Raw genomic sequence first — 57,671 nt, forward strand, 5'->3', positions numbered from 1 at the left:
GACTGTCTTTGGTGTCCTCAAAGGAGAGTGGCCGATAATTATCGCCAATGCGATTTGCTTTTGCCTTTCAGCATTCATCCTTTTGCGGAAGCTTGGAGGCTGCGAGCGCGGGAATAGAAGAGATGACCGCAAGGTTTGAAGCGATTCATACCGTCGTATATCGGAGACTCGGCGCATTCGCGGGATGGCCCGCGAATTACGGCGTGTGGGCGTGGGGAGACGAGATTGTCTGCGTCTTCGCCACAGGCCGTCTAGGGAGGGAAAGCGAAAACCTTCATCTCGAAGATCAGCATCACGCGTTCACTCCGGTTCAGGCGAGAAGCCTCGATGGCGGCCTGACTTGGCAGGCAGAACCATTCTGTGGGAGCGTACCGGGTGCGCGCAGTCTTTCCGCGGACGAACATGTCACGAAGGACTTGGAAGCAGGACCCAATGTTTACCCGGCGTTTGATCTCATTACTCTCCCCACCCCGATCGACTTTGCCGATGGCGAGCAAGTCGTCATGGCAGCCCGCACCGGGATATCGGGGCGATCAGTGAGCTGGTTTTACGTCAGCAAGGACCGTGCTCGCTCGTGGAATGGGCCTTTTAGGTTCGAAGGGTTGAAGTCTCACGAAGAGGCGCTCTCTGCGCGTACCGACATCATAACGCTGGGCCGACACGACGCTTTGTTTATGCTCACCGCGCCGAAAGCCGATGGGACAGAAGGTCGTATCCTTTGCGCCCGCACGCAGGACGGAGGATTGAGTTTTTCCTCGGAAGGATTCGTCTGGGATGAACAGACGGGGTACGCCATCATGCCGTCGTCGACGCGCCTCGCAGACGGCACGATTTACACAGTCGTTCGTCGTAGGGCCCATGATCGGTTCTGGCTGGAGGCATATCGGTCAGCGGATCTGGGGCGGACTTGGTCCTGTGTCGGTACGCCTGTCCGGAATACGGGGATCATGGGCAATCCGCCTGCGCTTGTCGCTCTGCCCGACGAAAGATTGGTGCTGCTCTACGGTTTTCGAGATCCACCCTTCGGACTAAGCGCTGTCGTCAGCCGCGATAGGGGCGGAACATGGTCCGAACCGGCGGTTCTCCGCGATGATGGTGACGATGCGGACCTAGGTTATCCATGCGCCTTGGTTAGACAGGACGGCAAGATTATTGTTGTATACTACTTCAACGATCGAGATGGCCCGGAGCGCTTCATCGCAGCTTCTATCCTAGAAGCACCAACCTTAAGTTGAGCCTCAATCCATTTGGGCACCCGTCGGACTGGCATGAATGGGAATTCAGACGGAGGTCGCACACGTCGTGCGACTTTGTGACATTACCGCATCGGCCCGATCAGGACACGTCGTGCTTGGCTTTGCTGAAAGGGAGGTCCAGCCAAAGCGAAATCGAAACGAAAAGGAAATCCCCATGCGATATTTTGTCAGGATGGCCCTTGCGGTAGGCCTCCGGGAACTTTCGAGCCGAATCTAGCTTTAGGGCTGGGAAGGCTGGAGGTGAACCATGGCGAACTTCAACAACATTCCCGTCGCAGATTTCGCCTACCGACTTGAGGCGATGACAAAGGACGAAGTCTTTTCGGTCATGACTGATCTGGAGGCTGCGAGTGAACGTGTCGAAGGCGCGGAACGCGACGAGGTGTTGGCGCGCATTGTAATAACCGAAGAAGAAATTGAAAAGCGATTTCCGGGTCAGTTGCTCGCGCCATATCGCGAGTGGAAGAGACGCAACCGGTGAGATGGATGCACGGGTAAGGAGCGCCTGACAAGGAGTTTGGACACACAGCCAGGCGATGACGGCGCTCGGTCTTTCCAGCCCGCGTGGATCGATGAAACCTGGCTCGCAATCATCAATACCGGGTGTGATCGCTTTGCATAAGAGGCCTCTCAACTTCGCAAACCTTTCCCGAACGTGGCCCGAGGAACCTATTGGCTTGGCAGCCGTTGATTCGCGGAAAGGAAGGTGACATGAACCAGATTATCTATCTCGTCGGCCTCGTCGTTGTTGTGATCGCAATTCTAGCCTTTTTCGGGATCGGTTAGATTGATTCACAGGGACCCCAGGTGCGAGCCAATGACTTCACGAAACGTCGTCTGGCCATTGTCTCGGCAAGAATGCTCCGCTGACGGATCAGCGATTCTGGTGCCCTGCCTTCCGTAGCTCTGCGGCGCGAAAGTTCTCGGCGCAAACGGCAAAGCGTTGGACGCCCTGCTTGCGGCATTGCAGCCATATGTGGGCGGACCTGCCAACCTGGCCAAGGAACTGGCGCCGAACTTCCTCATTTCGCCGGAGCTTCTCCATGCCCCTACACAGGGACCGCTGAACACCATCTCCTGGCCGGCCCGTGACCTGAGCCCGATCGCCAAGGCTGGCCAACCAGCGGGTTGGCGCCATGTGCTTGATGGCATGCCCCCGGCCTATCTCTCCCAGCCCGATCGCAACTATTGGCATTCCTATCCCAGGCCAGACCTTCTCTATGTTGCTCATGGGCCTGGTGATAAGGACGAGCACCCTTGAAGCTGGGCAGAAATGAGTGATGGATGTTGATGACCTTGCCGAACAATCGGCCGGCAAGATCCTCGGAAAAGACTTGCATGTAGCGCGCCAGAACCACCAGGTCGGCTCCCGTTTCTTGAACGATCGCGAAGATGCGGTCCTCTTGCTGTTTTTTGTTTTCCCGGTTGATCGGCAATAAATGGTAGGGAATGTCCGTCCAAGCGGCCGTTTCGCGACTGTCGTCGTGATTGGAAATAACGGCCACGACCTCGGCATCGAGCCAGCCGACGCGGATCTGGTAAAGAAGATGCAGGAACGCATGGTCGAACCGGGAGACCATGATGACAATCTTCGGCGCCTTTCGACAGTCGAGCAGCCGCCCTTGCGTCTCAAACTGTCCAAGGACGGGTGCGAGACCGCGTTCGATCAGATCAGCCGAAGCGTCGCCAGATGGTGTAAACGCGATCCGCATGAAGAAGCGGTTGGTGGCGCGATCCCAATACTGGCTGCTTTCAACGATGTTGGTTTCGAGGACGTGAAGCTGCGAGGTTACTGCAGCCACGATCCCTGGCCGGTCATCGCACGTCAGAGTGAGAACGAAGGGCTGCGCAACGTTGGTCATCGCACGCGCGCCTGCACTTGACTGGCCTCCCGATAATCCCCGAGCCAGGTAAGCGTCTTCTCCCATCCGCCGAACGGAAAGAAATGGAGGTGCAGGGGTGTGACCGGATCAGGATAGGCCAATGAAACCGCACCGATCACATCGGCCGGATTGCGGTCCGCGACGATATTGAGAAGACCGCTGGCCGAGCGCCTTAGAGCTGCGATCGAGGGGCCCACGCCGCACATCGCGGCAAAGCGGATCAATTTTGTCAAACTGGTGACGCCGGCCAGCCCAACGTGAACGGGAACCTCAGGAAAATCACCGTGCAATCGCTTTGCCCAGGCGCCGATCATCGCTCCGTCGAACGCGAACTGCGAAACGATGCGAGGTTCGAGCGACCGACGTGCGCAAATCTCAAGCTTGCGCTTAAGCGCATCCTTGAGCCGAGCCTCGGGAATGTTTGGATGTCCTTCCGGATAGCCGGCTACAAAGGCAGTACGTATCGAACTATCCGACAGCACCGGATGGGCGAGGAGTTCGGCAGATTCGCCGAGCGGCCCGGGAAAAAGCGCGGGGTTGCCGCCAAGGAACAAGACCTCGTCGATCCCATTGCGGCTATGCGCCTCAACAAGGTTGACGTAGTCCCTTTCCGTCTTGAAATTGCGGGCTGCAATATGCGGCACGGCAACATAGCCCAACTCCGTGACGCGCGCCGCCGCCTCGACCTGCAGTGCTTCGGGCTTACCTGCAAGATGCGTCAGAAAAACCCTTGAACCCAAGGGAAGCGTATCGGCTCGCGGCGCGAAATTGCGAACCTGCTCTGGCGCGAGTTCGATCGATATGGTTGTGGCGGCGCCGTCTACCGGATGAACCCGTGTATCAGTGCGTGCTTCAGCTAGATTTGTCATCGCCTCACCCGGATTTTCAGACAGGCAGATCCGTTGGCCGCAGCGAGGGCAGCGACCATGGTCTGCGGAACATCGATGGGAGAGCCCGACCGCTTTGGCAGCCGGGCAACAGGATATTCAGTTGCTTGCGGCGCGTCGCAAGGAGTGGAACGGCAACGCCACGACCCGGGCAGCAACGTCGCGCGTTGTGCCGTCATCCTCCCAACGCAGCGTCACCTGCGTCCCGACCTCCCCGAACGCCTGCTGCAGATGACCAAAGCCAATCAGCTTGCGAAGCGTGGGCGACCACGCGACACTGCTCGCGTGACCGATTTCGACCGAGCCAGCGAAGACAGCCACTGGGTACCACCGCACACGCCGCAGGTTCCCGGGCTCCTCGCTTTCCAGGCCAGTGCCGCCGATCTGCTTCCGGTCGATTTCCAACCCCACGAGCTGGCGATGTTGGCCATCTTTCGACATTCGCTCCAAGGCGGCCCTGCCAAGAAAGTCGGGCTTCTTGAAATCAACGAGCCGGCCAAGACCGAGATCAAAAGGCGACGCGCGGAATTTTCCTGCGGCCTGAATGCCGGCGCCTCCATGATCCGGACCAGCACTGGTATAGTCGTAGCCGACGATCAGGAGGCCCGCCTCCAGTCGCGCGACGTCGAGAGCCCAGGCCCCGGCCGGACGAATGCCGAAGGGGCGGCCTGCCGCCTCAACCGCGTCCCAAACGGTCGGAGCATCCTCGGCCCTCACCCACAACTCGTAACCATGCTCGCCGGTAAATCCCTGGCGCAGGATTTCCACTTGCCTTCCTGCAATGGTCACGACCGCCAATCTTGAGAATGGAAGCTCCTGAAAGCCCGCCTCCGTCACTGCCTCGAGCACTTCACGCGATCGCGGCCCCTGCAGTGTGAGGATGCCGTAGGTGTCGGTGATGTCGGTCACCTGGACGTCGAGGCCCTCGGCGTGTTGGCGCCACCATGTGAAGCCCGGGTCGGCCGACACACGAAACGTTTTCTCGTCCATTCGAAAGACGAGACCGTCGCCGACGACATAGCCGTTTTCATCACACCACGGCGCGTAGTAGATCTGACCGACCTGGAGTTTCCTGATGTCGCGCGGGATCAGCCTGTCCATCATCGCTTCAGCGTCGGGACCTGCGATCACGTATTTCGACAAGGGCGACATGTCTCCCATGGCAACAGCCGTGCGGATTGCCGAGAGCTCCGCAACCATATCGGAGTAGGCATCAACAACCATGTTGCGGTCCCAGCGCATCCACAGTGCGTTCTGGTTCAGGGGAGCCGTTCGTTCGACAAACGGCGTTCCGCGAAATGCAACGCGCGCTCCGTGAGCCTCCGTCAAACCGGTTGTGAATTTGATATCGTCCATTGGTACACCCTCTCCTCCGTAGCCGCACTTTCGAAGATGATCCTTCGCAAGTGCAATGTGCGGCTGCCTAACTGAACTGGAGAAAAGCTTTTCATGGAGAGGCTAAAGCAGGAATGCCTGTCATTGCGAACGGCATACCCGCAGTTCAAGTAAGGCCTTCAGAGACCGCGGGCACTCTGAAAACGCACGACAAAGCGATCAAACTGCGGCTGGCCGTCGGCATTCGCCCCTGAGCGATCCGGCCCCGCCAACGAGCGCTAACGCGCACGACCTTTCCCGTCTATACATTACGTGATCTTCTCTGTGGTGCTATCAAAGGTCGCAAACGGCGGCACTGCACCGGGTGTCGGGATGGCGACGTGTGATCCCTCGCCTTGAAGGGAATCGAACCTGACACCCGTAATCCGCCCGCGGAATGCGATAAGGCAAAAACGCAAATGGCATTGTTTAGCCAACACTGCGCCGCACCGGCGACGTACCGTAGGTTTCGCGATAACGGCGCGCAAAATGGGAGCGGGAACTGTAGCCGGCAGCCTCCGCCGCAGCCTGGCTCGACGCGCCGGACGCGAGCGCGGTTCGACTAGCCTGCAGCCGCTCATGTCGCAGGATCTCCCGGAAAGATTTGTGCTCAGCTGTGAGCCGGCGGCGCAGTGTCGAAGCACCCAGGCCAAGTCGAGCCGCAACACGCTCTACCGTCCACGTTTGCGACGGTGCGGCGCGGATCAGCCACGCAACCTCCTCTGACAAGCTCGTTTCAAACAGCGGTCTTGCGGCGGCGAGCGGTTGCATCAACGTGAGCACTTCCGCCAGCCGCAATGTCTTCAACGCATCACCGACGGCATCGCTGGCGATCGAAGTGGCGGCGTGGACCAATGCGTCAACGAGATCGCTGTTGAGGGGAACGCCGAACTGCCAGTTACCGCCATCGGCGCGCCGACCACCTATCAGCGGTGAAATGCCCGGCGGCAGCGCGGGCACTTCCAACAGCAGGGATTCATAGGAATGGCGCTCCGCCGGTATGTTGACCACGTCCATGCGGACCCCGCGCGGCATGACAAAGACGGTCCCCGGCTCAAGTACATGAACCGTATCGGCCAGCCATACTTCCTTGAGCCCGCGCAGGATAATGCCGATGATCGGATGTGGGAGCTCGACCGCTTTCAGTCGCTCTCGATCGAGTGAACAGTATGAAAACAACCGGTTTCCGTGTTGATAGCGCCCATCGGTTCCGCTCGGCGCCGTCAATGGTCGCAGTTGCTCCAAGAGGATCGCGCTCAGGTCAACGCCTTGGCTTTTGGAATGAATGTTCATACGCACACCATAGGCGACGACGGCGGGATAAAAAACACCGATGCGAGCGTTTCGGGCTCAAGACGGATCGTAGCGGGGCCAACCCCTTCGCTCAACTGGGGCACAAGCTGGTCTTCAACCGAAGGAGACCTGAATGAGACCCCTGACAACACTCCAATTTGCCGTAGCCGCGCTGATCTCGGGCGCTCCGGCGAGCGCGGCAGACACAGAGCTCTGGCGCCTTGATTGCGGCAGCATCGAAGTCCGTAATCTCGGCGTCTTTTCCGATACATTCAAATATGCCGGAGAAAAGAGGACACTAACCGATAGCTGCTATCTGGTTCGTCACGACAAGGACTATATGCTTTGGGATGCCGGACTTCCGGCAGCATTGATCGGAGCGAAGCCGGATACGGCCTCGGTTTTTGCGCCGACGCTCGTCGAAGATCTCCCGACGCAGCTTGCCAGAATCGGTGTCAAGCCAGAACAGATCGGCCGGCTCGGTATCAGCCATAACCATTTTGACCATGTCGGTCAGGCGGCCAGCTTCCCCGGCGCCACGTTGATGATCGGCGCCGCGGATTTCGCCCAGTTCAAGGCTGATCCCCTGCCCTTTGCCGTCGATCCCAGCTCCATCAAGCCTTGGCTCGATGGCCACTCGAGGGTCGACTTGATCTCGGGTGATCGCGATGTCTTTGGAGACGGATCGGTGGTGATCCTGTCGACTCCCGGCCACACGCCGGGCGAAACCAGCCTGCTCGTGCGGCTCGCGAAGACTGGGCCGGTGCTTTTGTCCGGTGACGTCGCCCATTTTGAAGAACAGTTCGCTAGTCGGGGCGTTCCGACCTTCAATTTCGACCGTGCGGACACACTCGCATCGATGGAGAGACTGATCGACACCGCAAACTCGCTCGATGCAACGCTGATCGTGCAGCATGACGCATCGGACATCGACAAGCTGCCCGCGTTCCCCAAGAGCGCTAGATAGCGTCAGCGCGATCGTCGCAGGATGGTCGTGTCTAGTCGGCACGCGAGTCGGGTCAGACACGACTTCACATCTTCGGGGGAATTTCTGTGCCTGGAACGGGCGTTAGTGGAGGCACCTCGTCCGGCCCCACATCGGGCTCTGGCTCCTCGATCGGGGGATCCGGCAGATCTGGCTGGTCCGGCGGCATATCCGGCGGGAATCCAGGATCCGGGAGCTGGGGAATTGGGGTCGTAGGCATCCGCGTCTCCTATTTTGGAGTGTAACCGCGGCCGGACGTTGTTGTTCCGGCAGAGGGGATATGGGGTGTTTGACGTCCGAACGCATCGAGCGGAAATCATGATGGACAAAGTTGCGGAAGCTCGACCGCTGCGCCCGGGCAAGGTTCGCCATTCACCTGCCCGGCCGCGCGAGCGACCGGGCGATCTCGATGATGTCGTCCCGCGACGCCGTCGGATCCTCCTTGTTCCATGCTACACCGAGCCCGATCTTCAGATCGACGCCGCGCACGGGCCGAAGCTCGAAACCTCGGTTCGGCAGATCCTTCGTCCATTCCGGCGCAAAGCCGATGCCGAGGCCGGCGGAAACCAGCGACACCAATGAAAAGGTATCGTCGCAACTGTAGGCGATGTTGCCGGTCAGCCCATGGGTCTCGAACATCTCAGAGAAATAGCGCTCCGAGTAGGAGAGATTCTGACGGGAAATGGCGATGATCTTCTCGTTACGAAGGTCCTCGATGTCGATCTCACTTCGAAGTGTCAGCGTCTTTTCGACTGCCAGCAGGTAGCGCTCATGCGCGATCGAGAAGTAGCGCAAGGATCCGATGTTTTCGACCGGGCGGATGAAGCCGAGATTGATCTGGCCATTCTCCAGTCCGCGGATGATGTCGCTGGTCGAGCCGCTGGTCACGTGCAGCGCGACATCGGGGAACTTCCGGCCGATGCGCGACAGAAATGCTGGCAGCACGCCAATCGTTGCCGGATAGACGGTCCCGATCTTGATTGTCCGCACCGCCTTGCCGGCAGCAGACCGCGCCACATCCATCGACAATCCGACATCGCCGATGATCCGCACTGCTCGATCGTAGAACGCCTCCCCTGCCTGCGTCAGTTCGACCCGCAGGGTCGACCGATCCAGCAGCCGGACCCCCAACTCCTTCTAGACCTTCTGGACTCCGCTATCGTCAACGGCTGGAGATTGACTTCAACGTTCGAACCGACGACCTGGCCGACCTCGTCTAAGCGAGCATGGCCATGAATCGAGTTCGGATCACCGACCGAGCTTCGGCCAAAATCAACTTACGGCAACCGTAATCGCTGCCCTGGGCAGCACCTTAAACCCATTCACGAAATGAATGCTCTCAATTCACGCTATCTATTTGGCGTGGGGTGCGACTTGCGTCAAAAAATGGCGGCTAGTCGAGAGTGGGACAGATGATCCAAATCCAGAACTTGCAAAAGCGATACGGCTCCCTCGAGGTGCTCAAGGGGATCGACCTCTCGGCAAAAGCGGGAGAGGTCGTCGCATTGATCGGTGCCAGCGGGTCAGGCAAGAGCACTCTTCTGCGATGCATCAATTTTCTGGAAACACCAACTTCCGGTGAAGTGACGGTGCTCGGCGAAACGCTACGCTTCCAGGCTCTGGGCGGGTTCCAAACCGACGCGGAGCGTCTAAGGCGGCTACGAGCGAGAATCGGCATGGTCTTCCAAGGTTTCAACCTTTGGAGTGGCAAGACCATTCTCGAAAACGCCTTGGAGGCTCCAATCTACGTACACGGAGTTTCCAAGCGCGAGGCCGTACGCCGCGCAGAACACTATCTGGCGAAAGTCGGTCTCTACGACAAACGAAACCGGTATCCCGAGGAATTGTCCGGCGGTCAGCAGCAGCGCGCGGCGATCGCGCGGGCGTTGTGCGGTGAACCCGAACTCATGCTGTTCGACGAGCCAACGTCCGCGCTCGATCCCGAACTGGTCGGCGAGGTCCTGCGCGTCATGCAGATGCTTGCCGACGAGGGCCGGACCATGGTGGTCGTCACGCACGAAATGGCCTTTGCCCGGGACGTTTCCAGCAAAACGGTATTCCTCGCTTCAGGCCGGATCGAAGAGACGGGCCACCCGACCGAACTCTTTGCCCGTCCCTCGTCCAAGGCTCTCCGCGACTTCCTGCGCAAACTGCATTGAAACCAAACAAAAGGGGAATGACACATGAAACTGCCAATGCTTCTCGCCGTCGCGTTCACAAGCTTCGCCGCACCCGCCTTCGCAGAGCAGCTGCGCATGGGCGTCGAAGCGGCCTACCCACCGTTCAACTTCATCGACGAGAAAGGCAATGTGGCTGGTTTCGATGTCGACATCGGCAATGCGCTTTGTGAGAAAATGCATCGGGAATGCACGTGGGTGTCTCAGGAATGGGCAGGCATCATCCCGGCGCTGCAGGCCAAGAAGTTCGACGTCATCATGTCATCGATGACGATTACCGAAAAACGTAAGGCCGAAGTCGCCTTTACCAAGCCATACTACTTCACCTACGGCCTGATGATAGCGAACAAAGGCTCCGGCCTTAAGCTTGAGGCAGATGCGCTCGCGGGCAAATCGATCGGCGTCGGCGCCGGCTCCTCGCACGAGGTTTGGGCTGAAACCCATCTGAAGGGAGCGACCCTCGTTCCCTACAAGTCGACAGACGATATGTTCTTAGACTTCCAGAACGGGCGACTTGATGCCGTTTTTGCCGATGCGGTGGCTGTCATTCCGTGGACGGAGACCAACGGCGGCCGTGACGCCTTCGACACAGTTGGAGAAGTCCACGACAAGGCTCTCGGCACGGATATCGGTATTGCCGTCCGAAAGGACAACGCGGACCTCCAGGCAGACCTGGATAAAGCCCTCGACCAGATCATTGCTGACGGGACGTTCGAGAAGCTGAACAAGAAATACCTCTCTTTCGATCTTCGCTAAGACAGCCCGCGCCCGCCGAGCACCGGCGGGCGCCTCGAACTGGAGGACATCTTGGAACTTCTCGGTGGATTTGGTTTTCAGCTTCTCGAGGGCGCAGTACTGACCCTCAAACTCGCCTTCGCCTCCTTGGCGCTGGGGCTGCCCCTCGGTCTCGCAATGGCCATGGGTAAGCTTTCGAAAGCATCGGTAGTTCGTCTACCCACGACTGCAGCCACGAGCGTCTTAAGAGCACTACCGGAGTTGCTGGTGATCCTGATCATTTATTTCGGGATCCAGAATGCCCTGAACGCGCTGTCGGAAACCCCTTACGATATAGACCCCTTCGCGGCCGGGGTGGCGTCGCTGGGCCTCATCTTCGCTGCCTATGCGTCAGAGATCTTTCGCGCTTCCTACATCGCCGTCCCCCGCGGCCAGCGCGAGGCTGCGACATCCCTCGGCCTTTCGCCACTGACGATGTTCTGGCTGGTGCAGCTTCCGCAGATGTGGCGCTTCGCAGTGCCAAGCCTTGGCAATCTCTGGCTCGTCATGCTGAAAGACACTTCGCTTGTCGCCGTCATCGGACTGCAAGAACTGATGCGTAAAGCTCAGGCCGCCACTGCGACGACGAAACAGGCCTTCTTGTTCTATTCCGTCGCAGCGCTGCTCTACATCCTCATGAGTATCGCTTCAGCTCTGGTGATCCGTTACCTCAACCGCCGCTCACAGGCGGGTTGGGCAAGCTCGTGGGCGGCAGCGTGATGCTGGGATCAACCATACAAGGGATATTTGCCGAGTATTCCGCCGTCTTGCTTGAAGGAGCGGTGGTCACACTCAAATTGCTCATCGTTTCCTCTGTCTGCGGCTTTGTTTTGGCCCTGCCTGTCAGTGTCGCGCTTTCTTCAAGCCGCAGGCGCTGGCGCTATCCAGCGGCGCTGTTCACGCTAGTGCTCCGAGGTTCCCCGCTTTTCGTGCAGGTGTTTCTCGTCTACTACGGACTGCCGCAAATCCTCACCCTTGCCTATGGCGGGATTGTCGCGATCAAGGCGAGCTTCTGGTGGCATCTGCTATCTTCGCCTTTTCTGCTGATTTCTATTGCCTTCGTCCTGAACATGGCCGCCTACATGGCTGAGGACATTCGGAGCGGTCTGGTAAGCCTCCCCAAAGGGGAACGCGAGGCTGCCATTGCCTGCGGCATGTCGCAGATGGCCACCCTTCGGCGCATAAAGATGCCTTGGGCGTTACGCACCATGATGCCGATTCTGTTCAATGAAGTGGTTTTGACATTGAAGGCAACGACGCTCGCCAGCACCATAACGCTGCGAGATCTGCTGGGCGCCGGCTCCATGATCTTCGCACGTACCTTCGACATGACGATCTATCTCGTACTTGCGGTGTTCTATCTGATAATGGCCGGACTGTTGACGGTGGTCTTCCGTTTCATCGAACGCCGCTTTCTCATCTCCCACCGCATTGCCAACCGGTCACCCGACCAGGTGAAGCCTGCTGCAATCAATGCTAAGCCCTAGCCGGAGGCTGAGAGGCCCAAGTGTCACGACCTAAGTCGATCTATCTTGTTGGTGAGTGCAATGGACCAGAAAGCGCGGCGGTTTGTATGGAATCTTGATTGGAACCTGCTCCGGACGTTTGTCGTGATTGTCCAGGAGCGGGGCATAACGGCTGCAAGCGAGAAGCTGCTTCGCAAACAGCCCACCATCAGCCAGGCTCTTCGGCGTCTGGAGGTGCATCTGGGCTGCACGCTGATCGAGCGCAGCCCAGGCTCCTTTAAGATAACACCGGCCGGCGAGCGGCTCTATGCGGAATGCCAAACTATGTTTGTCAGCGTCGCGAGCCTGCATGACCTCACTCAGGTTCATGCAGCCGACCTCACTGGCAACGTTTCAATGGCTTTCGCGAGCCACGTCGTGTCACCATTCCTTGACAAGGTTCTGGAGGATTTTCACAAGACCTATCCTCTCGTGTCATTTACCTCGACCGTCCTATCGAGCCACGAGGTCATCCAGCGTGTCTCCCGTCGAGACGATGCGGTCGGCTTCTGCCTGATGCACCAGCGCGACCCACGCCTGCAATACACCACGCTCTATCGTGAGTACTTCGGCTACTTTTGCGGCAAGCCTCACCCGTTCTACGGCCGTGATGACATCACGCTCGAGGACATGCGCCAGGCGCCCTATGTTTCATTTCTGACGGATCAGATGTCTGACGCGCTCTGGCCGGTGGCGCTACTACGCCAGCAGGCCATGCTTCAAGGCAAGGTTGTCGGGGTCTCTTCACATCTCGAGGAAGTCCGGCGTTTCATCGTCGCCGGCTGTGGCTTCGGGCCCTTGCCTGTCCACGTCGTGGCCGAAGATGTACGAAAAGGGACCTTGTGGCCCCTGCCCCCGCTTGAAAATCAGCCTTCCGTCGAAGTCTATATGGTCACCGATCCCCACGCGCGGCACGATCCAGCCGAAACGCAGCTGCTGCGGATGCTTTTTGAGTCGATCGAATCCACGCCGATCGACCAGCGCACCTATCGTGGCGCTTAGAGGCATTCAGCACATCTATCCTAGGCATTTAGATTGTCTATTTGCATAGGCCACGGAGGTCGCCCAGACTTTCGATGCCGCGCTGAGGGCCGGACAAGCATTGCAATTTCGAAGCGTTGGCTCGGCCGAGCAATCGGGCAGAGACGGTCTGTCGCGCGCTGGAGCGAGCGGTCCAGTCAACGTGCAATTTAAAACTTACAAAGAGGTGGAGCATGTTAAGAAGGATTTCCGCAATCGTATTGATCGGTTTGTGTGCGGCCGGCGTAGCCGACGCGAAGGACCGTGCAAGGGATCTTGGCGTACCGTTCGAAGGAACGCCGGGGGAACTGAATGCGATCACAGATGTCGCCGGCGTCGAGGTTGGCCAGATTACACGGGTCGAGGGCGACGGGCCAAGGGTGGTCGGTATAGGCCCTATCCGCACCGGTATCACAGTGGTCCTGCCGCACGGCAAGGACAACTCCCGTCCGGTCAACGGCGGCTTCTACAACCTCAATGGCAATGGGGAGATGACGGGCCAGTCGTATCTTGAGGACTTCGGAGTGATTTACGGCCCTATCGGCATCAGCAACACAAACGCCATCGGGGCGGTCTATGCCGGTGTCCAGCAGTGGACTCAGAAAAAATTTGGAGAAGCGCTGTGGCCGGTCGTTGCCGAAACCTATGACGGCGGCCTGAACGACATTGAAGGTTTTCACGTTAAACCCGAGGATGCCATTGAAGCCATCAACATTGCTAAGCCGGGTGCCGTCGACGAGGGCAATGTCGGCGGCGGTACCGGTATGCGCTGCTTCGGATTCAAGGGGGGCATCGGAACCGCGTCGCGCGTCTTCAAGATCGATGACAAGACCTTCACTGTCGGCGTCCTGATTCAGTGCAACACTGGAGAGCGAAGCGTGCTGCGTATCGCTGGAGCGCCCGTCGGCCAGGAACTCGCGAAGAAGTGGCTGCCGTGCTACGCACCAGGCCAATCGGGTGTGAAGCAGAAGGAACCCGTCTGCGCGGCGGACGGGACTGGAGGCAAACCGACGCCGGATGAAGGATCCATTATCATCGTCGTGGGCACGGACGCTCCATTGAGCCCCATCCAGCTCGACCGTACCGCGAGGCGGGCGGCGCTCGGTCTCGGTCGCCTTGGTTCTTTCTCCGGAAACGGTTCCGGAGACCTGATCGTGTCGTTCTCCACCACTGCAACCGTCAATGACGTTTCCGACGAGGAGGCGGTGGGAGGAGAGGTGCTCGCGACCGGGAAGATTGATCCGGTCTTCAAGGCGACGGTCGAAGCGACAGAGGAAGCAGTCGTCAATTCTCTCGTCGCAGCGGACACCATGACTGGAGCGAACGGATATACTCTGTTCGGACTTCCGCACGCGGACCTAAAGACGATCCTTGGGCAGTTTGGGCGTAGCAACTGATTGTCGCTCCACCTGCTTGGTTCAACGGCGAGCGGGCCATTAAGCCCGCTCGCCTCGTTTCATTCGAAAGGCATTGGTTTTGGCACAACTGGCACAATTCGACTTACGCATAAGGGTCGGGCGGGAGAGCGATGCCGACCTCATCCATCGCGGCCTCAAGCTGATCGCAGCGCACCTCTCCCTCGAGGACAAGGTGACAGCAACTGTCGAGGACATCCGTCGACACGGTTTCGGCTCGCGCCCCGCATTCGCAACGTTGATTGCAGAAGTGTCCGGGCAGTTCGCTGGTCTTTGCCTATACTTCGACAGCTTCTCGACCTGGAGCGGTCGGCCTGGCGCCTATATCCAGGATCTCGTCGTCGATCCCCAGTTCCGTGGGCTGGGCGTTGGTGAAACGCTGATGCGAGCCGCGATCGCTCGGATATGGGCGGCGGGAGGCCGCTATGTTCGGCTCTCCGTCGATGCATCCAACACGGGTGCACATAGATTCTATGAGAAAATGGGCCTCGAATGGTGTCAGGAAGAGCGCATCTATGCTCTGCGCGGGGATGCTTTTGCCTCCATTGCCTCGCCAAGCTGAAGCACGCATTCATCGGACCGTAGCAAGCGCCCCCTCATTCAAGAAACCAATGGGCGCCTTTCGTCCTATCTATTTGCCTTGCGGTTCATCGGCATGATTTTGTTCAGGAAACTTGGCGATCAAGGATGTAGTTAAATGACAGGCATACAATCCAATCTCTTCTATCAGTCCGGCACCCGCCGCCCACTGCTTGAACGCGCTTCGGGCGTCTATCTTTGGGACAGGTCGGGCAAGCGCTATCTGGACGGCTCCAGCGGAGCGATGGTGTCGAACATTGGACATTCCAACGCCCATGTGCTGCAAGCGATGAAGCGACAGATGGAGCTCTCGACCTTCGGTTATCGCCTGCATTTCGAGAACGAACCCGCGGAACTGCTGGCATCGGCCATTTCTTCAAAGATGCCTCCCGGACTGGACAGGGTGTTTTTCGTTTCCGGCGGCTCTGAATCCGTGGAAAGCAGCATCAAGCTCGCCCGCCAGTATGCGGTTGCCAAGGGCGAGGCGCAGCGATGGAAGGTCATTTCGCGGTTTCCCTCCTACCACGGCTCGACACTCGGCGCCCTGTCGTTGACAGGAATGTCACTGATGAGTGCACCATTCGCGCCGATGATGCGGGAGATGCCGAAGATCGCAGCACCGACATGTTACCTGGACCGGGACAATCTCAGTGACGAAGAACGCGGTCTGAAATATGCCCGCCTGCTTCGGGACGAAATCCTGCGCCAGGGGCCGGAGACGGTGCTCGCGTTTATCATGGAACCGGTCGGCGGCGCCTCGACAGGCGCACTTGTGGCACCCGACAGCTACTACCGCGAGATCCGTCAGATCTGCGATGAATTCGGCGTGCTCTTGATCTCGGACGAGGTGATGAGCGGCATGGGACGCACTGGTGCGTATCTTGCCATGCAGCACTGGAACATACGTCCCGACATCGTCGCTCTCTCAAAGGGTTTTGGAGCGGGCTATGTTCCGCTCGGAGCCATCGTGGCAGATCGTAACATTGTTGACACCGTGCTCGGTGGGGGAGGCTTCATTCACGGCTTTACCTATGCGGGCAATCCGCTCGCTTGCGCGGCCGGTCTCGCGGTGATGCAGGAGATCGATCGTCTGCAATTGCTGGAGGCTGCAACTGAGCAAGGCGGCAAGCTGCGTGCCGCTCTCACGCAGCTCATGGATCGCTTTCATTTCATCGGCGACGTTCGCGGCAAGGGCCTGCTCCTGGCGTTTGAACTCGTCGCAAACCGAGAAACGATGGAGCCTCTCCCGCCTGCGCTCAATGCGCACACCCGGCTCGTCGATATCGCCTACGACAGGGGCCTGATCATTTACTCCAGACGCACCCGCGGCGGCAGAATAGGTGATCACTTCATGGTCTGCCCCCCGTTGATAATCGACGACCAACAGCTCGAAGAACTCATCACAACTTTGGCCAAAAGCCTTGAATCCTTCGCGGCGGAATTTGGCGCTGCGTTGGGTGTGGCCTGAAGGGACTGTCGACAATGCGGAGCAAACTCGTTGCTATCGAGCAGGCGGTTTCCGCCGTTCGCGACGGTATGACGCTGATGATCAGCGGTTTCGGCATCCCCGGAACGCCCTTCACGCTGATTGATGAGCTTGTTCGTCAAGGGCCTCGGCACCTGACGGTCATCAAGAACGACGCCAACGAGCACGGAATGGGCATCGATCGGCTTTTGGAAGCTGGAATGGTCGACATTCTGGTCGCCTCCCACATCGGGTTGAACGCGCGCGCCATCGAGAAAATGAATGCCGGAAAGTTGCGCGTTGAATTCAACTCGCAAGGCATCTTGGCCGAGCGCATCCGCGCCGCGGGTGTCGGCATCGCGGCCGTACTCACCGACATCGGGAATGGCACCCCGCTCGCCGAGGGCAAGCAGCGCGCAAATGTCGGTGGCAAGGACTATTTGATCGAGCCGGCGCTGCATGCCGACATCGCCTTCATCCATGCGCGCCATTCGGATCCGTTCGGCAATCTGCGCTATGCGGCAACCGCGCGAAATTTTGCACCCCTCATGGCGATGGCTGCGAGAACCACAATCGCGGAAGTCGAGGAGGTCGTCGCGCTAGGGGAAATTGCTCCTGACGAAGTTCATACGCCCGGTCCATTCGTGCAGCAAATCGTCGCCCTGCCCACACTCAGCGAGGCCTATCATGTCCGCAACCGTGCTTGACCGAATGCTGGCGCGGGCCGCGCGGGAACTGATCGACGGTCAGACCGTAAACCTCGGCATCGGGTTGCCGACCAAAGTGCCGGCTTTTCTCGATCCAGGGGTAACCGTCTGCATCCACTCGGAAAACGGCATTGCGGGTATGGGACCGAAAGCGTCGTGCGACCAAGCCGATCGCAACCTGATCGATGCCGGTGGTAACTACGTTACCGCGCTCGCGGGCACATCGTACTTCGACAGCGCCACCTCCTTCGGCCTCATCCGCGGAGGCCATCTCGACCTGACGATCCTTGGCGCGTTCGAGGTCGCCTGCAATGGCGACCTCGCAAACTGGATTATCCCGGGCAAATTCACACCCGGCATGGGCGGCGCGATGGAACTCGCCCAAAAAGCACGCCGTGTCGTCGTCCTGACCAGCCATGTGGACAAGAATGGTGGCTCCAAACTCGTCGAACGTTGCTCCTTGCCGCTCACGGCGGCCTCCTGCGTCGATCGGATCATCACCGACCTTGCGGTCATCGACGTAACTCCGAGCGGTTTCCTGTTGCGGGAACTTGCAGACGGGGTCTCCGTCGAAACCGTTCGGGCGCAAACCCTCGCACCTCTCGCGATCGCCGAAGAACTGGAAACATATTAATGAGGTGCAATATGCCCGCTCCCCTACGACAAGCAATCGCCAAGGCGGTCGACGATGCCTTTTCCAGTCAAGTCGGCTTCCTCGAAAGACTGTGCCGGTTCCCATCGACTCGCGGCAATGAGCAGGACGTCCAGCGCTTCCTAGCCGATGAGCTTACGGCGCGCGGCTACGACGTCGACCTCTGGGAGATCCGTGAGGAGCAGCTTCGCGGTCTGCCAGGCTTTTCCCCCGTCGTGACGCCCTATTCGGACGCGTTCAATGTTGTCGGAACCTCTCGCTCCCAGTCGCCACGGGGTCGCAGCCTCATTCTCAATGGACACGTCGACGTCGTACCGACTGGCCCGAGCGAAATGTGGTCGGCTCCCCCTTTTGAGCCTCGCACCGCAGATGACTGGATGTACGGCCGCGGCGCTGGCGATATGAAGGCGGGCCTATCCTGCAACCTGTTCGCGCTTGACGCGCTAAAATCGCTCGGCTATCGACCCGCGGCCAAGTGCCATATCCAATTTGTGATAGAAGAAGAAAGCACGGGGAACGGCACTCTCGCCTGCCTGCAACGCGGCTACACAGCAGATGCGGCGCTGATACCGGAGCCGTTCGATGAAACGCTGGTGATGGCGCAAGTTGGCGTGCTGTGGCTTCGTGTCAGCCTTAGCGGCGTCCCAAGCCATGTGGCACATGCCAGCGCCGGTGTGAATGCGATCGAAGCGGCGATCCCTCTGTTTGCTGCCTTGCGGGAGCTCGAAGCGCGCTGGAACGATGAGGCCCGTCGTCCACTCGAGTTTGCTCAGGTTCCCCATCCTCTGAACCTCAACATCGGCCGGATCGAAGGCGGGAATTGGGCATCCAGCGTCCCGGCCTGGGCGACCTTCGAGTTGCGGATGGGCATCTATCCGGGAGACGATATAGACAGGGCCGAAGCCGAGCTTCGCGCATGCATAGAAACCGCCGCCATGCGCTCGGCCTACTTGAAAGCAAATCCGCCGATCATCATTGCCCATGGCTTCAGAGCCGAAGGCTACAGCCTAACACGCGACAATTCCGAGAACGCGGCCGATGCGATCGGTTTGCTCGAGGCAGCACACACAGAGATATCGGCCAAACCGCTTGTCCGGAGCGCAATTACCGCGACAACCGATGCACGCTTCTTCGGCCTCTACGGCGGCATTCCCGCCCTCGTATACGGTCCCAGGGCCGAACGCATTCATGGCTATGACGAACGCGTATTCCTGCCATCCGTACGCAGCGTCACTCAATCCATCGCCCTTTTTGTCGCAGACTGGTGCGGCCTCGAAGCGACACAGTAGAGAGTTTGCAATGCGTGAGATCGCCATCGTCTCGACGGCCAGAACGCCGATCGGCAAGGCCTACAAAGGCTACTTCAACAACACCACAGCACCCTCGCTCGCCGCGCACGCGATGCGCGCCGCGATCGAAAGGGCGGGCATCGATCCCGTCGCAATCGATGACGTCATTCTGGGCTGCGCCGTTACCCAGGGAACCAGCGGCGTTAACGTTGCGCGTCATGCGCTGATTGCTGCGGGAATGCCCGTGAGCGTCGCCGCCGCAACAATTGATCGGCAATGCGCCTCGGGGCTGTCCGCGATTGCTACAGGCTCTGCGCAGATACGAGCGGGCGACAGTAGCATTGTACTTTGCGGCGGCGTCGAGTCGGTCAGCCTGGCACAGAACGAGCATATGAACCGATTTCGCGAACGCGATCCGCAGGTCGAGGCCACATATCCCCGCTACTACATGTCGATGATTGAAACCGCTGAATTCGTCGCAAAGAGATATGGGATAACGCGTGACCGGCAGGACGAATTCGCCGTCCTCAGCCATCAACGTGCACTGGCGGCACCTTTGGAAAGCGAAATCGTCCCGATCGAAGTCTCGCACGGAATCAAAGATGCTAAAGACGGCCAGATTAGCTATAGGACTACGGTGGCGCATACGGATGAGGGACCTCGGCAAAGTAGCCTCGAAGTGCTCCGGGCCTTAAAACCCGTCCTGAGCGATGGTCGTCATGTCACGGCGGGCAACGCGAGCCAGCTCTCAGATGGGGCGAGCGCGATGGTCGTGATGGACGCGTCACTCGCGGTTCAAAAGGGGCTGAAACCGATCGGTCTGTTCCGCGGCATCGCCGTTGCAGGCTGCTCACCGGAAGAAATGGGCATCGGTCCCATTTCCGCCGTTCCGAAACTTCTTCGCCGTTTTAGCCTCACGGCGGATGACATTGACCTCTGGGAAATAAACGAAGCCTTCGCCTCGCAACTCCTCGCCTGTGTCGATGCTCTCGGTATTCCCATGGAACGCTTGAATGTAAACGGCGGCGCGATTGCGACCGGCCATCCCTATGGCATGACGGGCGCGCGCTTGGCCGGTCACCTGTTACTGGAGGGGAAGCGTCGCGGTGCCAAGTTGGGCATCGTCAGCATGTGTGTCGGAGGTGGGCAGGGGGCAGCCGCGCTCTTTGAAGTTATCTGAACGCTTAAAAGGAGCCGGCACGACCGTGCCGGTTCCAGCCTGTACCGTTGGAAGGCGACGACTGCGCAGTGTAACCCTCGTCGATGTGTAGTCCGAACCAGTGATCGCGGTCACAACTCGTGCCCATAACTTGGAAGGGCTTGAAAAGAGAAGACCTTCAGCGACCGGTCCTTATGATCGAGGCGCTAGCATCTCTCCCTAAGCAAACGGCGTAGCTGGTTCCGATCGATACACTATGCGACTATAATCGCACAAAATTGGAACATTCTAGCAACTAGCCCTCCAACGTGCTTGGGGCGCACGGCTCCCTTCTGCACTTTTGGAGACACGATTCCGCAGTCCGAACCCGACAGTCAAACGCAGCTCGAGGTGGCTCTCGCTTGAGAGCGAGAGGACCGCGCTCACTGTCGCCGCAACCTTAGGCTATAACTCAACTCGCAAGCTCACTAAGATTCGCGTACTGACCCAACGCCTCCGGATTGGCAAGAACCTCTATGTTCTTGACAGGCCGGCCATGGATCACTTCGCGCACGGCGAGTTCGACAATTTTTCCGGATTTCGTCCGGGGGATGTCGGAGACTTGGACGATCTTGGCGGGAACATGTCGTGGCGAAGCACCCTCGCGTATCCTCTTTCGAACTTTCTGTTCAAGATCGGGGTCCAGCCTGATGCCCTCCCGCAATCGCACGAAGAGCACGATCCGGACGTCGTCACTGAACTGTTGGCCCACGCACAACGCCTCCTGGACCTCATCCAACTGTTCTACCTGGTTATAGATCTCCGCCGTTCCAATCCTTACGCCTCCTGGATTCAAGGTCGCGTCCGATCGCCCATGTATGACAATGCCGCCATGCGCGGTCCATTCCGCGAGATCACCTTGGTTCCAGACGGAGCCATACTTCTCGAAATATGCGGCCGTGAACCGATTTCTATCGGGGTCATTCCAAAATCCCAGAGGCATCGACGGAAAGGGCTTCGTGCAGACCAGTTCTCCCTTCTGGCCTCGCAGCGGACGACCCTCGTCGCTCCAGACATCCACCGCCATTCCCAATCCCGGCCCGGTTATTTCGCCGCGCCAGACTTCGCGGGTGGGGTCGCCCAACACGAAACAGGAAACGATATCCGTCCCGCCGGACATCGATGACAATTGCACATCCGCTTTGATCTCACGATACACGTATTCAAAACTATCCCGCGACAATGGCGATCCTGTTGATGCGACGAATCGCAATGCTTTCAGATCTCGATTTCGCGGTGGCGCCCCGGCAGACTTCCGCAAGCTGTCGAGGTATTTGGCCGAGGTGCCGAAAAAGGTGACGCCCTCTGCCTCCACATAGCTCCAAAGAGCCTGCTCATCGGGATGAAAGGGAGAGCCGTCGTACAAGAGCAACGTCGCATTGCTCGCAAGCGCCGAGACGAGCCAATTCCACATCATCCATCCACATGTCGTGAAGTAGAAAACGCGGTCGCCCTTGCGGATATCCGAATGGAAGCGATGTTCCTTCAGATGCTGCAGCAACGTTCCGCCCGCCGAATGTACAATACACTTCGGAACGCCCGTGGTGCCGGACGAAAACAGAATGTATAGCGGATGCGAAAACGGCAGTTCCAAGTACTCGACATCAGTCGGCTGCCACGGACCGACGAAGTCTTCGAGCGTCCGCGCGCCCTCAATCGATGCGGCAAGCGCATGCGCGTCACCCGCATAGTGAACGATAACAGATGGGCACCCCAATTCCGCAGCCACCGCCCGGACTTTCGCTGCAACGTCCAGCTTTTTGCCCGCATACCAGTAGGCATCGCAGGCGATGAAGAGTGAAGGCTCAATCTGTCCAAAACGGTCGACCACGCCTTGAACGCCGAAATCAGGCGAACACGAGGACCAAACCGCACCGATCGAAGTTGCGGCCAGCATGCATGCCACTGTCTCCGGAAGGTTGGGAAGCATCGCCGCTATTCGGTCGCCCTGTTTTACCCCGATGGAGCGAAGGGCCTGCTGGACTTGCGATACTACCCGCTTGAGGTGGTCCCAGCTCCAGCGGTACTCGACCTTGTCTTCGCCACGAAACACGAGGGCTTCAGTGTCCCCACCCGCGCGCAGTAGGTTGCGGGCGAAATTCAGGCGGCCCTCAGGAAAGAAGCGCGCCGCCAACATGTCGGAACCGTTGATCAGTGAGCGCGGACCGGGTTCGCCAATGACGTCGCAATAGTTCCACACAGCACGCCAGAAATCACCCATGTCCTCTACCGACCAGTCGTGAAACGCGGAATGGTCGTCGAGCTTGATCCGATGTTCGTACGAACACCAATCCCTGAACCCCTTCATCGCGGACGTTTGAACTGTTTGTTCATCCGGGATCCAAATGGGCAGATTCACATTCATCGAGACTTCTCCTCCACGTCCGGCAGTCCAACCGTCAAGCTGGATCAAGACCGGTCCACTGGCAATGGTGACTTAGGGCACCACAAAAAGGGCGAGGTCGAAATTTTCAAGCGGTAGAACGACGAGACCTAAGATTGCAGCGCATCGTAGACGGCGTCGACCAGGACCTTGCGGCGGGGATCCAAGTCATCGAATCCTAGCATCAGGTTCGTGACGTAACCGAAACCAACCCCTGCGCCCAAGTCCGCGAAGCCGGCGGAGCCGCCCCAACCATTGTGACCGAAGGTTTCGGTGGACGCACGGCTCGAATAATGAGGGTCGTCGATTTGAAAGCCGGCTGCGAAGGCCGCCGGCGCTCCGAAACTGTCGTCGACACCGCGGAAGCGTGGTCGTATAGCTTCCTCGATTGCGCTCTGCCGCATCATGCGCATGCCTTCCCATCGCCCCCCGAGCGCCATCATCCCATAGATGCGGGCTATCGCACGGGCAGTCGTTTGACCGTTAGCGCCTGGGATCTCGGCCGCGCGCCAAGTACGGAGATTCGGTGCCAGTGCCCGAGGAACCGGATTTTCGCAGGAATGCGGAAATGCGCTTGCGCGTACGTCTGCAATCCACTCGGACGCGCGCGGCCCCTCCAGCATCTCGGCAACGCGCGCGTCTTCGCTTTCTGGAAGACCAATATGGAACTCGGCACCGAGAGGCCCAGCAATTTCTTCTGCAACGAACCGCCCCACGCTACGGCCGTCCACGCGACGTACCGTTTCGCCGGCGATGCTGCCGTAGCTGAACGTGTGATAGATGCATCGGCTCCCTGGCTCCCACAGAGGAGACATAGCCGCCAGCGCGTCAAGGAAAGGGGTACCTTTGATCAGTCCCGCTTCGTCAATGGGCACTCTCAACCCGTTCAATCCAGCCTGATGCGACATCAGGTGATCGAGAGAGACGCGTTCTTTTCCGCCAGCAGAAAACTTGTCCCAGTACCGCGCGATCGGAGATGCGTAATCGAGCTTGTCGCGATCGACCAACATCGCGATTGCCAGGGCCACAATGCCCTTGGTCACAGACCAGGCGTTGACGAGTGTGTCTCGTTGCCAAGGACGTGTCCGGGCGGCATCTGCATAACCACCCCAAATGTCGACCACTGTTTTACCGTGGACTACAACCGACACGGCGCCGCCGTGCTCCAAGCCTGTTTCAAGGCATTGGGCGAAGGCGTCCCTGACACGTGTGAACCGATTATCGCAGGCGCCACCCATTGGCGCGACATTCGTTTTTGAGGTCAATTCTTTTCTGTCCTACGTAGCGAAGGAAGGAGTTTCCGAGTTTCAAATCTGGCGTCCATGCGACCAATCCAGGCGAACCCCGAACGTAGGCCCATCACTCGACCAGGATCGCTCTGAAATCGTTGACGTTGGTTCCCGTCGGCCCCGGAGAGAATAGGTCCGCAATTTCATGGAAAGCGGACCAGGAGTCGTTGGCATCCAACAGTGCCCGCGCATCCAGCGATCTCGCCGCCAGACGGGCTACCGTGCTTCCGTCCGCGAAGGCGCCCGCGTTCTCTTCCGAACCGTCGATGCCGTCCGTGTCTGCAGCCAGCGACCATATGTCAGACCTGCCCTGGATGTCGATCGCCAGCGATAGTAGGAACTCGCAATTGCGGCCGCCCTTGCCGTTGCCTCTTAGACTGACCGTCGTTTCTCCGCCCGAAAGGAGTACGGCGGGCTTGCGGTGTCCCACGTTGCGTTCCGCCATCTGCAAGGCGAGAGCGGCGTGTGTTCGCGCGACTTCCCGTGCCTCCCCCTCGATCGCGTCGGATAGAACGAACGCTTCGATCCCCCTGCGTCTCGCCTCGGCCGCCGCCGCCTCTAGTGAAACAGCGGCCGACGCGATGATGCGCACTTCGTTTCCGGCAAACCGTGGATCGTCGGGACGCGGTGCAACGGCCGCTTCGCTTCGCAGGTGGCTGATCGCCGACGGCGGAAGGGAGAGCCGATAGCGTTCAACTGAGCGGAGCGCGTCATACCGAGTTGTTTCATCCGGCACTGTGGGGCCTGACGCGACGAGTGCCGGATCATCGCCGGGTATGTCCGAGACGATGAGCGATACCACTCTTGCCGGATATGCCGCCGCTGCAAGCCTTCCCCCTTTGATGGTCGACAGGTGCTTTCGAACCGCGTTCATCGCAGAGATCGGTGCACCGGAAGCAAGAAGCGCCTTGTTGACGGCGATCTCGTCCGCGAGTGACATTCCTTCCGGAGGCGCCGGCAATAATGCCGAGCCGCCGCCGGATATGACCGCGATCACCAAATCGTCTGAGGAGAGACCCGAAACGGCTCCAAAGAGCCGCTCCGACGCAACCAGACCTGCGTCGTCCGGTACCGGATGCGAAGCCTCGATTATCTCGATGCGATCACAGCCGACGCCGAACCCGTAGCGCGTGACGACAACCCCCGAAAGAGGGCCGTCCCAGTGGCTTTCCAATGCCCTCGCCATCTGCGCCGAGCCCTTGCCCGCACCGACGACCACGGTACGGCCCTTGGGGCGCAGCGGCAGATTGGCGGCGATCACCTTCGCCGGATGGGCGGCGTCGACTGCTGCATCAAAGAGCGACGTCAGGAACGCGCGCCGTTCCGCGGGCGAGACCCTCATTCCTCCGCCGGGCCATAGAGGCCGAGCTGCTCGAGAAGAACGCGCTGACGTCCAATATCTTCAACGAGCATATTCGTGTGCCGCTCGATGATCCGGCTCTGGTGATCAGCATCGGCCACCGCAGAAAGAGCCCCCAGCACAGCGGCGACCCTCTCAGAGGTCTGCCGCAATTCCGCCAGAAGCTCCACCTTGCCGACAGCTTCGGTGACAGCCTGTCTTGTCACCTTTCCGATACCGGCCGGAGTGCGGCTGCCAGCCGCAACGTAGCCATCCGGCAAGTCGCCCTTGAGGTTTGTGACCGATCTATACTGGATGACGTCGAAGATTTGGTCGACAGCCTGCTTTGCGCCACTTACTCGCGACGGATGGTCCGTGTCGGCTGCGGCATGCGGCAACAGTTCCAGTCGGCCCTTGTACCGATCCTCAAGCCGCAGGTAAGGGAGCATCGGTCCACTGAGGCTGCCAGTTGCCGCGTCCTTGAACAGGTCCGCATCGATCGCCGCATGGGCGATCTTGCCAGACGACAGCGCCTCATCGAGCGCGGCAACGTCGACGACCTCGCCCCGATCATAGTTGACCAGCACGGCTCCGTGCTTCATCGCGGCGAGAACCTCGCCATTTATCGTTCCGGCGTTGGAGTAGACACCCGTTGCAGAATCCAAGCGGCCGAGCCCGATGTGGATCGAGAGGACGTCGGCACCCGCCGCCGCTGCGACAGGGTGCGATGCGTACTCAAATCCTTCGGCCTCTATCCAGCGCTTGTGACGTTCGCGAGCGTAAATCGCCACCTTCATGCCGAAGGCCTTGGCTAGCTTGGCGACCTCACGGCCGATGTTGCCGTATCCCAGAATGGCGATCCTTCGTCCTTCGAGCTTGGCAGTAGGAAAGTCCTTGAGCTGCCTGCCCGTGTCAAAGTTGCCGACTGCGACCATCCTGTGCAGCGCGTCGACCGGAAGGTCCGGGATGACCTTAAGAATGGCCTTCATCGCCATTTGAGCAGTCGCTCGGCTGTTGATGCCGGGGGTGTTCATCAGCGGCGCCTGGCCGCCTTCGCCATTGCCACCTCCCCAGGACGAAGAACCCATGTTGCCTGTGCCGGCCCCAATGCGCACGCCGCCGAATGGGAAAATTGAATCCTTCGGAATGAAGGTCGCGGCAGCGATGAGGGCGTCGTATTGCCCCTTGTCGGTCTGCGGAAGTATCTCGGCTTCCGCGCTAAGATTCGGCTGATAGAAGAAGTGAATCCTACCCTTCTCCAGTGCCGATCTGTCGGAAAGCGGCCCAAGATGGAAGATCCCACCCTTTCCCTCGACATACGTCTTGATTTCGCTGTGATCCGGCTGACCGTCTTCGCCAAAGCGCAGCCCGACCAGATCAGCGACCAATACGGTATAAGCGCGTGTCGGATCATCCCTTCTGACGTTCCCGCGAGGCCCGGCTGACGCTTCGAAAGTAACCCCGCTCTTGGCGAGTTCCTCTTCGAGCACGACAACCTTGGCCCGCATGTAGGCGTACTGCAGGTTCTCAAGCAGGGCTACGATGTCTTCCGCCTCGCGGATGCCGCCAACCCATGCCCTATAGTCGCCTGGCGTGCCCGGGAAAGCATTGACATACCGTGCTGCGTCGAGGCCGGCCTCGTGCTCTCCATTCGGGTGCGTAATTCCCTCGTAGCCGAGCAACTGCTTGGAACGGGCAATGATGCGGGAATGGATTTCGGGATCGGCAATGTCGTCGTCTTGAACCTTCAGAAGCGTGACGGCGGCCCCGCGCCGCTCGGGGTCAGCGACGGTCAGTGCAAGGAGTGGATGCGTTGCAACCCAGTCGTCGATCACCTTGCGGTTGGCGGCGGAACGGCGGTTGAGCTCGATGACGGATCCTACCCGAGCCTCCGACTGCAACAGACCGAAGGTCGTCTCGGCAAAGGCAAGCGCGCTGTAGGTGTTGATAACGCCGCCGAGCATGCGGTCCTCAGCCGCGTCGTAGAAGGGACCCGCGTCGACAGAGCGCTTCGCCGAGAATGGCTGCCGGGGATCAATCGGAGGCGCGATCTTGAGTTGGCGCGGGATCGCCCAGGCGGGATCCTGCTGGTTCTTCTCAATCAGTGCCAGGGCATGTGGAGTGAAGGAAGCGACGAAGTAACCGGACACGCCACCAATCGCCTTCTGGAAAGGCATGAACAGGCAGCACTTCGTCATCACCGCCTGGACCAGTTCGGGCTCCCAAGGCATCGCGCCAAGCATCGAGGTCGCATCGAACACCGCGTGACGATTGGCCGGATCGGCATCGATCCAGCTCAGGAGTTCGCGAACCTCGCGGCTGGTGTAAGCGTTTGCTCCCGTGGTCTCGTGGCCGACACCGACGAAGATCGAGACGCCGAGCTCGGAGAGCTCAGCAGCGGCAGGAATTACGCCTTCGGCGGCGGCGAAATGGATGCGGCTCTCGCAGCCCTTTTCGGCAAAGCGCTGCATCTCGATCAACTGGGTGGCCCAGGACTGGCGGAAGAACCCTGCCGCCCTCGAGGGATTGCTCTCCGGCTTGGGCGTATCAACGTAAACATGCTGGGAAGCATCATTCGCGTTCAACAGATGCTGGACGCAGACAGTGTAGCCGCTGTGACCACCGCCAAGTCCCACCGCCATTCGGTTCGACTTCGGAAAACCGAAGTACCGATGGATTGCTCGCATCATGTCGGTCAGAATCTTGTCGGCCGGATACCCGCGGTGCATACTCCGGGAGATCTCGGCGGTTGTGAATCCTCCGATGTCATTGCCCTTGTCGTCGAACTTCCGATAGGTTCTCTCGATCCATGTATCGAACGCCGCGCTTCGAAGACGGCTGCTCACCTCGTCGGTGGTCGCGTCCGTGATCGGACCCACCCCGAAAAACGGATTGGACGGCGGTCGAGGTGCGCCAGATCTGGTGAGTTCAAGTGCCTTCAGTCGCTGTTCCTGCATATGCGCAATGTTCATTGTGATGTGCCTATCTGGTTCGAGGCGAAGGATGACGAGGATAGTGAATTGATCGGGCGGGGAACCCGACTTCATATGCGCCGAACGACACACGAAATGCGCCATCCGAAAGACGCTCACCAGTGCGGTTCTGCCCGAGGGCGCACCTGCATCTGGCGCGGGGCCGCCGTGCTCCATGCAACGTCTTCGCCATGCTGCGGCCGAGAGCGAGCTTCACTCGGTTCACCATGGCAACCGGTCATGAAGATGAAAGAAGCCGCCGGTTGGCCCGTCGTCGGGAAGGCTCGCATAGATGACCGCGGACCGCGCCCCCTCCTCCACGCTGAGGTCGGCGCCGTCGCTTCCCATCTTGGTGCGCACCCACCCGGGATGAACCGAGTTGACCTTGATGCGGGTGTGGCGAAGTTCTTCCGCTAGCTGAATCGTGAATGCATTGAGCGCCGTCTTGGAAGCGTCGTAGGCAAATGCCTTGTGTGAATAGACGGGCGAGGTCGGATCAGCATGATAGGTCAGCGAACCCTGTATGCTCGACAAGTTGACGATGCGCGCGGCCGTCGACCGCCGAAGCAGGGGCAGCAGCGTCTGGGTCAGAAAGATCGGCGCGAAGAAATTCGTCTCGAATGTCGAGCGCAAGACGCTTCTGGAGGTTCCGCTGGCACGTTTGGCGGCCGGGGTCCCGGCATTCTTGCTGTCTCGGTAAACCGCAGCGTTGTTGATGAGGATGTCCAGGCGGCCGTAGGATTGAAGCAGATCGCGGTAGACGGCATCTCGGTCGTCCTCGAATGTGACGTCCAGTCTCAGCCCTTGGGCTTTATGTCCCGCCTTGCACAACCGTGCCGCCGCCCGGTCGGCTTTCGCCTTGTGTCGCGCCGCAATCAGGACTTCAGCGCCGAGCACTGCCAGTTGCTTGCTGATTTCGAGGCCAATGCCACGAGCACCACCAGTCACCAACGCAAGCTTGCCCGCCAGCGGCTTCTGTAAAGCCTCCAAGTCGCTCATCTTTGAAACTATCCTCGCAAATCGAACTTCTTCAGCTTTCGGTAGAGCGTTGCGCGGCTGATACCCAAGGAGATCGCCGCGCTGGAAACGTTCCCTTTCTTTCTCGCCAGCGCGCGCAGCAGGACCGATCGCTCGGACTCCCCAAGGTCCTCTTCGCCAGCTGGCACCGACTCCTTCAGCGCATCCGCGGCAGGAAAGCCCGCCTCGATGCGTCGATCGTCGAGCGCTAACACGGACCGCGCCGCGCGGGTCGCTCCTACGACGAGATCGTGGCGATCAACCGCGAGAAGGGCCGCCGGGTTTGCACCGCCTGGAAGCATGACAAAGCGCGAGCCCGCGAACGCATTGCGAAACAATGCAAGTTCGATGCGTGACGCGGCATCCCGAACGGCCTGGGTCAAGACCGAGAATACTTCCTCTCCGACATCATCTCGACAGGTGGAAATGTCCAAGACGGCCGCGAGCCGACCCTTATGATCTCGGACCGGAGCACTCGTGCAACTGAGCCGCACATTGGAACAAAGAAAATGCTGATCGCGGAACACGCTTACGGCCCGCTCGTCCACAAGGGCGGTCCCGATTCCGTTCGTGCCGACGCTCGCCTCCGTCCAGACAGAGCCCGTCCAGAGGCCGAGATCTGCGAACGCCCGATCGTCACCGCGCGCACCGCGGCGCACAAGCGCCACTCCGCTGGTGTTCGCCAGGAGGATGCAGTATCCGGCTCTGCGCAGCACCGAGTGCAGCCGGTCGACCTCATCGGAAACGTTCGCTATGAGCTCTCCGGCTTCTTCCTGGGCAAGCTTCAACTCGCCTTCGGTAATCCTTTGCGGAGAGCCTATGCGCTCAGGGGCAAGGCCATGAACCGTCATGCACCGCCGCCAGGACGCGACGATCGGGGATTTCGCCGCCGCCGACTTCTGCTGTGCGTAAGCATAGACGCGCTTCGCGTGCGCCGAGTGCGCCAACATCGACCCCTCCCTAAATTACAGCTCATGCGACGCTGACGAACTCACGCGCTCATGGGACTTCGGCCACCCGAAGTCCCATCCAGTGTCAGCGCTAGGCCGAAGCAGGCGCTGGTGCGGCAGGCGCGCTTACGGGCGCCACGATGCCCGCCAACATCCCGCCGTCGACCGGAAGCTCGGTTCCGGTGACCAATCGGGCGGCATCTGATGCAAGGAACAGGATCGCCTCGGCGATGTCCGAGGGAACCGGTAGCATGCGCATCGGCACCGCGGCGCTCAAACCAGCAACAGCAACCTCGCGCCCTCCTACTTCTTCCGCGAAGCGTTCAAGCATCTCCGAATCCACGTAAGTCGGATGAACCGAGTTGCATCGGACCGGCATGCCGTTGGCGGCGCAATAGAGCGCGACGCCCTTTGTCAGGAGACGCACAGCCCCCTTGCTGGCCGCGTAGGCGACTGCGTCGTCAGAGGCGATGTTTCCGTAGACGGAAGAGATGTTGACGATCGAACCGGAATTGCCTTTCGACTTCATCGCGCCGACGGCCGCACGGCATCCCAGGAAAGTACCCGTGGCATTGACGGCCATCGTGCGCTGCCAGTCAGCGAGGGAACAATTTACGAAGTCGCCGTCAGTCCAGATGCCAGCCGAATTCACCAGGACGTCGAGCTGGCCTGCGCGACGAACCACGGCTTCCAGCGCGGCCGTCCATGAGTCCTCGTCGGTGACGTTAAGCGGCACGAACTGGGCGGCGTCGCCAATCTCAGTCGCGGCTGCTCTTCCTTTTTCAGCATCGATGTCGGCCAGGAATACGAAGGCGCCTTCGCGCGCAAAGAGACGCGCAGTTTCCCGGCCTATTCCGGAAGCCGCGCCAGTGATCAATGTGATTTTCCCAGACAACCGTCCCATGGCAGTAACTCCTCCAAGTTAGATGTAATCGCCCGAATTTCGCCTAGAAGCGTGGACGACGGTGCGGAGGCCGCAAACCGGACTCGTCCAAACCTTAAAGAGGGAGCGACGACCGGTCGCCGCATCCCTCCCCGAGCGCGGCTTTGCAGGGACAGCGCTCAAGCTCTGCTTTTTTCCGCTAGCCGTGTCGGCCGACCGACAGGTAGGCGACGTTGTCGCGCTCCGGAACCTGGTCTTGAGGCGGTTTGGACGGCGAATGCGATGAATCGGGCTGGCGGCGAAGCACCGCGTGCAGCACATCATCCACGCCGATCGCGCCTACAAACCGCTCGTTTTCGTCAAAAATCGCTACCGGTGCCGTGTCGGCATGGTGCATGGCGAGCATCACCGTGCGCAGCGAAGTCTCCGGGGTGGCCCAGAACACCGGGTGAGCCGATGGCTGCCTCGGTTCGTCGACCTCCGAGCATGCGAGCCACGAAGCCTTTTCCCGGTCACGCTCCGCGTCGACAACCCTTCTGTCCGGGCCGATCTTGAACCGGGTCGTGCGTCTGGCATCAAGCCACAGCCAACCCTCGCCCGCATCGTCCAGATCACGCGCGTCTCGCATCGCATTGTATGCCGTGAGCACGCTCAATGGGTTTACGTTGGCTATGAACTCCCTGACGTAGTCGTTCGCAGGCCTGAGAACGATCTCTTCCGGCCTGCCCGTCTGCACGATCCGACCGCCTTCCAGAATGGAAATCGTGTTGCCGAGCTTGAGCGCCTCCTCGAGGTCATGGCTGACGAAGATGATCGTCTTCTTTAGTGTCTTCTGCAGGATCAGCAATTCGTCCTGCAGCTTCGTGCGGATCAACGGATCGAGCGCCGAGAACGGTTCGTCCATCAGCAGGATCGGCGCCTCGGTCGCAAACGCCCGGGCCAGTCCCACACGCTGCTGCATGCCGCCCGAGAGCTCGTGACAATACTTGTCCGCCCACTGTTCGAGGCCGACGAGTTTGAGTTGCTTTTCTACCCGCGCCCGCCGTTCCGCCTCCCCGATCCCGGCGAGTTCCAGACCGAGACCGACATTCTCGGCGACGGTTCTCCACGGCAGGAGCCCGAATTGTTGGAACACCATGGCGATGCGTTGCTGGCGTATCCGCCTTAGAACGGCCGGAGAACACTTCACGACGTCGACGAGCTTGCCGTCGTCGTTCACTAGTACTTCTCCGCGCGACACCTTGTTCAGCCGATTGACCGCACGCAGGAGCGTGGACTTGCCGGAGCCAGAGAGGCCCATCAGCACGCTGATTTCTCCCTCATTCACCGTCAGATTGGCACCCGCGCAACCAACGACTGCACCTGTCTTCTCCAGAATGGCCGTGCGCGACGCGCCCTGGTCGAGCATCTTGAGTCCTTCGGCCGCAAGTTCGCCGAAAACGATGTCAACATTCTTGAATTCAACGGCGACGCTCATGCCGCTCTCCTTTCGCCGAAGCGGCAGACGCGGTCCAGGATGATCGCCAGGACCACGATGGCTAGGCCGGACTCGAGACCCATGGGGATGTTCAGGGAGTTCAAAGCTCGAACTGCAGGTTTTCCGAGCCCGTTGGCCCCGACGAGCGCCGCGATGACGACCATCGAAAGAGACAGCATGATGCATTGCGTAAGGCCTGCCATGATCGTCGGCATTGCCGCTGGCAGCTCGACCTTCCAGAGCAGCTGGCGCTTGGTCGCCCCGAAGGATTCACCTGCCTCGATCATCTGCTTTGGAACGGATGTTATGCCGAGATGCGTGAGCCGCACTGGTGCAGGTATCGCAAAGATCATCGTCGCGATGATGCCGGGCGCGAGGCCGAGGCCGAAGAGCACAAGCACAGGGACCAGATAGACAAACGTGGGCATGGTCTGCATCAGGTCGAGAATGGGTCGCAGGACATGGAAGAGCCACGGGCGGTGCGCCGCCGCGATACCGAGGGGAACCCCGATCGCCATGGACACGGCCGTGGATGCGGTGACGAGCACTAGGGTCTCGATCGTCTCCTTCCAGAAGCCGAGGTTGATGATGAAGAGCAGGCCGACCGCGGTGGCGAGCCCGAGCTTGATCGAGCGCGGCAGATACCAGGCGAAAAAGCTGGCGCTTAGAACGACGACGATCGGCGGCGCCGCAAGGACGAGGTGAATCGCTCCCTCGAGGGTTCTCGTCAAACTTTGCGCGATGCCATTGAAGAACCAGGCGAAGTTCGTCGTAAGATAGTCGAAGAATAGCTTTCCCCAAGTTCCGACCGGAACCTTGTGGGTCGCAATGATCTGTGTGATCGGGTCCACGCGCGGGGCCTCCCGTATTCAGCCATACGTGATTTAGGAGAACGGTGCTCTTGCAGGGTGAACCAACCGATGCGCGCGATGGCGGCGCGCCCGCCTGGTTCTGTCTGTTCCCTGTCCAGGACACCGCGGAGGTGTCGGTGGCTTATGAGCCGAGCGCTGCCTTGACTGCCGGCAACGCGGGCTTCCCGTCCACGGTGGTAACGCCGTCGAGCCACTTCTCGAGCATTTGCGGATTGCGGCCCATCATCTCCCGCGCGGCCGCAGCTGGATCCTTCCCGTCATCGAGGATCAACCGCATGCCGTGGTTTTCATACTCGATGTTGAAGACAAGGTTGGCGAAAAGCTTCGCGACGTTCGGACATGCGGCCGCGTATCCCTTGCGGGCGATTGTCCGGACGATCGCGCCACCGAAATTGGGTCCAAACTCGGCGTCGCCGCCCGTCAGATAGCTCATTTCGTAGTTGAGGTTCATGGGATGCGGCTCCCATCCAAGGAACACGATCCACTGCTTTTCCTGGACCGCCTTCTTCACCTGGGTGAGCATGCCGGCCTCACTCGACTCGACCACTTCCCAGCCGCCGAGGTTGTGATGGTTGGCAGCGATCATATCGAGAATGATCGTGTTCGAACCGGGCTCGAGCGCATAGATCTTCTTCTCGAACTGGTCCGCATGGGTCGAGAGGTCGGCGAAGTCCTTGATCCCCGCGTCGGATACGTATTTGGGAACCGCGAGCGTGAACTTGGCCCCCTCAAGGTTGGTGCCGAGAACCTCGACGGAACCGTTTTCGAAATAGGAGTTGTATTGTGCGTCCTGGAACGGACGCCAGTTGCCCTGGAACACATCCATGTCGTTGTTCTTCAGGCTCATGTAGGTGACGTCCATGCCCAGCAACGTCTGGTTCGCATCGTACCCCAACGCGTCGAGGATGAGCTCCGCGGTGTTGTTGGTGAGCATGATGTCCGTCCAGCCGAGGTCGGCGATGCGCACCTTCTGACATTCCGGCGCGTCGGCGGCGTGAGCGACGGAAAAGCTTAGTCCCGCGAACAAGCCTAAAGCGATCATCTTGCGCATGTTCGTTTCCTCCCTGAACCTGCAACATTAAGACCAAGCAAAAAGACCGGCCGACGTCGGCCAGTCTTTCGGACATCAACGCGAAAGCTCACCACCATCGATCACGATGTTGGAGCCATTCACATAGGAAAACAGATCGGAGCAAATCGTCACGGCGACTGAGGCGATTTCCGCGGGCTGGCAGAAACGCCCCATAGGGATCGCCGACAGGTAGCGCGCGCGTACCGTGTCGGGGTCGCTTCCCGTCTTGCGCGCGATGTCGACGATCGTCGTCGCGAGCATCTCGGTCTCGACGCTGCCAGGAGAGATGGAGTTCACGCGAATACCATGCGGCGCTAGTTCCTCAACGAGACTGTCCGCCAGTCGCAGCACACCAGCCTTGGATGCGCAGTAGGCGCCCCAGTTCCCCCAGGATTTGAGCCCGCCTTGCGACGCAATGAAGAGGATGTTCCCGCCGTGGCCGAGGTAACGTGTCGCCTCCCGGGCCACCAGGAACGTACCGGTGAGGTTGACATCCGTCACGCGCCTGAAGTCGGCTTCGGTCATGTCAGCTACCGATGAGACGATCGCGATGGCAGCTGCATGCACAACGTCGGTGATGGGCCCTTCCGATGCGACTGCCTCGAATGCTCTGGCCACGGATGCCGCGTCAGAGACGTCGCAGGCGCGGACGTTGTCGCCTTCCTTCAGATCAAGTCGCACAACCGTCGCGCCAGCCTCTTCAAAAGCATCGGCGATCGCCTTGCCCATTCCGCGCCCGGCGCCTGTGATGACCGCGCGACGGCCGACCAGGATCGGCGGCAGCTTCGACTTCGAGGCAGTCGCCGTGTTTCCTTCGCTTGGCGGGTGGGTGCTGGGCATGAACAACTCCATTAGCGATGTTTGATGTTGAAATTTATCAAGTCGCCGGCGGTGGGGACAATGGTGCCGATGGTCACCATTGTCCCGGCTGACGCCCGGTCAGACGACGTTACGAATCCTTCCAAGCAAGCGGGTTCTCAAGCGGCGATTCCTTGCAGATGACGCATGTGGGTGAGGAAAAGCTCGCGCTCTGTGGTGATATCGAGCTTCTGATACAGCCGCAGCCTATGGTTCTTGACCGTCCCGCATTGAAGGCCCAGTCGCTTCGCGATGCTGGCGACAGGGTGGCCTTCCAACGTGAGCATCACGATCTGCCGCTCCCGCTGGGTGAGCGGCTCAAGCCAGCCGAACGGCGATATCGCGTTCCCCAACAACAGAGGGGCTTCGACTTCCTCGCAAATGCCCTCCGGGGCTGCTCCAAAGTCTGCGGCGAGTGCGGATCTTACCAGAACACGACCGTCGCTCAGAGCTGCCTGGGTCAGACCCGTCTGCTCCAAGGAGGCGATGGCTTCAGCGAGCCCGCTTCCGGGCTGGGTTGCGAGCCTTTTCCAAGCTGGATTAGCGGTCAATTCCCGGCCCGATCGGTCGACGATGCGAAGCGGCCGGTCCTCGTTGTGCGTCCCCATCCCGCGGCTTGTGATCGCCTTGAGGTGTGCCTGATGCAGGCCGGCCACCAATGGAAACACACTTCTGACCCGGGCAAGCTCTGTGTCGGTGAATTGCCCCACGGCGCGGTCAAGCAGAAGTGTCGGGCTAGCGCCACCAAGCGGCGGCAGGAAGATGGCCATCTCGTCGCTGATCCGCGCGGCGCGCAGAACTTCCAGGGCATACTGGCTGTTCCATAGCTCTTCCGTCGCCAGCTGGTGCAACGTCGCGACCGTTGGCTCGGCCACGTCCTGCCAGTAGTGGTAGAATGGGTCGAGTTCGTAAAGGCCGGAATTATAAGGTTTCTCAACCTCGGCACTGACCTCGCGCGGAATGACAAGGTTCGGAGCCCCGAAGCTTGAATAGCGAACCAGCGCCAGAAGATCGGCTTCGACGAGAGCGCCCAATACATCCAGCAACCGGTCATAAAAGGTTTCCGTACCGAGCGCAGCGCTCGCCGTGCCGACTCGTTCCCAGAACGAAGGATCGGTGATGCTGAGCGGAACAGTGTCGGAAGCGTCGCTCTGACGGTCCAGATTCCAATGCGGCCCAGGTAAAGGCGTTGATGCAAGCTGAGTATGTCTAGTCATCGTTCCCTCCTATTGGCTCGTCGATATAAAAACTGGCCGAGCGGCCAATTCTTGATTCGAATGACCAACTCTGTCAATATGCGTTGCATGAAGCTCACGAGAATCAGCGAAATCCGTCGTCAAGAACTGCGGCAAGTGGCCTACGAAGTGCTCCAGACGGAGGGCATGGCGGGTGCGACCATCGAGAAGGTTGCCCAACGGGCCGGCGCCTCCAAGGGCATCGTCCATCACTACTTCAAATCGAAGCAGCAGCTCTTCGAGCATGCGATGCGGCATTCAAATGCCTTGCTTCGGGACGAAGTGATCCGCCGCATGCGCCTGGCGCGGAGCCCGGAACAGCGCCTATGGGCGATCATCGATGGAAATTTCAGTGCGGACTTCTTCACGCGCCCGATGTGCCACGCCTGGCTTTCGCTGTGCGCCGAAGTACCTCGCGAACCGCAACTTGCTAGAATACAGAGGGTGGTTCATTCCAGAATGCGCTCGAACCTGCTCACCGCGCTCCAGTCGCTTGTAGCTAGGGAGCAGCGGGAGAACGTCGCGCTCGGGATCACTTCGCTGATCGATGGCTTATGGCTGCAGATGGGCCTGCGTCCGCACGGATTGAGCGCTGCGGACGCCTTGACGCAGATGGCGGATTATCTGAGCCACCGCATCCCGAACGTCGCGTGGAGCGAATGTTTGCAGCGGCCAGAAACTGCAGCGTAGACCGGATCAGCGTGTCACTTCCGCGCTCACAGGCCCTTTTGGGTTAGCGCCAGCAAGTGTTCCTTCAATCTGTCGAGTTCGAGCTCGGCAGTTCCGGCATCGGCTGTCACATAGGAAAGCCACGCGCCGTCTGCGGCTAGTCGGACGACGTGAAGTGTTTCGTCGTCGTCCGTCGCCTTGTGCCGCTCCAACCTTTTTCCGAACCATTCAGCCCAGCGGCTGCGCAATATCGGGTCGCTGATCACCGCCATGAACAGGGTCGACCAAGGCGTCTCGAAGCCAAACGCCTTGCCGACGAATACCGATTTCACATAGGCGCGCGTGAAGCTACCGTGCGGAACCGAGTCCTCTGCGATGGACGAATCTATTTCCACGTCCAGTTTCTCGAGCAGTGCGTCGACCATGCCGTCGAGGAGTGCCTGTTTCGACGGGAAATGATGGAACAACCCCCCTTTCGTCACTCCGGCGCTATCGGCGACCGCCTGCACGGTCACGCCGGAGATGCCCTGATCCGCCGCGATCTTGGCCGCGCACTCTAGCAACGCGCGTTGGACCTGTTCCGGCTGCTTTTTTCGATTGTAGCCCATCGCCTTAGTGCACCGCTGTCTGCGAGAAGAGGTTGATCACGAAAACGCCGGAAACGATCAGGGCAATGCCGACGATCGCCGCGAAGTCGAGGGCTTGCCGGAAAACCACATAACCGACCGTCGCGGTCAGAATGATCCCAACTCCGCCCCATACGGCGTAGGCAACGCTCAGCGGCATGGCCTTGATCGCGTGCGTCAGGGAGTAGAAGGATCCCGCGTAAAGAACCGCCATCGCAAGTGTAGGCCACAGGCGCGTGAACTGAGCGGACCTCTGGAGAAACACAGTTCCTGCGACCTCCAGGATGATCGCCAGGCCGAGAGCCGCATATGCAAAGATAGCAGAATTCATGGCGCGCCCCTTTCCCAACGAGATGCGCCAATACATACCGCGCGGTTGGTTTCTTTGCAAGGGGCGTTGTCGCCGTATTTAGAGCGTTCGGTGCTTCTCAGCGTCGAAACGCTATCGGCTCGGCAAGCCCAGGAATCTTGACGTCCCGCATGAACACAGCCCCACCCTTATCCGAAGGATTAGCGGCCGCCTCCTCTCGTGTGTTCCAACCTGTAGTGACGAACAGGGTTCGCAGTCCTGGACCGCCGAAGCAAAGGCTTGTCGCATACGAGGCTGGCAGCGGAAGGGATTGCCGCAGTCGACCGGCCGGATCGACACAGACGACCTTCGCACCGCCGTAGAGCGCGCACCAGACGTTGCCTGCGCTGTCGACCGCAAGGCCGTCGGGCAGCCCATCGTCGGTGCGGAACGTGAAGAATGTCCGGCGGTTCGATATTACTCCGCGATCATCGAGGTCATAGCGAAGAATGCGCCCCCGAGCGGAGTCGCTGAAATAGAGGCTTCGGTTGTCAGGAGAAAAAGCAGGGCCGTTGCAGATTGCGAAGTCGCCGTCCGCCGTTTCGGCCTGGCCATTGCTGAAGACGCTGTAGAAATCGCTGCTCGCCTCAGCTTCGTCGAGATTCAGCGTTCCGACCCAGTATCGGCCTGCCCGATCGACTTTCGCGTCATTGTAAACGACATCACGCCTGCCGTTCTTAGGATCGGCAAAGAACCTTGTAGAGCCCGTACCCGGATCGAAGAAATAGAGGCCGTGGTCCATGGCGATGAGCAATCCCTGCCCGTGCACGAAGACGAGAGACCCGATGATTTCGCCGACATCAAGCTTCCACGTCTCCACCACCCCGTGCCGCTGGCGATGGACGAACGGCCCATAGTAGTCAATCCAGTAGAGCGCTTGTTCCTTCGGATGCCAAAGAATGCTCTCGCCAAGTCGGTCGTGAGTTTGAGCACATATCTGCCAGGTAGAGCTAACCGCGGTCATCCTTTGAGCTGTCCTCTTTGATTCCTGTCAGAACAAGTTCGTTCCTGGGGGGTGCTCTATCAATTCGCATCACGAGCGGCCCCGGCCACACACTGAAGGGTGCGCGATCATCGTGAGACTTTTCTGGTGCGGCGCGTTCGGGCTGGCGGAGTTTTAGCCCCCGCCAGCATGTACCTTGGTCTAAGATCCGCAACGAAGTCAGTTCCCGATGTGGTATGTCTCGGTATGTCCATCGACCGCGATTGCCTGGCCGCTAACCATTTTCGCGGCGGGTGAGCCGAGGAAAACGCACATGTCGGCAATTTCTTCCGGCTTCACGAAACGCTTGATCGACTGTGACTGAACGTACTCCTTGTTCACCACTTCAAGCGAGACGTTGCGGCTCTCAGCTTCGGCCCTAGCGACGCGTTCCATGCGCGCGCCTTCGACCGAGCCAGGGCAAATGGCATTTGCGCGCACGTCAAAGGGCCCAAGCTCGATCGCCAACGACTTGGTGAAGCCGATGACCGCCCACTTCGCCGCAGCATAGGGTGTCCGGAGACCATAGCCGAACAACCCGGCGGTAGACGCGATGTTGACGATGCTGCCCGATCTCTGGGCCTTCATCACAGGCGCGGCGCGCTTGACGCAGAGAAACTGTGCATCAAGGCAAACGTTCAGGCACTTCTGCCAGTCGTCTAGCCGAAGCTCCTCCACATAGCCAGTCGGCCCCTTGGTTCCGGCGTTGTTGACGAGGACGTCAAGGCCACCGAGATCGCTCAGCGCTTCATCGAACCAACGGTTCACTTCGTCTTCGTCAGATACATCAAGGTGCGTCGCGACGATGTCGGGACATGCCTCTTTCGCTTCGCGCAGCGCGCGCTCATCGATGTCGCAGATGTGAATCTTGGCACCGTTGGCGTGAAAAGCCTTGGCCACAGCCCACCCGATGCCCGAGGCGCCTGCCGTGACCATTACACGTTGCACCATCTCAACCTCCAATTAATCCCTAGATATTCGTCTCTGTTGTCCACAAACGCACCGTTCTCGGTGATCGTCCGGCAAGGCGTTCAGCAGCGGACAGGTCACAATCCCCGTTCTGTGACCCGTCCGGCTCCAGTGCCTCGCCAACGAGGCGCTGAAGAATTTAGTCTAGGCGGGAGGCTTGGCGTGACATCGCCAAGTCCGACCGCCTGAACGCTATTCGGCTGCTTCAGCAACGGGCACCTGCTCCGCGCGGCGCGGAATTGGTGGCCGGGCGCGACTGAAGCCAAGAGCCCGAGCTCGCTTCCTGCCCTTCCGAAGCTCGCGCTTGAGCTCGTCGAAATAGATGTCCTGGTCGAGCTGCATCGTATGGCGCGCAGACTTGTAATAGCGCGACATATGCCGTTTTTCATCGATAAGGATCGTGTTCTTCTGCTCGTCCAGGTCCGGCAAGACATACTCACCAGCCAAGTAGGCGGCGGCGAACTTCGCCTGATTGTCGGCGATCGCAAACAGCGTCACGCTGGGCTGCGCAAGTCCGATGAAGAAGAGGTTCGGAATACCTGGCTTGATGATGCGCTTGAACAGCGGCAGCTTGTTGCCCGGCGCCGCAATGAACGTCTCATCGAAGAATGGGAACGTGATCTTGTAGCCGGTCGACCAGATGATGACGTCGATCTTCTCCCGGCGACCGTCTTCAAACACGACGCTATCGCCATCCAGCGCGCGGATACCCTTGCACATGCTGATATCGCCCGCGGACACATAGGAAGGGAAGGTGTCGGACGTGGTGCCGTGAGACTCGAACAGACGGTGGTCGGGCTTCGGAAGGCCGTAGTCCTCCATTTTGCCGACGGCAAACTTGTACACGATGCGCCCGCAGGTGCGCTGCAGGGAAAGCGGAAGCCAGGGATAAAGCTTGCCCTTGTCGGCTGGCTTGCCGAGCAGGAAGCGTGGGAAGATGTGCTGACCGCGCCTTGTGCTCACGAACAGTTTCTGCGCGATGTGGCGCGGGCAGAGTTCACTCGCGATATCCATCGCCGAGTTGCCCATACCCACCACAAGGACGCGCTTGTTTCGCAGGTCGTGCGGCGTAAAAGGATCGCGGTACGAATGCGCGTGGATTTGTAGCCCGTCGAACTTGCCAGGATAAGCGGGCTCCGGCCAACGCGGATCCCAATGGTGCCCGTTGCAGACGAACAGGGCGTCGTAGGAACGCATTTGACCGTTCCCAAGGCGAATCCGCCAGGTTCCCTGTTCGTCGCGACGTGCGTCCGCGACCTCGGTCTGCAGAGTAACCTTCTTGTCGAGGCCGAAGTGCTTTACATAGGACTGCAGATACGCGTGAACCTGCGTGTGATGCGGATAGTAGGGCGTATCGGCTGGCATCGGAAACTCGGGAAATTCGAGCTGCCCCTTGGAAGTGTCGATGTGCAGCGAGCGATACGCAGCCGACCTTCCGTTCGGGTTTTCGAATGCCCACACTCCGCCGACCCGGTCGCTCATTTCGAACCAGTCGAAAGGGATTCCGCGATCGGTGAGCGCCTTGGCGGTCACGATACCGCTCATGCCGGCGCCAATTATGCAGCATCTGGGAAGGGCGTTGGACGTCATTCTAGGCTCCATCGGGCGATCAGTTGATGAGCGAAAAATACCAACCGCCTACTTGAAGTGACAATGGTGCCAACGGTCACGGGTACTCGTCATGAACGGTCAGAAGGCGAGTTCCAACGGTGGGGGAACCGTTCGGAGTCCCCATTCACGTACTGGCGGATAGGAGTATTCGTCACGCAAGGTGAAAGCCGATCCAAAAAACTTGGCCCCCCCCGGAGGTGGAGGTCAGACTCTTGCTAGCTGGCCGCACGGGAGAGCCAAAAAAAGCCCCGCAAGAATGCGGGGCAATGAAGGCATCCCGTGGCTCGCGGGATACAGGGGAACGCTGGCAGAAACCGACACCTTCGGTACTAAAGGCGGCAGAGTCCACGGTCGAGACGATTTACTTCAGGCCGCATATAGCTCAAGCCATGTATAAATCACGCAGTACTTACAAGGTTGTTGATACAGACGAAACTCATAAGCAATCTGCGCGATGATGTAAGTACATCCAACTGCCCAGCATCGCAATAGTGACTAACGTCACAATCAAAGTCAGGAGTTCTTAAGCGCGCAAGCGTTTGTGACCTGAATGCGCTGCAAACCCACGCCGAGGATAGGCCGAAAGGCCCGAGCTACTGAGCGGTATAGCCGCCGTCGACGGCGAACTCGGAGCCGGTGACCGCGGCAGCGGCGTCGCCGCAGAGGTATATGGCGAGCGACGCAACCTCCTCCGGCCTGCAAAGCCGGCCGAGGGGTGTCCGTTGAACGTAAGCGGTTGTGGGCCAGCGCTCGAGCAGCGGAGTAGCGGCGTAACCCGGAAGTATGGCGTTGCAGCGAATTCCCGGTGACTTTCGAGCGAGGTCGAGGGCAACGCTTTTTGTCAGCTGGCTCAACGCGCCCTTGCTTGCCGAGTACGCGGCGGCTTCGCCGTCCGCGACATTGGCGAGAATCGAGCTGATGTTCAGTATGACCCCCTCGCCCCGTTTTCGCATGAGCGGGATTGCATGCTTCATGCCCAAGAACGGACCCGTCAGATTCGTCTCGAAGGTGGCAGACCACGTTTCCGGACTGCAGTGCTCGATCGTATCCCCATCAAGGCTCACGCCGGCCGCATTTATGAGCACGTCGAGCCGTCCGTAGCGACGATCGATTCCAGCGATGACGTTCTGCCAGTCCTCTTCGTAGCCCACATCTAAGGGGACCACCCCGACCTGATCGGACCGAAGGTCGCATCCAACGACGAGAAAACCTTCGCGCGCCAAACCTTCCGCGCAGGCTTTGCCGATCCCCGATCGTGCACCAGTGACAAGGGCTATTCTCTCGCGACTCCCACTCATGCGGTAAGCCCTCCGTCGATGACATACTCGGCCCCAGTGACGAAGGATGCTTCGTCGGAAAGCAGCCATGCGATCATGCTTGCCACCTCATCAGGCAGGATAAGTCTGCCGATAGGTTGAGCCTGCATCCAGGCATCGCGAGTTGCCTCGCCGTTTTCCGTGAAGAAGGATTTCACCATTCGCGTCTCGACCACTCCCGGGTGAACGGAGTTGCAGCGGATCGGCCAGTTCTTTCGCGCGCAGTAGATCGCGATTTCTTTCGTGAGGGAGCGCACGGCCGCCTTGCTGGCATCGTACGCCGGCAAGTCGGGATCTGCTTTCAGCGCGGAAACGGAGGACAGATTGACGATGGAACCGCCATTGTCGCGCATGTGGGGTATCGCGGACTGACATGCGAGGAAAGTCCCGTGCACGTTCACGGCCATCATCCTCTGCCAGGCCTCGAGGCTGGTTTCTTCAATCGAACCGGAGCGGAGGATGCCCGCCGCGTTCACAAGCATATCGAGACCACCCAGACGCCGGACGACGTCCTCCATAACGGCCTTCCATGCGGAGTGGTCCCGCACGTCGTGTTTGAGGAAGATGCCGCCGTGGGAACTGAGGAAGTCCAGTTCGGCATCGTCGGGCGTTCCGAGATCGATGGCCGCGACCGCAACGTCACGCTGCGCCAGGAGCCTCCAAGTGGCGAGGCCAATTCCAGAGGCGCCGCCTGTAACCAGCGCGACCTTCTGTCCGCGCGTCCTGCCGTCCGACATCTCTGCGCTCACCATTGATCGTAGTCCCGGGCCTTGAACCTACGCAACTTCCACCAATACCGCAGCATTGTCGAACTCCAGTTGTTGACGATCACGCCATCGGCACCCTTGTACCAACTTGAACAGTTTGCGCCCCATACCGTCCTGGACAGCCGCGCCTGGGTGTCAGCATTAAAGCGCTGCGTAACGTGTCGCTTGGGCGCCACGGCCCGGGACGCTGCGTCCTGAACCTTCGCGATCGCCTGACCGATGTAGCGCGCCTGGCACTCCAGCATGAAGACGATCGAACCATGTCCGAGATTGGTGTTTGGTCCGTACATGATGAAGGCGTTGGGGAAGTCCGGGACGGTCACCCCCAGGTATGCGTGTGGATGCGGTTGCCATGCATCTTGAAGACTTAGGCTTCGCGCCCCCTCGATGGGAATCGGGGCAAGGACTTGTCGGGTTTCGAATCCTGTCGCGTAGATCACCACGTCCACCGGATGAGAGACCCCGTCATCTGTGAGCAAGCCGGAGGGACCGAACTCAGCGATAGAGCTTGTGACAACCTGGACATTGTCCCGAGCGAGGGTCGGGAACCAATCATCCGAAAGCAGCACGCGCTTGCAGCCTGCCGGGTAGTCGGGGGTCACGGCATCTTGCAGGACTGGATCCTTGATCGCTGAGGCGATAGCAGCCTTGCAGGCTTCCTCCCACTTCCTTCCCTTCTTGCTGTCCTTGAGGAAAGCAGGGAAGCTCAGTTCCAGCTGCAAGTATTCCCAGGCTCGCTGGAGCCTCATCAAGAGGGGAACGTGCTTGCGTAGGCGTTTCTCGCGCTCGTGGTAGAGTCGGTCGTTCTTCGGAATGATCCAGTTCGGCGACCGTTGGAACAAGATTACCTGCTTCGCCTCCCGTGCCACGTGCGGCAGGAACTGGATGGCGCTGGCTCCGGAACCGACGACCGCGACGCGCTTGCCGGTGAGATCATGGTCATGACGCCATCGCGCCGAGTGGAACTCCACTCCGGAAAATCGTTCGCGACCCCGGAAGCTTGGTATCGAAGGACGGTTCAGCTGTCCGACGGCGAATACGACCGCACGCGCCTTGATCTCGGTCTCATTGGAGAGAGCGACGTCCCAACGCCTGGCTTCAGCAACGTAGCGAGCCCCGACGACTTCCGTTCCAAGTCGGATATGGCGCCGAATGTCGTAGCGTTCCGCGCACTCCTCGAGATAGGCCCTGATTTCAGAATGGGGGGCAAATCTCCGGCTCCAATCGGGCTTCTGGGCAAATGAATATGAATACAGGGTGGAGAGGACATCGCACCCTGCGCCAGGATACGTGTTCTCAAACCAAGTCCCCCCGATGCCTTCGGACTTCTCGATGACTACGAAGGGAATGTTCCGCTTTCGAAGCTCGACGGCCATGAGGACGCCGGAAAATCCGGCGCCGATAATGACTATGGGTAGAAACTGCTCAGACATGGCCAGCCCCGCGACGATTGACTGTCGCAGAAGCTACATTTGATTGGCATGCCAGTCAATTTGTTTTTTTATGTTCAAAAACAACCAGTTATCAAAATACAACTCGACTCGCAAACTTTCTGGCAATTGCCAGCCCCTCCTCGCGCTCCAGGAAACCGCCCCTAGCCATCGACGACCACAATCCCTCGATCAGGGCGTTGATTCCAACAGCGATCGCCTCAGCATCTTCGCTCGCCCCACCATTCTCCGCCAGGACTTGGCGACACAGGCTGGTCATCCGCTCGGCTTCGCGAATGCGGAATTGCCCGAACAACTTCCTGTACGCAGCCTGAGTGTGGCACTCGGACCAAAACGCCGCCCAGACCGCCAGCTTGTTTTTCGTAGTCAGGGGACGCGAAAAGGAAAGTTCCAGCACGTTATCAAGGCGCTCCACAGCGGTGCTTCCGGTGGCCGCCGCGCCATCGATCTTCACCTCGTATTCATCTATCAGGTACTGGAGCGCGGCAACGAGCAGGGCTTCTTTCTTCTTGAAGCGGAAGCTCAGGTTCCCGTAGCCAATCCCCGCCTCCTTCGCGATGTCGGCAAGAGTCGTCCTCGACAAGCCGTTTCGACCGATCGCTCGAAGCGCTGCATCGATGACTTCCTGCTGCCGCATCTCGAGGCTTTTGCGGGTTCTTATTTTTGGTGCATCATCATTCATTTATTGCCATACCTCTGTTTTTATTTGCTTTTTTTAACACAAATTGACTGTCTTGCCAATCTATTAACTTCGTGCTTTGATGATCGCAGACAACGATAAGGGAACAACCATGATCTTCGCACGCACATCTTGCATTGGGATTTCTGCCGCCTTGTCACTGTTGACTACCACTGCCATGGCTGCCGATCCAGAATCCTGTCGGAACGTCCGGATTGGCGACGGTGGATGGACCGATAACGTCGCGCAGAACGCTGTCGCAAAAATTCTTTTGGAGCCTCTCGGATACCAGGTCTCGATGCCACTGCTCGGAGCCCCGATCATCTTCTCGTCTATCAAAAACAAAGACATCGACATTTTTCTCAACGCGTGGTCTCCGGCCGTGGACTCGATGGTCAAGCCTTACCTCCAGGAAGGAACCATCGTCCGCCTTGCAGACACGATGACGGGAGCGAAATGGACCTTGGCCGTTCCGCGCTATGCCTATGATGCGGGCCTCAAGAATTTTGCGGACATCGGAAAGTTCAAGGATAAGCTCGACAACAGGATCTACGGCATAGAATCCGGCAGTGACGGCAACCAGGCAATTCTGAATATGCTGGACGCCAACAGCTTCGGGCTGAAGGGTTTCGAACTGGTCGAATCCAGCGAGCAAGCGATGCTTTCCGAGGTCCAACGCAAGATCGCCAGCAAGGACTGGATCGTGTTCATGGGCTGGGCACCGCATCCCATGAACATGAAGTTTGACATGGCCTATCTCGACGGCGGCGACGCCTACTTCGGCCCCAACCAGGGCGAAGCAACGGTTTGGAAGGCGGCGCGCGTCGGCTATGCCGAGGAATGCCCCAACCTCGGTACATTCTTCAAGGAACTGCAGTTCACTGTTGAGATGGAGAGCGAGATAATGGCATTCATCCTCGACGAAGGACTCGACCCGCCTGCAGCTGCAGCAAAGTTCCTTCACACCCATCCTGAGACGTTGGACCAGTGGCTCAAAGGCGTCGTCTCGATGGACGGTAAAGACGCGATACCGCTCGTCGTGGGTGCTGTACTCAACTAGCCGGATCATTCGCTCAATCCCGTTGAACAGGCCCTATCAGGTCTTCAACGAGAGAGGCGATTGTAACTTGGATCAGACGCGCCTGTGCGCAGAAGCAACTCGCCTCGGCGAGTGGGATCGACCCCGCCACTGATGGTCTTCCTTCGACTGATCAATGGCGGGGTCGATGGACCCTGCGCTTTGCCTCATCGCGTATCCCTATCCCATTAGCCCACTCCCGTGGATTTCTTCCTGCAATCACCTCGAACGCATTCGGCAACAGGCTCATGTGATGAACGTCAAGGGAACTGCCAAGTCTGCTACAAGGATTGCGAACTCAAGACTTTGGGAGGCAGTCGGCGCCGCAAGTGCGGCGCTCGGCGAATGCGCCTTCTATGACAGATTGTTGGATGTCCTTGGGGCAGTGGTTGGATATGACGCAAGGGGTATGGTGCGGTATTCTCGCCATGCGGCGCCGGACCTGATCATTCCCCGCCAAGACCGCGCCGACATTGAGGTGCCCTACAACTCCGGCCTATTCGAATTCGATCCCTTTCACCGCTACTGGCGGAGCGATGCAAGGCCGGGCGTTAAATCCTTGCGACTCCTGGTCGATGCGAGTTTCTGGGAGAGTGCTTATGGGAGCACGTTTCTGCGGGCTGCCCGGGTCAGTGATGAGCTGGCGATATTTCTTCCAGCGCTCGGGGAAACAAGCACAACTCTCATTCTCGATCGCGCCAAAGGTAGATTTTTGACCACCGAGCTCGCGCAAGCGGAGGCAATCTTTCCCTTGCTAGAAGGCCTTCACAACGCGCACATCAGAGCGACGGTCAACCGAGGCCGGGTCGCTGGATCGGCGGAAAAGCCGCTGAGAATTGTAGATCGCTGCGGCCGAGAACTGGCCACGAACCAGGCATGGAAGGCGTTTTTCCAGTCCAAGCGTCACAACGAACACGGCGAAGCTCCTTCGACCTGCGCAACGCAATTGGTGTTGGGTGACGGCCGTATTCTAACTAGACATTCTCTGCCTGCGGACTTCGGGCTAGCTCCTGGCGGCTTCGTTGACGTTGTCGAGGAGCCCGCGCCACCGGCATCCGAGGCTTCAGCAGCGGATTGGCTAACCCCTCTTACACAACGCGAGCGAGAAATCGTCAAACTCACTTTGGAGGGATATCCGATCGCAGGCATCGCCAAACGGCTAGGCGTTGGGCGCGGCACTATCAAGAACCACCGTGTGCGGCTTTATCAGAAACTCGACATCACCACTGAGCGCGAGCTCTTCCTCGTGCACATGCGTTACGTACACGCTCAGGGGGCAATTAACACACTGGCGAGAAGCACCAAGCGTAACCTGGGCACCTTGGGCGAAGGAGAAGCCTCTGCCGCAGCAACGTTTGGCAGGGGGCCGTTTCTGTATCTCACCGGTCCGGCGTAATTCACGCGCCACCGCGGGTCCGCGAACAACATGCTATTATGGGAGGCAATCTAAATGCTCGACAAACGCAAGTTCTACATCAACGGCGCCTGGGTGGATCCCATCGTCGCCAACGACCTCGAGGTCCTGAACCCGGCAACGGAAAAGCCGGTTGCGGTGATCTCCATGGGCACGGCCGCGGACATCGACCGGGCCGTTGCTGCGGCCAAGAAGGCCTTTGCGACCTATAGCCGGACGAGCGTCGAGGAGCGACTGGCGCTGCTTGAAAAGCTGCTTGCCGTCTACAAGCGCCGCTATGACGAGATGGTCGACACCATCACCATGGAACTCGGCGCGCCGAAGACTATGACCCGTGAGCAGCAGGCCGATGTCGGCGTCGGCCACCTGCAGGGCTTCATCGATGCGCTGAAGCGCCTGAAGACCCGCGACCGGCTGCCGAACGGCGACGTGATCCTGCGCGAGCCGATCGGTGTCTGCGGCCTGATCACGCCCTGGAACTGGCCGATCAACCAGATCGCGCTGAAGGTGGTGCCGGCGCTCGCGACCGGCTCGACCTGCGTATTGAAGCCGAGCGAGTTCACGCCGCTCAACGCCATGCTTTACGCTGAAATGGTGCATGAGGCGGGCTTCCCGGCCGGCGTCTTCAACCTCGTCAACGGCGACGGCGTCAACGCCGGTGCCGCGCTGTCAAAGCATCCCGACATCGACATGATGTCGTTCACCGGCTCGACCCGCGCCGGCATCGCCGTCAGCAAGGATGCCGCCGAAACGGTCAAGCGCGTGACGCTGGAGCTCGGTGGCAAGTCGCCGAACATCGTCTTTGCCGACGCCGATCTCGAAGACCGCGTCACCGGCAGCGTGCTCGAATGCTTCAACAATTCCGGCCAGTCCTGCGACGCGCCGACCCGCATGCTGGTGGAGCGTAGCGTCTATGACCAGGTGGTTGAGATTGCCAAGCGCGTCGGCCGCGAGGCGAAAGTCGGAGACCCGACGCAAGAGGGCGGCCATATCGGCCCGCTCGTCAGCCACATCCAGTTCGGCCGGGTGCAGGCGCTGATCGAAGCAGGCATTGCCGAAGGCGCGCGGCTGCTCGTCGGCGGTGCCGGCAAGCCGGAGGGCTTCGAGACCGGCTACTTCGTCAAGCCGACGATCTTTGCCGACGTCAACAACGAGATGCGCATCGCCCGCGAGGAAGTCTTCGGTCCGGTGCTGGCGATCATTCCCTTCGACACCGAGGAGGAGGCGATCGCGATTGCCAACGACACCAACTACGGCCTTGCCGCCTATGTGCAGACGGGCAACCCGGAGCGGGCCGAGCGCGTCGCCGGACGCCTGCGCGCCGGCATGGTGCACATCAATGGCGGGCCGCACCGCTACGGCAGCCCGTTCGGCGGCTACAAGCAGTCCGGCAACGGTCGCGAAGGCGGCATTTTCGGTCTTGAGGACTACATTGAGGTGAAATCCATCCACGTTCCGGACGGCCTATGAGCGTGTAGGCGTGAGCCGGCCGGTGCCGCCGAAAGATACGGCGGCACCTCAAGGACTCGAGTGGGAGACGCGCTCGTACGGACTTAGGATTCGCGACCAGTATATGGGCTGTTAGGCGCCAGAGAGCATCAATGGGATCGGCTGAGCGTTTTTAGCTTCATCCAGGATTTCGAAGGTGTACCCACCTTCCGGCCCGACGCACCAATTTCCTCATATCCACCCAACGGTTTCGCATCTGCTTTGTTAAGCGAGAAAAGAGGTGCGCGAGAGAACAGTGAAACGAAGCCGAACCCAAAGCCCTTTGCCAGTGCTCGTGATAGCATCAAACCCGCGTTCATGGAGACTTCCTCATCCAAGTCCGATCGCGTCGGAGCTGCACGCTGACAAAGGTAACAAGTGACACAACCGGCCGCAAACCGCCCGTTGAACCGTTCAACCGTGACCAAAGTCACCCGTCCATTTTCCGAAAACGTATGGGATAAGCCTGAAATCGGAAGGTTGCGTTGCGCATCATGCGTGATGACCGCAAAGGGAGACAGCAAAATGCCGCTCAACATGAACCGCGAGGTATTCATCACCTGTGCCGTCACCGGCTCGGGAGACACCGTTTCAAAGTCCAGCCACGTGCCGATCACGCCGAAACAAATCGCCGAAGCGGCGGTCGAGGCGGCCAAGGCCGGCGCTGCCGTGGTCCACTGCCACGTCCGCGATCCGGAGACCGGCGCGCCGGCCCGCAGGCTCGATCTCTACAGGGAAGTGACTGACCGTATCCGCTCTGCCGATGTCGACATGGTGCTGAACCTGACCGCCGGCATGGGCGGGGACCTGATCTTCGGCAACGTCGAAAGCCCGCTCCCGCTCAGCGAGAAAGGCACCGACATGGCCGGCGCCACCGAGCGCGTCGCCCACGTGGCCGAATGTCTGCCGGAAATCTGCACGCTCGACTGTGGCACCATGAACTTTTCGCTCGGCGACTACGTCATGACCAACACGCCGTCGATGCTGCGCGAAATGGCCCGTCAGATGACCGCCCTTGGCGTGCGTCCGGAGATCGAAGCCTTCGACACCGGCCACCTCTGGTTCGCCAAGCAGCTGGTCGAGGAAGGCCTGATCGAGGATCCGGTGCTGATCCAGCTCTGCATGGGCATTCCGTGGGGCGCGCCCGACGACCTCAACACCTTCATGGCCATGGTCAACAACGTGCCCGCCAACTGGACCTTCTCCGCCTTCTCTATCGGCCGCAACGCGCTCGCCTATCCGGCCGCAGCCATCCTTGCCGGCGGCAACGTCCGCGTCGGCCTCGAAGACAACCTCTATATCGGCAAGGGCCAGCTCGCGACCAACGGCCAGCTCGTCGAAAAGGCGGTCGGCGTCATCGAGGGCATGGGCGCCAAGATCATCGGACCGAAAGAGGTCCGCGAGAAACTGAAGCTGACGAAGCGCTGAGCAGGGACAGGCGCGGCCAGAACGAGCGAAAGCAACACGCGCGTCCCCTCACTTGCCCGGCCGCGCGAGCGACCGGGCGATGTCGATGATGTCGTCGCGCGACGCGGTCGGATCCTCCTTGTTCCAGGCAACTCCAAGCCCGATCTTGAGATCGACGCCGCGCACAGGCCTGAGTTCGAAATTGCGGTTCGGCAGATCCTTCGTCCATTCGGGCGCAAAGCCGATGCCTAAGCCAGCCGACACGAGCGACACCAGCGAGAAGGTATCATCACAGCTGTAAGCGATGTTGCCGGTCAGCCCATGGGTCTCGAACATCTCGGAGAAATAGCGCTCCGAGTAGGAGAGGTTCTGACGGGAAAAGGCGATGATCTTCTCTCCCCTCAGATCCTCGATGTCGATCTCGCTTCGAAGCGCCATCGGGCTCGTCTTTTCGACCGCCAGCAAATTGCGCTCATGCGCAATCGAGAAGAAGCGCAAGGAGCCGATGTTTTCGACCGGACGGATGAAGCCGAGGTTGATCTGGCCATTCTCAAGTCCGCGGATGATGTCTGAGGTCGAGCCACTCGTCACGTGCAGCGCGACATCCGGGGACTTCCGGCCAATGCGAGACAGAAACGCCGGCAGCACGCCGATGGTCGCCGGATAGACGGTTCCGATCTTGATCGTGCGCGCCGCCTTGCCGGCAGCAGACCGCGCCACATCCATCGACAGCCCGACATCGGCTATGATGCGCACTGCACGATCGTAGAACACTTCCCCTGCCCGCGTCAGCTCGACCCGACGCGTCGCATCCCGCAGAGAGCCGCCGGGCCGAATTGCCCGCCCATTCCAGAGTTTGGGCGATAATGACAACTGCATTTCAGCCGCTGAAGCCCGTTGACGCGCGTTTGCCTATATGGATGCTCCGTTGCTCGCCCCGGGCACCGATTTGAGCGGCGGGCCGTTATTCAGTACATAAAACACGCTTGCAACTGAGCAATTCCTCACGCATTTCTTATCTGTACAAACCAGCTTGAGATGAGGCCGGTGAAAGCGCGATGGCAAAGCGACTAACAGTTAGCGTCCAACAGCCTCAAAGACGGCTGATCGGCTACGCCCGCGTCTCGACAGACGGCCAGATCCACGATGCCCAGATCGATGAGCTGCGAGCTGCCGGCTGCGACCGCATCTATCAGGAGCACGGTTCTGGGGCATCGCGCGCGCGCCCAGTTTTGATCAAATTGCTTGGCGAGCTCACCGCGGGAGATATCCTCGTCGTCCGGCTGGCCAGCCGTGAGCCATCTATTGGCAGTGATCGAGGATCTTGAAGAGCGCGGTGTGCATTTCCGCTCGATCCGCGATCCGATCGATACAACGACGCCTCAGGGCATGTTCTCCCTCCAAGTTCTCGGCGCGGTCGCCCAACTCGAGCGGGCGCTGATTGCCGAACGCACCAAAGCCGGCATCAAGGCGGCGAAGGCGCGTGGCAAGCTCCCGGGAAACCCGGGCTTGCGAGAACGGCCACCGGAGGTCATCAAATCAGTCTCAAAAGCACGCGCAAAGCGTTATCTCGACGAGCTCATTGCATCCGCGCAAACTTGGCTGCCGATGGTGCGGCAACTGCGGCCTCACCACAGTTGGGACAACGTCGTGCGGGTGCTTAATCGCCGCGGTCACGACTGGACCGTCGAGCGCGCTTGGTGCGCGACAAGCTCGCGGAAAAAGACCTCTTGGCCCGGTCCCCTCGCCGTGCGCCCGAAGACCATCTGATGAAGCTGGTAGCGGCGATCGCCATTGCCGATCCCAATCTGTCGCTCCGCGACATTGCCGCCCAATTTGGATCAGATGGGAGAACGGCCTGTGCGCGGCGGCAAGAAATGGCAGCCTTCCTCCGTCCGCGACCTGCTGGACGAAGCCCACCGATATGGCCTCATCCGCCATTGAAGGCGCGGCTCATCAGGCGACCGATCGCGTGCTTCCTCTGCCGACAGGGTCTTCCAAGCTATTGACGATCTGCGCCGCCGGCCGACGGTAATTGCCGCCGTCTCGCAGTTTCAGCCAAGCGCCTGCATCCTCATCCGCCGCGGTGGGTTCTTTTGGCGCCGGCTCCCCCCTCCCTTCCATGCCGATCCGGCCACGGTGTTTAAGAAGGTTGGCACTTTGGTGCCAGAATTTTTGATTGGCCGCCGTATCACCTTCGGCGCCGGAAACGCCGCTTGGACCATAGAAACAATGACCAACCCCCAGCGGTCGAAATACTCGAAAGCTTCACCGGCTTTTCAGACGACGATGGGCATTTGGACGATGCTGCCCTGATTGCCGAGCATGTGCTGGACAATCGTTGTCCCGGCTCGTGGGTGGTCACCGGCGGCGGCGCCGGGATCAAGGTGAGCAGAAACGGTCACTCTATGCGCTGGGCGCAAATCAGCGTTGCCGCGGGTCGAGAAAGTTGCCGGCCGACAATTTTCCAGTTTTATTATTTTTTTTCAATTACTTAGATAACGTCGGCACGACGACAGCGGGGCCATCTTGCTCATCAGGCGCTAAAGCGAGCTTCCACGATGGTTACCGTCTGGGGGCCTTTTTCTTTTGAGCGTTCAGTCTTCCTTCCCGTCATTCGCCGCCAGGAATTCGGAATAGAGCCGATCCAGGTTTTCAGCGAGATACTGCCCGAAGCGACCGGCGTTCTTCGATTTCATTGAAAGTTCGAAGGCCTTGCCGGAGTTCGAATACTGAGCCGAGACTGCCTTGTCGCTTGTCTGCCAGCTTTCCTTGGATTTCAGTGACATCTTTTTGACGGGTTGCCCCGACGTATCCAGTGCCTTGAATAGCGTGTTGAACCGCTCGTCGCTTGAAAGCGATTGGAAGCTCGGATCGCCGGCGATGTCGTTCACCTTTTCCGCATTGGCGGCCTTGCCTACCAGAAGCGAAAGCTCGAGCCAGCGGTCGCGCCCAGTCGAGGGCGCCGCACCGATTTGCTCGATGACTACCAACGGCACCCGTTCAGTCACGCTCATCATCTTCGAAACCGCCGTCTTGTCCGCAGCAAGAGCTGATGCGATCACTCCACGGTCGTAACCAAGCGCCTCCAAGCGTGAAGCAAAGCTGGCACGTTCGATGAACGAGAGGTTGGCGCGGGCTGAGTTTTCCTGGCCCTGAGCGATAACGTGTGTCCGGTCATCGATTGCTTTGACAACTGCCTTGACCTTACGGCCGAGTTCGCGCGCTACACGCACACGGCGATGTCCAAAGACGATCTGATAGCGTCCGGATGCAGACGGGTGAGGGCGCACGAGGATCGGCGTGTCCTGGCCGCGTTCGGCAATTGCCGCCTTCAATTCTTCAAACTGCTCGCTATCGTCCGTCAAACGATCAAGCACAAAGGACCCATCCACCGTATCCGGATCGAGCTCGACGACGGCTTCACCTTCGAGGAACTTGTCGGCCTGCTTAGAGAGTTCGTCGAGAGAACGCACCATGCTCTTTGACGCACCACGCATGGGATAGGCTGGCGCGGTATCCGCCTGCGGGATCTCCGCTGCGTCTACCAGTCCCGCCAGCAGATTTTTTCTCGCCATGTGCCTGCTCCGTTCTACCTAACCGACTGAGTGTGAAGGTTGATGTGATCAGCGTGCAGCCTTACGTCCCCAGGACGCATGCACGAGTTCAGCGATTTCGGCATTGACCGCATTCAAGGATCCAATCGCTCGTTCATAGGTCGAGCGCGTCATCTGGGCCTTGTCGACCTCATAAAGTGTCTGCTTTGTAATTCCAGCGTCAGAGATCGCTGTCGACTTCAGCATCTGGTTCTTCAAAACGAACTGGTGAAACAGCGTCTGCATGAACCCTACCATCTGCGCCTGTGGCCCGTCCGTTGGCTCGTAGCGCGTGATGACGTAGCGGTACCATTCGAGATTGACGGCGGCACCAGCTTCGCGGATCGGCTTCAAGATGCCGCCCAGCATTAGCAAGAACTGTCCCATCGACATGACATCAAGCATCTGGGGGTGGATAGTGACAAGTACGCTTGTCGCCGCGGTCAGGGCGGTGATCGTCAGGTAGCCGAGTTGAGGCGGGCAGTCGATGACAACCACGTCGTAGCGATCTTCGACCTCGACAAGCGCGCGCGAAATGCGCGTGAAGAAGGTCTTGCCATCGTTCGAGCTCTTGTTCGTCAGCGCGAGGGGCGTATCGTACTCGAATTCCTGCAGCTCAAGGTTGGCGGGTACGATGTCGAGGCCGGGGAAGGTGGTCGGCAGGATGATATCGGTGATCGATCGCCGTTGCTCGTCGTAGCGGATCGCTTCGTAAAGGGAAGGCGTCATGTCGAGCTCGGGCTGGAAGCCGTGAAGCGAAGACAGCGAGGCCTGCGGGTCGAGGTCGACGGCGAGCACTCTGTGACCTGTCAGTGCCATGTACTGCGCCAGGTGAGCGGCAGTGGTAGTCTTGCCCGATCCACCCTTGAAGTTGACGACCGCAATGATCTGGAGCTTCTCGCCAGCGCGCCGGCGTGGCACGTACTTGCGCGCTTCGGAGCGACCATGCTGGTCGAGGTACTGGCGCAGTTCCTCCATCTGCTCGGCGCTGTAGGAACGGCGGCCCGACGAAGACGTCTGGGGGAGGGGGCCTTTGCTCTCAAGGTGGAGCTTCTTCAACGTGCTTTGGGACACCCCGAGGAAATCAGCGACCTCCGAGAGCGAGAATTGGCGCAGCAGTTTCTTGGCATTCGGCGGGAACTGCTGCATGCTCAACAGGTGCAGCTTCTTTGAAATCAAATCGCCCTGTTCGAGGATCAAATCCTCAAAGTGCATCGGCTGTGCGGGAGCCATGGACAGCGAATTAGCGTTCATTGCAAGGAAGCTCTCAAATAACGGTTTTTCAGGCAGGAACTCATCCTAACCGTTATTATGTGCGGTTCCTTTCGTCTGACAAGGAATATAGAGTTAACAAAGGGTTAACTCAGAGCGGATCGACAGCAGCACATGAAGTCAATAGAGCGCATTTTCCCACTGTTTTTCAATACCTTACCTGCATACTCTCCGCATTAGGGCCGCCGCAAGTTTTGCACCGGAGAGTCTCTTATGCCCTTCCGGCTTTCGGGGCTCGACGTGTGCACAGGCACTATTTCGTCTCCGACTCACACCGCCCGACCGAATCGCCGCCCTTAGACGCCGCTATGTTCGATTCTGCGCTGACCGTTAACCGTCCAGCACTACCACTGAGAAGGGCCGTCAAACTTGTTCGTAAAATCATTGCACAATGCCACCCATGGCATACGAAAATTTGCAGAAACTTGTTCCGTTCTTTTGCCGCCGTTCGTTGAGTGAAAAGTGATCTATGCCACCTTTAGGCGCGACAACCGCTCTTGATGGAGGCAAGGATGCTCACGGATTTCGTGGCCGGAACCGATCAGACTGTCCGAAGGAACACTGCCGCGCTTATTCAGTCGTCCGATGAGTGTTTCCGGGCGGCACAGGCGGCCGGCCTGATCGGGGTCTCCGCATACCCAAATCGGGGGCGGGGCGTTGAACTCCAATCAGCAAACGATGCAGGCCGTAACATCGTGGATTTTGTTCGTTGCTCGTATCTCGGGCTGGACAACCACCCGCGGATAGTCGCCGGAGCAATCGAAGCGCTCGAACAATATGGAAACCTGCACTGGTCATGCGCGAGAACACGCCTCAATTTCAAGATCGCATTCGATCTTGAAGACGCTCTGTCAAAGCTATTTTCCGCTCGGGTTATCGTTTATACGACTGTCCTCGCTGCAAACATGGGCGCCTTGCCGCTTCTTGCCTCTGGCCATCTGACCAACGGAGAGAAACCCGTTGTCGTGTTCGACAAATTCGCGCACGCGACTCTGGCGTTTCATAAGGCGACGGTCGCTCTTGAGACAGAAGTCCTGACGATAGCGCACAACGACATCGAAGCACTCGAGCGCGTGTGTCGAACGGGCAAAAAGGTCGCCTATGTCTGCGATGGCGTCTATTCCATGGGCGGCGCAGCGCCAATCCGAAACCTCCAAGAGCTGCAGAGCCGATATGGCATGTTCCTCTACA

At 59.5% G+C, this 57,671-nt stretch carries 50 protein-coding genes and 4 pseudogenes (2 of these 54 cut by a window edge); 24 read left to right on the forward strand and 30 right to left on the reverse strand.

The genetic code is table 11. The features are described from left to right. The 3 genes from IB279_RS17110 to IB279_RS17120 form a co-directional block, all read left to right on the forward strand. Positions 1 to 139, forward strand: the 3' end of a protein-coding gene (locus tag IB279_RS17110) for a SemiSWEET family sugar transporter (RefSeq protein ID WP_082566491.1). It extends 149 nt beyond the left edge of the window; only the last 139 of its 288 coding nucleotides appear in the window; its start codon lies off the left edge, out of view; the stop codon is at positions 137 to 139. Continuing rightward, positions 123 to 1,235 carry an exo-alpha-sialidase gene (locus IB279_RS17115; RefSeq protein ID WP_192339396.1) on the forward strand — a complete coding sequence of 371 codons (1,113 nt, stop codon included), beginning with the start codon at positions 123 to 125 and terminating at the stop codon, positions 1,233 to 1,235. Before IB279_RS17110 ends, IB279_RS17115 begins: the two co-directional genes overlap by 17 nt. Positions 1,236 to 1,503: 268 nt before the next feature. Further along, complete coding sequence (locus tag IB279_RS17120; RefSeq protein ID WP_029742822.1) at positions 1,504 to 1,737, forward strand: hypothetical protein; 234 nt, start codon at positions 1,504 to 1,506, stop codon at positions 1,735 to 1,737. 568 nt (positions 1,738 to 2,305) lie between these two features. On the opposite strand, the gene IB279_RS17125 is transcribed toward IB279_RS17120, so the two are convergent. The 4 genes from IB279_RS17125 to IB279_RS17140 all read right to left on the reverse strand — a co-directional run bounded on the left by IB279_RS17125 (position 2,306) and on the right by IB279_RS17140 (position 6,693). Then, complete coding sequence (locus IB279_RS17125; RefSeq protein ID WP_246801986.1) at positions 2,306 to 3,118, reverse strand: formyltetrahydrofolate deformylase; 813 nt, start codon at positions 3,116 to 3,118, stop codon at positions 2,306 to 2,308. Then, positions 3,115 to 4,008, reverse strand: a complete 894-nt coding sequence (locus tag IB279_RS17130) for a methylenetetrahydrofolate reductase (protein WP_246801987.1) — start codon at positions 4,006 to 4,008, stop codon at positions 3,115 to 3,117. The genes IB279_RS17125 and IB279_RS17130 overlap by 4 nt, the downstream gene beginning before the upstream one ends. A gap of 117 nt (positions 4,009 to 4,125) precedes the next feature. Next, positions 4,126 to 5,268 carry an aminomethyltransferase family protein gene (locus IB279_RS17135; protein ID WP_246801988.1) on the reverse strand — a complete coding sequence of 381 codons (1,143 nt, stop codon included), beginning with the start codon at positions 5,266 to 5,268 and terminating at the stop codon, positions 4,126 to 4,128. Between the two features lie 561 nt (positions 5,269 to 5,829). Further along, positions 5,830 to 6,693 (reverse strand): helix-turn-helix domain-containing protein, encoded by an 864-nt coding sequence (locus tag IB279_RS17140; protein ID WP_210338652.1) that lies wholly within the window; start codon positions 6,691 to 6,693, stop codon positions 5,830 to 5,832. Between the two features lie 133 nt (positions 6,694 to 6,826). Here IB279_RS17140 and IB279_RS17145 point away from each other — a divergent pair, with 133 nt between their 5' ends. Next, positions 6,827 to 7,660, forward strand: a complete 834-nt coding sequence (locus tag IB279_RS17145; protein ID WP_113188984.1) for an N-acyl homoserine lactonase family protein — start codon at positions 6,827 to 6,829, stop codon at positions 7,658 to 7,660. A gap of 390 nt (positions 7,661 to 8,050) precedes the next feature. Here the strand turns inward: IB279_RS17145 and IB279_RS17150 are convergent. Beyond that, positions 8,051 to 8,815: pseudogene (locus IB279_RS17150) on the reverse strand (LysR family transcriptional regulator); the annotation flags it as partial. Positions 8,816 to 9,090: 275 nt separating this feature from the next. On the opposite strand from IB279_RS17150, the gene IB279_RS17155 reads away from it, so the two are divergent. From IB279_RS17155 to IB279_RS17210, 12 genes are all read left to right on the forward strand, one after another. Beyond that, positions 9,091 to 9,837: an ATP-binding cassette domain-containing protein gene (locus IB279_RS17155; RefSeq protein ID WP_113188982.1), complete on the forward strand. Its 747-nt coding sequence runs from the start codon at positions 9,091 to 9,093 to the stop codon at positions 9,835 to 9,837. 96 nt (positions 9,838 to 9,933) lie between these two features. Further along, entirely contained in the window at positions 9,934 to 10,611 is a 678-nt protein-coding gene (locus IB279_RS17160) for a transporter substrate-binding domain-containing protein (protein ID WP_162741317.1), read from the forward strand. 51 nt (positions 10,612 to 10,662) lie between these two features. Beyond that, positions 10,663 to 11,349 (forward strand): ABC transporter permease, encoded by a 687-nt coding sequence (locus IB279_RS17165; protein ID WP_113188980.1) that lies wholly within the window; start codon positions 10,663 to 10,665, stop codon positions 11,347 to 11,349. Continuing rightward, positions 11,334 to 12,116, forward strand: coding sequence for an ABC transporter permease (locus IB279_RS17170; protein WP_192339397.1), 783 nt, complete (start codon positions 11,334 to 11,336; stop codon positions 12,114 to 12,116). The genes IB279_RS17165 and IB279_RS17170 overlap by 16 nt, the downstream gene beginning before the upstream one ends. A 60-nt stretch (positions 12,117 to 12,176) precedes the next feature. Beyond that, positions 12,177 to 13,136 carry a LysR family transcriptional regulator gene (locus tag IB279_RS17175; RefSeq protein ID WP_113188978.1) on the forward strand — a complete coding sequence of 320 codons (960 nt, stop codon included), beginning with the start codon at positions 12,177 to 12,179 and terminating at the stop codon, positions 13,134 to 13,136. Between the two features lie 212 nt (positions 13,137 to 13,348). Next, entirely contained in the window at positions 13,349 to 14,551 is a 1,203-nt protein-coding gene (locus tag IB279_RS17180) for a P1 family peptidase (RefSeq protein ID WP_192339398.1), read from the forward strand. Positions 14,552 to 14,630: 79 nt separating this feature from the next. Further along, on the forward strand, positions 14,631 to 15,131 hold the full coding sequence (locus IB279_RS17185) for a GNAT family N-acetyltransferase (protein WP_246801989.1): 501 nt from the start codon (positions 14,631 to 14,633) through the stop codon (positions 15,129 to 15,131). Positions 15,132 to 15,266: 135 nt separating this feature from the next. Beyond that, positions 15,267 to 16,616, forward strand: coding sequence for an aspartate aminotransferase family protein (locus IB279_RS17190; RefSeq protein ID WP_113188975.1), 1,350 nt, complete (start codon positions 15,267 to 15,269; stop codon positions 16,614 to 16,616). A gap of 14 nt (positions 16,617 to 16,630) precedes the next feature. Next, positions 16,631 to 17,320, forward strand: a complete 690-nt coding sequence (locus tag IB279_RS17195) for a CoA transferase subunit A (protein ID WP_113188974.1) — start codon at positions 16,631 to 16,633, stop codon at positions 17,318 to 17,320. Beyond that, positions 17,301 to 17,954 carry a 3-oxoacid CoA-transferase subunit B gene (locus IB279_RS17200; RefSeq protein ID WP_246801991.1) on the forward strand — a complete coding sequence of 218 codons (654 nt, stop codon included), beginning with the start codon at positions 17,301 to 17,303 and terminating at the stop codon, positions 17,952 to 17,954. Before IB279_RS17195 ends, IB279_RS17200 begins: the two co-directional genes overlap by 20 nt. 11 nt (positions 17,955 to 17,965) lie before the next feature. Then, positions 17,966 to 19,261: an ArgE/DapE family deacylase gene (locus IB279_RS17205; RefSeq protein ID WP_113188973.1), complete on the forward strand. Its 1,296-nt coding sequence runs from the start codon at positions 17,966 to 17,968 to the stop codon at positions 19,259 to 19,261. Positions 19,262 to 19,271: 10 nt separating this feature from the next. Continuing rightward, complete coding sequence (locus IB279_RS17210) at positions 19,272 to 20,441, forward strand: acetyl-CoA C-acyltransferase (protein ID WP_113188972.1); 1,170 nt, start codon at positions 19,272 to 19,274, stop codon at positions 20,439 to 20,441. A 430-nt stretch (positions 20,442 to 20,871) separates the two neighbouring features. Here IB279_RS17210 and IB279_RS17215 read toward each other — a convergent pair whose 3' ends face one another. The 12 genes from IB279_RS17215 to IB279_RS37150 all read right to left on the reverse strand — a co-directional run bounded on the left by IB279_RS17215 (position 20,872) and on the right by IB279_RS37150 (position 36,788). Beyond that, positions 20,872 to 22,824 carry an acetoacetate--CoA ligase gene (locus IB279_RS17215; protein ID WP_192339399.1) on the reverse strand — a complete coding sequence of 651 codons (1,953 nt, stop codon included), beginning with the start codon at positions 22,822 to 22,824 and terminating at the stop codon, positions 20,872 to 20,874. A 128-nt stretch (positions 22,825 to 22,952) separates the two neighbouring features. Next, entirely contained in the window at positions 22,953 to 24,107 is a 1,155-nt protein-coding gene (locus IB279_RS17220; RefSeq protein WP_246801992.1) for a serine hydrolase domain-containing protein, read from the reverse strand. Positions 24,108 to 24,201: 94 nt separating this feature from the next. Further along, positions 24,202 to 25,473, reverse strand: a complete 1,272-nt coding sequence (locus tag IB279_RS17225) for a glycerate kinase (protein ID WP_113188970.1) — start codon at positions 25,471 to 25,473, stop codon at positions 24,202 to 24,204. Further along, positions 25,470 to 28,442: an NAD(P)-dependent oxidoreductase gene (locus IB279_RS17230; RefSeq protein ID WP_113188997.1), complete on the reverse strand. Its 2,973-nt coding sequence runs from the start codon at positions 28,440 to 28,442 to the stop codon at positions 25,470 to 25,472. The genes IB279_RS17225 and IB279_RS17230 overlap by 4 nt, the downstream gene beginning before the upstream one ends. A gap of 222 nt (positions 28,443 to 28,664) precedes the next feature. Next, positions 28,665 to 29,441: an SDR family NAD(P)-dependent oxidoreductase gene (locus IB279_RS17235; RefSeq protein ID WP_113188969.1), complete on the reverse strand. Its 777-nt coding sequence runs from the start codon at positions 29,439 to 29,441 to the stop codon at positions 28,665 to 28,667. An 8-nt stretch (positions 29,442 to 29,449) separates the two neighbouring features. Further along, entirely contained in the window at positions 29,450 to 30,409 is a 960-nt protein-coding gene (locus tag IB279_RS17240; protein WP_192339400.1) for a helix-turn-helix domain-containing protein, read from the reverse strand. A gap of 91 nt (positions 30,410 to 30,500) precedes the next feature. Further along, positions 30,501 to 31,313, reverse strand: coding sequence for an SDR family oxidoreductase (locus IB279_RS17245; protein ID WP_113188967.1), 813 nt, complete (start codon positions 31,311 to 31,313; stop codon positions 30,501 to 30,503). 178 nt (positions 31,314 to 31,491) lie between these two features. Then, the gene (choV, locus tag IB279_RS17250) at positions 31,492 to 32,769 is read right to left on the reverse strand and encodes a choline ABC transporter ATP-binding protein (RefSeq protein WP_113188966.1); all 1,278 of its coding nucleotides are present in this window, start codon (positions 32,767 to 32,769) and stop codon (positions 31,492 to 31,494) included. Continuing rightward, a complete protein-coding gene (gene choW / locus IB279_RS17255) occupies positions 32,766 to 33,620 on the reverse strand; it encodes a choline ABC transporter permease subunit (RefSeq protein WP_113188965.1) in 855 nt (284 codons plus the stop codon). The genes choV and choW overlap by 4 nt, the downstream gene beginning before the upstream one ends. 142 nt (positions 33,621 to 33,762) lie before the next feature. Then, positions 33,763 to 34,692 carry a choline ABC transporter substrate-binding protein gene (gene choX, locus IB279_RS17260; RefSeq protein ID WP_113188964.1) on the reverse strand — a complete coding sequence of 310 codons (930 nt, stop codon included), beginning with the start codon at positions 34,690 to 34,692 and terminating at the stop codon, positions 33,763 to 33,765. Positions 34,693 to 34,767: 75 nt separating this feature from the next. Continuing rightward, positions 34,768 to 35,553, reverse strand: a complete 786-nt coding sequence (locus tag IB279_RS17265) for an SDR family NAD(P)-dependent oxidoreductase (protein ID WP_162741315.1) — start codon at positions 35,551 to 35,553, stop codon at positions 34,768 to 34,770. A 137-nt stretch (positions 35,554 to 35,690) separates the two neighbouring features. Continuing rightward, complete coding sequence (locus tag IB279_RS37150; RefSeq protein ID WP_246801993.1) at positions 35,691 to 36,788, reverse strand: helix-turn-helix transcriptional regulator; 1,098 nt, start codon at positions 36,786 to 36,788, stop codon at positions 35,691 to 35,693. A gap of 87 nt (positions 36,789 to 36,875) precedes the next feature. Between IB279_RS37150 and betI the strand changes: the two genes are divergently transcribed. Continuing rightward, complete coding sequence (betI, locus tag IB279_RS17275) at positions 36,876 to 37,496, forward strand: choline-responsive transcriptional repressor BetI (RefSeq protein ID WP_113188962.1); 621 nt, start codon at positions 36,876 to 36,878, stop codon at positions 37,494 to 37,496. Positions 37,497 to 37,522: 26 nt separating this feature from the next. Here the strand turns inward: betI and IB279_RS17280 are convergent, their stop codons facing one another. The 9 genes from IB279_RS17280 to IB279_RS17320 all read right to left on the reverse strand — a co-directional run bounded on the left by IB279_RS17280 (position 37,523) and on the right by IB279_RS17320 (position 46,228). Continuing rightward, positions 37,523 to 38,083: a TetR/AcrR family transcriptional regulator gene (locus tag IB279_RS17280; RefSeq protein WP_113188961.1), complete on the reverse strand. Its 561-nt coding sequence runs from the start codon at positions 38,081 to 38,083 to the stop codon at positions 37,523 to 37,525. Positions 38,084 to 38,087: 4 nt separating this feature from the next. Further along, a complete protein-coding gene (locus IB279_RS17285; protein ID WP_113188960.1) occupies positions 38,088 to 38,432 on the reverse strand; it encodes a multidrug efflux SMR transporter in 345 nt (114 codons plus the stop codon). Between the two features lie 97 nt (positions 38,433 to 38,529). After that, complete coding sequence (locus IB279_RS17290) at positions 38,530 to 39,414, reverse strand: SMP-30/gluconolactonase/LRE family protein (RefSeq protein ID WP_113188959.1); 885 nt, start codon at positions 39,412 to 39,414, stop codon at positions 38,530 to 38,532. Between the two features lie 198 nt (positions 39,415 to 39,612). Beyond that, positions 39,613 to 40,395: an SDR family oxidoreductase gene (locus IB279_RS17295; protein ID WP_113188958.1), complete on the reverse strand. Its 783-nt coding sequence runs from the start codon at positions 40,393 to 40,395 to the stop codon at positions 39,613 to 39,615. 198 nt (positions 40,396 to 40,593) lie between these two features. Further along, positions 40,594 to 42,003, reverse strand: a complete 1,410-nt coding sequence (locus tag IB279_RS17300; protein WP_309142287.1) for an NAD(P)-binding domain-containing protein — start codon at positions 42,001 to 42,003, stop codon at positions 40,594 to 40,596. 602 nt (positions 42,004 to 42,605) lie between these two features. Beyond that, complete coding sequence (locus tag IB279_RS17305) at positions 42,606 to 43,310, reverse strand: SDR family NAD(P)-dependent oxidoreductase (RefSeq protein WP_162741313.1); 705 nt, start codon at positions 43,308 to 43,310, stop codon at positions 42,606 to 42,608. Continuing rightward, the gene (locus IB279_RS17310) at positions 43,307 to 44,080 is read right to left on the reverse strand and encodes an SDR family NAD(P)-dependent oxidoreductase (protein WP_113188955.1); all 774 of its coding nucleotides are present in this window, start codon (positions 44,078 to 44,080) and stop codon (positions 43,307 to 43,309) included. The genes IB279_RS17305 and IB279_RS17310 overlap by 4 nt, the downstream gene beginning before the upstream one ends. Beyond that, the gene (locus IB279_RS17315) at positions 44,074 to 45,528 is read right to left on the reverse strand and encodes an NAD(P)/FAD-dependent oxidoreductase (protein WP_113188954.1); all 1,455 of its coding nucleotides are present in this window, start codon (positions 45,526 to 45,528) and stop codon (positions 44,074 to 44,076) included. The genes IB279_RS17310 and IB279_RS17315 overlap by 7 nt, the downstream gene beginning before the upstream one ends. Positions 45,529 to 45,619: 91 nt before the next feature. Then, positions 45,620 to 46,228, reverse strand: coding sequence for a TetR family transcriptional regulator C-terminal domain-containing protein (locus IB279_RS17320; protein ID WP_113188953.1), 609 nt, complete (start codon positions 46,226 to 46,228; stop codon positions 45,620 to 45,622). 109 nt (positions 46,229 to 46,337) lie between these two features. On the opposite strand from IB279_RS17320, the gene choX (IB279_RS17325) reads away from it, so the two are divergent. From choX (IB279_RS17325) to IB279_RS17335, 3 genes are all read left to right on the forward strand, one after another. Beyond that, a complete protein-coding gene (choX, locus tag IB279_RS17325) occupies positions 46,338 to 47,285 on the forward strand; it encodes a choline ABC transporter substrate-binding protein (RefSeq protein WP_113188995.1) in 948 nt (315 codons plus the stop codon). Between the two features lie 271 nt (positions 47,286 to 47,556). Then, positions 47,557 to 48,699, forward strand: coding sequence for a LuxR C-terminal-related transcriptional regulator (locus tag IB279_RS38135; RefSeq protein ID WP_375292949.1), 1,143 nt, complete (start codon positions 47,557 to 47,559; stop codon positions 48,697 to 48,699). Between the two features lie 54 nt (positions 48,700 to 48,753). Continuing rightward, positions 48,754 to 50,187 carry an aldehyde dehydrogenase family protein gene (locus tag IB279_RS17335; RefSeq protein WP_192339401.1) on the forward strand — a complete coding sequence of 478 codons (1,434 nt, stop codon included), beginning with the start codon at positions 48,754 to 48,756 and terminating at the stop codon, positions 50,185 to 50,187. Positions 50,188 to 50,315: 128 nt separating this feature from the next. Here the strand turns inward: IB279_RS17335 and IB279_RS17340 are convergent, their stop codons facing one another. Then, entirely contained in the window at positions 50,316 to 50,744 is a 429-nt protein-coding gene (locus IB279_RS17340) for a hypothetical protein (RefSeq protein ID WP_192339402.1), read from the reverse strand. Here IB279_RS17340 and IB279_RS17345 point away from each other — a divergent pair. Continuing rightward, complete coding sequence (locus IB279_RS17345) at positions 50,731 to 51,633, forward strand: 3-keto-5-aminohexanoate cleavage protein (protein WP_192339403.1); 903 nt, start codon at positions 50,731 to 50,733, stop codon at positions 51,631 to 51,633. The genes IB279_RS17340 and IB279_RS17345 overlap by 14 nt on opposite strands. 48 nt (positions 51,634 to 51,681) lie before the next feature. Here the strand turns inward: IB279_RS17345 and IB279_RS17350 are convergent. Beyond that, positions 51,682 to 52,422 (reverse strand): annotated as a pseudogene (locus tag IB279_RS17350) (LysR family substrate-binding domain-containing protein); the annotation flags it as partial. A gap of 353 nt (positions 52,423 to 52,775) precedes the next feature. On the opposite strand from IB279_RS17350, the pseudogene IB279_RS17355 reads away from it, so the two are divergent. Continuing rightward, a pseudogene (locus IB279_RS17355) lies at positions 52,776 to 53,556 on the forward strand (recombinase family protein). A gap of 272 nt (positions 53,557 to 53,828) precedes the next feature. Beyond that, a complete protein-coding gene (locus IB279_RS17360) occupies positions 53,829 to 54,110 on the forward strand; it encodes a hypothetical protein (RefSeq protein WP_192339404.1) in 282 nt (93 codons plus the stop codon). Between the two features lie 99 nt (positions 54,111 to 54,209). Here IB279_RS17360 and repB read toward each other — a convergent pair whose 3' ends face one another. Further along, positions 54,210 to 55,190 carry a plasmid partitioning protein RepB gene (gene repB, locus IB279_RS17365; RefSeq protein ID WP_090299603.1) on the reverse strand — a complete coding sequence of 327 codons (981 nt, stop codon included), beginning with the start codon at positions 55,188 to 55,190 and terminating at the stop codon, positions 54,210 to 54,212. A gap of 48 nt (positions 55,191 to 55,238) precedes the next feature. After that, a complete protein-coding gene (gene repA, locus IB279_RS17370; protein ID WP_113189247.1) occupies positions 55,239 to 56,462 on the reverse strand; it encodes a plasmid partitioning protein RepA in 1,224 nt (407 codons plus the stop codon). 530 nt (positions 56,463 to 56,992) lie between these two features. Between repA and IB279_RS17375 the strand changes: the two are divergent. Continuing rightward, a pseudogene (locus IB279_RS17375) lies at positions 56,993 to 57,671 on the forward strand (aminotransferase class I/II-fold pyridoxal phosphate-dependent enzyme); its annotated part runs 197 nt beyond the window's last position; the annotation flags it as partial.

The sequence above is a fragment of the Ensifer sp. ENS06 genome (assembly GCF_014852205.1).
Taxonomy (GTDB): Bacteria; Pseudomonadota; Alphaproteobacteria; order Rhizobiales; family Rhizobiaceae; genus Ensifer; species Ensifer adhaerens.

Excerpts from the sequence above, each read along its gene's own strand:
- IB279_RS37150 (WP_246801993.1), bottom strand. The coding sequence starts at position 36,788 with ATGACTAGACATACTCAGCTTGCATCAACGCCTTTACCTGGGCCGCAT.
- IB279_RS17305 (WP_162741313.1), bottom strand. The coding sequence starts at position 43,310 with ATGAGTGGGAGTCGCGAGAGAATAGCCCTTGTCACTGGTGCACGATCG.
- IB279_RS17340 (WP_192339402.1), bottom strand. The coding sequence starts at position 50,744 with ATGTTGAGCGGCATTTTGCTGTCTCCCTTTGCGGTCATCACGCATGAT.
- IB279_RS17240 (WP_192339400.1), bottom strand. The coding sequence starts at position 30,409 with ATGTTGGCGCACTCGGCGCACGCGAAGCGCGTCTATGCTTACGCACAG.
- IB279_RS17160 (WP_162741317.1), top strand. The coding sequence starts at position 9,934 with ATGGGCGTCGAAGCGGCCTACCCACCGTTCAACTTCATCGACGAGAAA.
- IB279_RS17190 (WP_113188975.1), top strand. The coding sequence starts at position 15,267 with ATGACAGGCATACAATCCAATCTCTTCTATCAGTCCGGCACCCGCCGC.
- IB279_RS17180 (WP_192339398.1), top strand. The coding sequence starts at position 13,349 with ATGTTAAGAAGGATTTCCGCAATCGTATTGATCGGTTTGTGTGCGGCC.
- IB279_RS38135 (WP_375292949.1), top strand. The coding sequence starts at position 47,557 with ATGAACGTCAAGGGAACTGCCAAGTCTGCTACAAGGATTGCGAACTCA.
- choV (WP_113188966.1), bottom strand. The coding sequence starts at position 32,769 with ATGAGCGTCGCCGTTGAATTCAAGAATGTTGACATCGTTTTCGGCGAA.
- IB279_RS17345 (WP_192339403.1), top strand. The coding sequence starts at position 50,731 with ATGCCGCTCAACATGAACCGCGAGGTATTCATCACCTGTGCCGTCACC.
- IB279_RS17215 (WP_192339399.1), bottom strand. The coding sequence starts at position 22,824 with ATGAATGTGAATCTGCCCATTTGGATCCCGGATGAACAAACAGTTCAA.
- IB279_RS17210 (WP_113188972.1), top strand. The coding sequence starts at position 19,272 with ATGCGTGAGATCGCCATCGTCTCGACGGCCAGAACGCCGATCGGCAAG.
- IB279_RS17115 (WP_192339396.1), top strand. The coding sequence starts at position 123 with ATGACCGCAAGGTTTGAAGCGATTCATACCGTCGTATATCGGAGACTC.
- IB279_RS17175 (WP_113188978.1), top strand. The coding sequence starts at position 12,177 with ATGGACCAGAAAGCGCGGCGGTTTGTATGGAATCTTGATTGGAACCTG.
- IB279_RS17235 (WP_113188969.1), bottom strand. The coding sequence starts at position 29,441 with ATGAGCGACTTGGAGGCTTTACAGAAGCCGCTGGCGGGCAAGCTTGCG.
- IB279_RS17300 (WP_309142287.1), bottom strand. The coding sequence starts at position 42,003 with ATGGAGCCTAGAATGACGTCCAACGCCCTTCCCAGATGCTGCATAATT.
- choX (WP_113188995.1), top strand. The coding sequence starts at position 46,338 with ATGATCTTCGCACGCACATCTTGCATTGGGATTTCTGCCGCCTTGTCA.
- IB279_RS17155 (WP_113188982.1), top strand. The coding sequence starts at position 9,091 with ATGATCCAAATCCAGAACTTGCAAAAGCGATACGGCTCCCTCGAGGTG.
- IB279_RS17135 (WP_246801988.1), bottom strand. The coding sequence starts at position 5,268 with ATGCGCTGGGACCGCAACATGGTTGTTGATGCCTACTCCGATATGGTT.
- IB279_RS17205 (WP_113188973.1), top strand. The coding sequence starts at position 17,966 with ATGCCCGCTCCCCTACGACAAGCAATCGCCAAGGCGGTCGACGATGCC.
- repA (WP_113189247.1), bottom strand. The coding sequence starts at position 56,462 with ATGAACGCTAATTCGCTGTCCATGGCTCCCGCACAGCCGATGCACTTT.
- IB279_RS17230 (WP_113188997.1), bottom strand. The coding sequence starts at position 28,442 with ATGAACATTGCGCATATGCAGGAACAGCGACTGAAGGCACTTGAACTC.
- IB279_RS17140 (WP_210338652.1), bottom strand. The coding sequence starts at position 6,693 with ATGAACATTCATTCCAAAAGCCAAGGCGTTGACCTGAGCGCGATCCTC.
- choX (WP_113188964.1), bottom strand. The coding sequence starts at position 34,692 with ATGCGCAAGATGATCGCTTTAGGCTTGTTCGCGGGACTAAGCTTTTCC.
- IB279_RS17195 (WP_113188974.1), top strand. The coding sequence starts at position 16,631 with ATGCGGAGCAAACTCGTTGCTATCGAGCAGGCGGTTTCCGCCGTTCGC.
- IB279_RS17280 (WP_113188961.1), bottom strand. The coding sequence starts at position 38,083 with ATGGGCTACAATCGAAAAAAGCAGCCGGAACAGGTCCAACGCGCGTTG.
- IB279_RS17245 (WP_113188967.1), bottom strand. The coding sequence starts at position 31,313 with ATGGGACGGTTGTCTGGGAAAATCACATTGATCACTGGCGCGGCTTCC.
- IB279_RS17335 (WP_192339401.1), top strand. The coding sequence starts at position 48,754 with ATGCTCGACAAACGCAAGTTCTACATCAACGGCGCCTGGGTGGATCCC.
- IB279_RS17265 (WP_162741315.1), bottom strand. The coding sequence starts at position 35,553 with ATGCCCAGCACCCACCCGCCAAGCGAAGGAAACACGGCGACTGCCTCG.
- IB279_RS17125 (WP_246801986.1), bottom strand. The coding sequence starts at position 3,118 with ATGACCAACGTTGCGCAGCCCTTCGTTCTCACTCTGACGTGCGATGAC.
- IB279_RS17145 (WP_113188984.1), top strand. The coding sequence starts at position 6,827 with ATGAGACCCCTGACAACACTCCAATTTGCCGTAGCCGCGCTGATCTCG.
- IB279_RS17290 (WP_113188959.1), bottom strand. The coding sequence starts at position 39,414 with ATGACCGCGGTTAGCTCTACCTGGCAGATATGTGCTCAAACTCACGAC.
- IB279_RS17285 (WP_113188960.1), bottom strand. The coding sequence starts at position 38,432 with ATGAATTCTGCTATCTTTGCATATGCGGCTCTCGGCCTGGCGATCATC.
- IB279_RS17320 (WP_113188953.1), bottom strand. The coding sequence starts at position 46,228 with ATGAATGATGATGCACCAAAAATAAGAACCCGCAAAAGCCTCGAGATG.
- betI (WP_113188962.1), top strand. The coding sequence starts at position 36,876 with ATGAAGCTCACGAGAATCAGCGAAATCCGTCGTCAAGAACTGCGGCAA.
- IB279_RS17225 (WP_113188970.1), bottom strand. The coding sequence starts at position 25,473 with ATGAGGGTCTCGCCCGCGGAACGGCGCGCGTTCCTGACGTCGCTCTTT.
- IB279_RS17120 (WP_029742822.1), top strand. The coding sequence starts at position 1,504 with ATGGCGAACTTCAACAACATTCCCGTCGCAGATTTCGCCTACCGACTT.
- IB279_RS17310 (WP_113188955.1), bottom strand. The coding sequence starts at position 44,080 with ATGGTGAGCGCAGAGATGTCGGACGGCAGGACGCGCGGACAGAAGGTC.
- repB (WP_090299603.1), bottom strand. The coding sequence starts at position 55,190 with ATGGCGAGAAAAAATCTGCTGGCGGGACTGGTAGACGCAGCGGAGATC.
- IB279_RS17130 (WP_246801987.1), bottom strand. The coding sequence starts at position 4,008 with ATGACAAATCTAGCTGAAGCACGCACTGATACACGGGTTCATCCGGTA.
- IB279_RS17200 (WP_246801991.1), top strand. The coding sequence starts at position 17,301 with ATGTCCGCAACCGTGCTTGACCGAATGCTGGCGCGGGCCGCGCGGGAA.
- IB279_RS17315 (WP_113188954.1), bottom strand. The coding sequence starts at position 45,528 with ATGTCTGAGCAGTTTCTACCCATAGTCATTATCGGCGCCGGATTTTCC.